Genomic DNA, 53700 nt, shown 5'->3' on the forward strand with positions numbered 1-53700 from the left:
CGGCACGAAACGCGCGGCCGGGCCGCAGCCGTGGGCATGCAGCGCGCTCACCGCCGCGCAGCCCAGCCGCTGGCCGGCCGCGAGCGGCGCGCCCTGGCCCTCCAGCCCGCCCAGGCCTTCGCGCCGGTTGCTGGCCACGCTCCCCAGGGTCGCCGGCGCCTGAAAGCCGCCACCGGCGGCGGCCAGGTAGGCGCGCTGCCCGGACTGGGCGAAGCCCAGGCGCAAGCGCGCGCCAGCTCTTACCGGAAAACACGACCAGGCCGGCAGGGGCTCGCCATCCAGGCGGGCGTCCAGCGGCGCACCGGTCAGCGCCAGCCAGGTATTGGTCTCGATCTCGAATTCGGCGCCGCCCAGGGCGATCTCCAGCAGCGGCGCCGCGACCGGATTGCCCACCAGGCGATTGGCCCAGCGCGCGGCATGGCCGTCCATGGGCCCCGAGGGCGCCACCCCCAGGTGTTGCCAGCCCTGGCGCCCCAGATCCTGCAGCAGGGTCAGGGGACCGGGTTTGATGACCTGCAGTCCGCTCATGGCTGACCTCCCTGGGCGCGAAAGGCCGCTTCGTCGACGGGTACGAAGCGCACCCGATCACCGGGTGCCAGCAGGCACGGCGGCTCGGCCCGGGCATCGAAGACCGTCCACAGGCAGCGACCGATGAGATTCCAGCCGCCCGGCGACGCCTGGGGATAGACGGCGGTCTGGCGCTCGGCGATGGCCAGGCTGCCGGCGGGTACGTGGGTCCGCGGCGTGCTGCGCCGGGGCAGCACCAGGCGTTCGTCCAGTTCGCCAAGAAAGGCGAAGCCCGGCATGAAGCCGATGGCGCCCACCTGATAGTCACGACCGCTGTGCAGAGTGATGACCTCGCCCTCGCTCAGGCCACAGCGCTCGGCCACCTCGGCCAGATCGGGGCCGGCATAGAGCGTCGGCACCTGGTGCAGGCGCCCGCCCTCGCCCGCTGGCGCGGCGCCCGGCCAGTCGGCCAGCAGGGGGTCGAGGCCGGCCTGTAGCTCGGCCAGGGTCAAGCGCAGGGGATCGTAGTGCACCAGCAGGCTGGTCCAGCCCGCCACCACATCGGTCACCGCCGGGCCGAAGCGCTGGCGAATCCGCTCGCCCAGGCGGGCGATGCGCGGGGGCAGCTCGGCATCGGGATGCTCGGCCAGTTCGAGCAGCAGCGCCGCAACGCCAAAAGGCTTGCAGACGATCATAGGGCGTCCAGGGCAGCGCGCAGCCGCCGCAGCACCGCCAGGGATTCGGCGTTGTCGCCATGCACGCAGAGGCTGTCGGCCTGCAGCCGCATGGGCTGGCCATCGAAACCGGGAAAGTCTTCGCCGCGGGCGATGGCGACGGCCTGGGCGAGGATGCGCTCGGGGTCGTGATGGACGGCGCCGACCTGGCCACGCGGAGCCAGGGAACCGTCGGCCAGATAGGCGCGATCGGCGAAGGCTTCCAGCAGCAGCGGTACCCCGGCGGCTTCGGCCAGCCGGCGCTCGCGATCATTGTCGGCCTTGGCCAGCACCATCAGCGGCAGTCCCTGGCGATAGCGGGCGCAGGCGGAAAGCGCGGCGCTCAGCAAGGCATCGTCCTTGACCAGGGCGTTGTAGAGGGCGCCATGGGGCTTCACGTACTCGACGCGCACGCCTGCGGCGCGGCAGAAGGCGTCGAGGGCGCCGATCTGGTAGAGGATCATGGCTTCCACCTCGGCCGGGGTGCAGGCCATGGGCCGCCGACCGAAGCCCACCAGATCGGGATAGGCCGGATGGGCGCCGATCTGCACGCCGTTGGCCACCGCCAGGGTCACGGCGCGCTGCATGGTCAGGGGATCAGCGGCATGGAAGCCGCAGGCCAGGTTGGCCTGGTCGACCAGGGGAATGGCATGGGCGTCGTCACCCATGGACCAGGCACCGTAGCTTTCACCGGAATCGCAATTGAGCAGCAGGCGAGCGGGCATGACAGGATCCTCTGAGAAGGTAGCTCGAGTGTCGGAAAGCCGGAGCGCCGCTGTCCAACAAAAGATTCCGGGCGCTGGCGATAAGAAGCTGTTGAAACACCTTGGCTAGACCAGCACCGGCAAGGCGCGCTCCGGGCCCAGGCGCGTGCACCAGTCGGCCACTACCGTCTGGCTCAGGGCCACCACCGCCTCGCTCAGCGCCAGGCCGGCGCCACCGTGCCAGCTGGCCTGGACATCGAAGGGCGGCGGGCCGGCCAGCGGCAGGGGCATGAGACTGCCACGGGCCAATTCCTCGATCACCAGGGCCGGCGGCAGGGCGCCGATGCCGAAGCCCTCGCCCATCAGCTTGATGATGGCCGCCACCGAGTTGATGCAGCAGACCCGTGGTTCGGCGATGCCCTCGCGCTGGAGCAGGCCGAGGATGTCCTGGTGCGGGCGGGAATGGCGGGAAAAGGTGATCAGCCGTTCGCCCGCCAGTTCGGCCAGATTTGCGTAGGGCCGCGCCAGATGGCTGTCGCTGGCCACCAGCCAGCGCACCGGATAGCTGGCCAGGTGCAGATTGCGGATGCCCTCGGCGCGCAGGAGATCGGTCTGGAAGATCAGGTCGAGCTGCCCCCGCGCCAGTTGCTCGGCCAGATTCAGCGCCGTGTCCGCGGTCAATTCCAGCTCGATGGCCGGATAGGTCTGGGTGACCGCGGCGATCAGTTGGTCCAGCCAGCTGTGGATCACCGTATCCATCACCCCGATGCGCAGGCGGCCCTCCAGGGTCTGGCCATGGCCCAGGGCCTCGTGCAGCTCGCGCTGGGTGGCCAGCATCCGTTCGGCGTAGCCCAGTACCCGATGGCCCTCGGCGGTCAGGCTCACGCCGCGGGAGTCGCGCAGGAACAGTTGCACGCCCAGTTCGCTCTCCAGCACGGCGATGCGACTGGAAATGGCCGCCTGGGTGGTGGACAGCTTTTCCGCCGTCAGGCGGAAACTGCCCAGGCGGGCGACCCAGACGAAGGTATCGAGAAAGCGCAGATTCATGGGGACCTCGACAAGGCTACCTCGCCACTTTACCCCCACCGGCGAGCTTGTCTGCCCCGCTTTTCCCTATCGGCGGCGAACAGTTTTATTTGCTGGACGCCAGCTCCGCCGGCGGCGAAAGATGCCAGCCGGCGTTATGCCAAGTGACGTCTGACAACAATAACGAGCGGTGCCGCGGGCACTGCCTGGATCAGCCGAAGCCGCCCGCGGCTTCCTACCGTCCGCCGCACCGTCTGCCCGGAGCGCGGTGGACCCGCTGGAGACATCCACCTATGCAAACCACCGTCAACCTCTGGCCGCTGCTGGGCGTGCTGGTCATCGTGGTCGGCTTCGTGCTGAGGTTCAATCCGCTGCTGGTCGTCGCCCTGGCCGCCGTGGCCACCGGGATCGCCGCCCAGTTCAGCCCCGAGGCGCTGCTCGCCGCCATCGGCACCGGCTTCATCAAGGCGCGCGCCCTGCCGCTGATCATCCTGCTGCCACTGGCGGTGATCGGCCTGCTCGAACGCCACGGCCTGCGCCTGCACGCGCAGAACTGGATCGCCCGCTTTCGCAACGCTACCGTCGGCCGCCTGCTGATCTTCTATCTCTTCGTCCGCGAGACCACCGCCGCCCTGGGGCTGACCAGCCTCGGCGGCCATCCGCAGATGGTGCGGCCGCTGCTGGCGCCCATGGCCGAAGGCACCGCCGAAAAACTCCATGGCCGCCTGCCCGAGGCCCTGCGCCAGCGGCTGCTGGCCTTTTGCGCCGCCACCGACAATGTCGGCCTGTTCTTTGGCGAGGACATCTTCGTCGCCTTTGGCGCCATCGCCCTGATGCACACCTTCCTGCTCGGCGCCGGACTCGATGTCGAACCCCTGCACATCGCCCTCTGGGGCATTCCCACGGCGCTCTGCGCCTTCTTCATCCACGCCCTGCGCCTGCACCGATTCGATCGCCAGCTCTATCGCGAGCTGACCGCGAACCGGGAGGTGCGGCCATGATCCTGTCGATCCAGTACCTGTTCTGGCTGGCCGGCGCCATCCTGGCGCTGACCGCGGTCATGACCCTGGCCGATCGTCAGCACCCCAAGCGCTGGACCAGCGGCCTGTTCTGGGGCCTGTTCAGCCTGGTCTTCCTGATCGGCGATCGCCTGCCACCCGCCTGGGTGGGCGCCGGGGTGCTGCTGATGGCGGTGCTCGCCGGCTGCGGTGCGGTGGGCAGCGGTCATCACGCCAGTCGTCCCGAACGCGAGACCCGTGCCAGCGCCGGCCGCCTGGGCAATCGCCTGTTCATTCCGGCGCTGGCCATTCCCGTGGTGACGGTGATCGGCAGCGTCCTGCTCAAGGATGTGCAGATCGCCGGTCTGCCGCTGCTCGACCCGAAGAACGTCACCTTCGTCTCCCTCGGCCTGGGCGCCCTGGTGGCCCTGGCGCTGGCCTGCTGGCTGACCCGCGACACCCCGATCCAGGCGATGCGCGAATCGCGGCGCCTGACCGATGCCCTGGGCTGGTCGCTGGTCCTGCCCCAGGCCCTGGCCATGCTCGGCCTGGTCTTTACCGACGCCGGCGTCGGCAAGGCGGTGGCGCACCTGGCCACCGCCTACGTGGCCCTCGACCTGCGCCTGGTGGCGGTGGTGGTCTATGTGGTGGGCATGGCCGCCTTCACCGTCATCATGGGCAACGGCTTCGCCGCCTTCCCGGTGATGACCGGCGGCATCGGCGTGCCGGTGCTGGTGGGCGTCTACCACGCCGATCCGGCGGTGATGGCCGCCATCGGCATGTTCTCCGGCTACTGCGGCACCCTGATGACGCCCATGGCGGCCAACTTCAACATCGTCCCGGCGGCCCTGCTGGAGCTGGACGACAAGAATGCCGTGATCAAGGCCCAGGTCCCCACCGCCCTGGCGGTGCTGGCCTGCAACGTGGTGCTGCTCTATCTGCTGATGTGAGGTATCCCATGACCCTGTTGCTCACCGGTTTCGCGCCCTTTGGCGGCGAGACCCTCAACCCCTCCTGGGAAGCCGTGCGCCGGCTGGATGGCGAGTGCCTCGGCGATCTGCCGGTGGTCGCGGCGCAGCTGCCAACTGAATTCGGCACCGCGCTCCGGGTGCTGGATGAGCTGCTCGAGCGCCATCGCCCGACCCTGGTGGTGGCGGTCGGCCAGGCCGGCGGGCGGGCCGAGCTGTCGCTGGAGCGCATCGCCATCAACGTCGACGACGCCCGCATCCCCGACAACGCCGGACGCCAGCCCATCGACGAGCCGGTGGTGGCTGGTGGCCCGGCGGCCTATTTCAGCACCCTGCCGATCAAGGCCATGACCCGGGTCCTGCGCGACGCCGGCATTCCCGCGGCGGTGTCCCAGACCGCCGGTACCTTCGTCTGCAACCACGTCTTCTACGGCCTGCAGCATCGCCTGCAGGGCAGCGGGGTACGCGGCGGCTTCATCCATATTCCCTACCTGCCGGCCCAGGCCGCCGCTCAGCCCGGCGCGCCGTCCATGGCCCTGGAGACCCTGATCGCCGGCCTGCGCCTGGCGCTCACCTGCGCGGCGACCACCCAGGCGGACCTGCGCGAAGGCGGCGGTCAACTGGACTGACCCCCGCAGGCGCTGCGGCGGAGGACCACCCGGGCCGGCTGGCCTACAATGCCCCCTCCGCCGCCGCTGCGATTAGCCCATGTCCACCCTGCTTGCCGACTGGCGTCACCCCCTGTTGCACCGCCGCGTCTGGGCCCTGGCCGCGCCGATGATCCTGTCCAATCTCAGCGTGCCGCTGGTGACCCTGGTCGACAGCGCCATCGCCGGTCATCTGCCCGAAGCCCGTCAACTCGCCGCGGTGGCCATGGGCGGCGCCTTCTACACCGCCCTGCTGGGCATCCTCGGCTTCCTGCGCATGGGCACCACCGGCTTCGCCGCCCAGGCCAGCGGCCGCCGCGACGGCGCCGCCCTGCGCCAGATCCTCCTGCAGGCCGGCCTGCTCGGGCTGGGTCTGTCGCTGCTCCTGCTGCTGGCCGCCAGCCTGGCGCTGGAGCCGTTGCTCGCCTGGCTCGGCCTGGATCCCGCCTTCGCCGACCTGGCCGCGCGCTTCCTGCACCTGCGCCTGCTCGGCCTGCCCGCGGCGCTGCTCAGCTACGCGGTGATCGGCTGGCTGCTCGGCACCCAGGATGCGCGCACGCCGCTGGTGCTGCTGCTCACCACCAATGCCCTGAACCTGCTGCTGGTAACCGGCTTTGTGCTGGGTCTCGGCGCCGGGGTGCAAGGCATTGCCCTGGCCTCGGTGCTGGCGGAATGGAGCGGCATGCTGCTCGGCCTCTGGCTGGTGCTGCGCCGCCTGCGGCTGTGGCCCGGCCGGATCGATCGCCCGGCGCTGCGCCGCCTCGCCAGCTGGCGGCCGCTGCTGGCGGTCAATCGCGACATCTTCATCCGCTCCCTGGCACTGCAGGCGGTGTTCCTGCTGTTCGCCGCCCAGGGCGCCCAGCTGGGCGAGACCACGGTGGCGGTCAACGCCCTGCTGCTCAATGGCCTGCTGGTCACCGCCTTCGCCCTCGACGGCCTCGCCCATGCGGTGGAGGCCCTGGCCGGCCATGCCCTGGGCGCCCACGAGGGCGCCACCCTGCGCCGGGTGCTGGTGATCGCCGGTGGCTGGTCACTGCTGGCCAGCCTCGGCTTCGCCCTGGCCTTCGCCCTCGGCGGCGATCTGTTCATCGCCCTGCAGAGCGACATCGCCGCGGTACGCGAGGCGGCTCACGCCTACCTGCCCTATCTGGCCGTGCTGCCGCTGATCGCCATGGTCAGCTACCTGCTGGACGGCCTCTTCATCGGCGCCACCCGCGCCCGGGAGATGCGCAACTCGATGCTGCTGGCCCTGTTGCTGGCGCTGCCGCTCGGCTGGCTGCTGCGCGGCCTCGGTAACCACGGCCTGTGGCTGGCCTTTCTTGCCTTCATGGCGCTGCGCGGCCTGATCTCCGCCCTGCTCGCCTGGCGCCTGGCCCACCGCGAAGGCTGGCTCAGCGACGACGGCAGCGCCTGACGCTGCGGAACCGCCGGGTCGGCGCCCCCCTCAAAGTCGGACATCCCCTGCCGAGAGCGCTGCCATGAGCGAAGACACCCGCGATCAGGAACCCCTGGACACCCCCGCCGACGGCGACGACGTCCCCGAGCACCAGAAGCCGGAAAATCTGGAAAAGCTCAAGGATTACGGCAAGGACCAGATTCCGCCCGGCATCGCCTGACGCCAACCCTGAACCTCTCGACAAAAGCCGTCGACAGCGGTGGCAAAGCCCCGGCGGAGCTCTTAGCATCCGTCGGGTTGAGTGGGCCCAAGGGCCTTCGTGAAGGGAATCCGGATCACCATGACCGTCAGGTCCTACCTGTCGCCTCTGCGCGCGCCCCTGTTGGCGCTACTGGCGCTTGTCCCGGCGCTGGCTCAGGCCGTCGACGGCTACGCCGGGATCGCCTTCGGCACCGAGCAGAAAGCCTTTCTGGCGAGAAAGCTCTGCACCTTCCAGCCGCGCAAGATCGACGTCGTTGGCGTCGAGTATTTCGAATGCACCGACCTGACCTTCGCCGGTGAAAAGGTCGAGGCCGGCGCCTTCTTCATCGATGGCCGCTTCCTGCGCCTGTCCATCGTCACGCCCCTGGCGCAGTCCTTCCTGATCGCCGAAGGCCTCACCCAGAAATACGGCAAGCCCTCTTCCCAGTCGTCGGCCGCCGCCTTCGAGCGCCTGACCCAGGACGACGACGCCCAGGCCTATCTGGCCTTCGATCACGACACCGTCGTCTACAAGTTCAGCGCCCAGGCGGCACGCAAGAAGCAGGTCCTGCTGATCTATACCTCGCCGCGCTACGAGCCCCTGCTCAAGGAGAAGCAGCTGCAGTTCGTCAAAGATTCTCTCTAAACATCCGGTTACAGCTCGTCGGACAATTGGGCCTTTGGCCATCAAAGTGTTGCCCCGTTCACGTATGGCCGGAAACAAGCCATGAACAATGGCAGATAGCCACGGTCAGAACGCGGGCAAGGAGCCCCTTCCTGTAACCGGCTACTTACGGACGTCGTTCCTTCGGGAGTCCTACCATGACCGAACCTGTCGCAACGCGCGCCCTGGCGCCGCAGCGTTCCCGCTTTCGTTTGCCCCAGTGCTTTGGCTTCAGCTGCACAGGTTCTCTTTTGAAAAGGATCATTCAATGAACACTCGCAATCTCTGGGTCGACTATGCCAAGGCCATAGGCATCGTGCTGGTCGTCTACGGCCATGTCGTCCGCGGCCTGCTCAACGCCGGCATCCTGCAGGACGCCGAATTCCACGGCCTGGTGGACAGCGTCATCTACAGCTTCCACATGCCGCTGTTCTTCTTCCTGTCCGGCCTGTTCTTCTACAGCTCCTTCATCAAGCGCGGCACCGGCGGCCTGCTGGTGAACAAGATCGACACCATCGTCTATCCCTTCCTGGTCTGGTCGCTGCTGCAGGGCTCGGTGGAGGCGCTGATGTCGCGCTACACCAATGGCGGCGTCAGCTTCAGCGAAGTCCTGACGGTCTGGGAGCCACGCCAGCAGTTCTGGTTCCTCTATGCGCTGTTCCTGGTGTTCTGCCTGGCCATGCTCGCCTATCGCTGGGCCAAGCCGCTGGCCTTCTTCGCCGTGTTCGCCTTTGGCGCCCTGGTCTATCTGTTCCAGAACGCCGGCCCGGAAGACTTCTTCTTCACCTTTACCGCGCAGAACTTCGTGTTCTTCGCCTTTGGTGTCTGGTTCAACAACTTCAAGCAGGCCATCGAGGAACAGGCCGGTCGCGTGATGCTAGGTTCGGGTCTGCTGTTCGTGGTGCTCGAATACTGGTTCCACGGCCTGCTGGGTCTGGTCTACACCGATCGCGGCCTGGCCACCCTGGTGCTGGCGCTGAACGGTATCGTCTTCGTCAGCAGCCTCTGCATGGTGCTGGCGCAGCGACCGCTGCAATGGGTGCTGACCCTGGGCGCGCTGTCGATGCCCATCTATGTGATGCACGTGCTCAGCGGCAGTGGCGCTCGCATCGTCCTGAGCAAGGGCCTGCACATCAACGACGGCCTGCTGCACATCGTTGCCGGTTGCGCCTTCGGCATCCTGGTGCCGGTGGCCATCGCCAAGCTGCTGGAAGCCCGCGGCATCAACGGTCTGTTCGAGGCGCCGGCGTGGATCTCCGCCCGGCGGTGGCTTCGGCCCAAAGCAGAAACCCCCCGCCCCGCCGTCTAAATGACGACACCGGCCAGGGCGCCCTACGCGCCCTGGCCGGAGCGGCAGAGCTTTCGGATCACCGGGCCAGACCCAACAAAAAACCCGCTACCAGTCACCTGGTAGCGGGTTTTTTGTTGGCTGATGCCTAGCGGCTTCAGCCGGCTACGCGGATCACTGGCTGGCCAGCACCTGGCCGTTCTTGACTTCCAGTTGCTTGCCCGGCTCGTGGTCCATGCGGACCTGGCCGATCTTGCCATCCAGCAGGTACTTGACGTCATAGCCGACCACCTTGTCGCTGCTGTCGTTGACCGTGCTGCAGCGGGTCTGGGTGGTGGTGTAGGTGTCGCGGTTCTGCATGTATTCCTGACCCTTGTTGCCGGCGTAACCACCGCCCACGGCACCGGCGATGGTCGCCAGGGTCTTGCCGCTGCCGTTGCCGACCTGGTTGCCCAGCAGACCGCCGACGACCGCGCCTACGGCGGTCCCGGCGATCTGGTGTTGGTCCTGAACAGGCCGCCGATGCGTCACCGCGACCTCCTTGCAGACCTCGCGCGGGGTCTTGACCGTTTCCTTGACCGGCTGGACGGCGACGACCTCGGCGTACTGAGGCCCGCGGTCGACGAAACTGTACGCCACGGCGCCACCAGCGGTGGCGACGATGGCTCCCAGAACCGTACCTACGAGCATCGACTTGTTCACTACAACCTCCTGACTACTCTGTCATAGCGGGCACCTGGCCCTTTGCCATGCCTGGGACATCAGGGACGGTCGTCGAGTTCCTTGGCTTGCGGGGGAATCAGGTCCTCGCTCTTCAGGTCCAGCCAGATCAGCACCACGTTGGCGATATAGATCGACGAGTAGGTACCGGCCAGCACGCCGATGAACAGCGCCAGGGAGAAGCCGAACAGGTTGTCGCCGCCAAAGAACAGCAGCGCCGCCACGGCCAGCAGGGTCGAGATCGAGGTGGCCAGGGTGCGCAGCAGGGTCTGGGTGGTCGAGACGTTGATGTTCTCGATCAGACTGGCCTTGCGCAGTACCCGGAAGTTCTCCCGCACCCGGTCGAACACCACGATGGTGTCGTTGAGCGAGTAGCCGATGATGGCCAGGACCGCCGCCAGCACCGTCAGGTCGAAGGTGATCTGGAAGAACGACAGCAGGCCCAGGGTCACCACCACGTCGTGCACCAGCGAAATGATCGCGCCCACGGCGAACTTCCACTGGAAGCGGAAGGCCACGTAGACCAGCACGCTACCTAGGGCCAGCAGCATGCCCAGGCCGCCCTGGTCACGCAGTTCCTCGCCCACCTGCGGACCGACGAACTCGGTACGGGTCAGGGAGAAGCGCTCGGTGCTCGCCTTCTGCAACGCGCTGGTCACCTGCTGGCCCAGCTGCGGGTTGTCACCCGGCATCCGGACCAGGACATCGGTGGTGGCGCCGAAGCTCTGCACCACCGCCTCCTCGAAGCCGGCGCCCTGCAGCTCCTGACGGATCTTGCCGAGGTCGGCGGGTTGCTCGTAGCGCAGCTCGATCAGGGTACCGCCGGTGAAGTCCAGGCCGAAGTTCAGCCCCTTGTAGAACCAGCTGAACAGCGCCAGAACGGTCAGGAGCGCGGTGATGGCGAACGCGATGTTGCGTACGCCCATGAAGTTGATGGTCTTTTTCATCGCCGCGTCCTCAAATCCACAGCTTCTTGACGTTCCGGCCGCCATAAATCAGGTTGACCATGGCACGGGTCACGAAGATGGCGGTGAACAGGGAGGTGAAGATACCCAGCGACATGGTCACGGCGAAGCCCTTGACCGGCCCGGTGCCCATGGCGAACAGGATGGCGCCCACCAGCAGGGTCGTCAGGTTGGAGTCCAGGATCGCCGTGAAGGCGCGACTGAAGCCCTCATGGATGGCGCGCTGGATCGGCATGCCGTTGGCGATCTCTTCGCGGATCCGCGAGAAGATCAGCACGTTGGCGTCCACCGCCTGACCCATGGTCAGGACGATACCGGCGATGCCCGGCAGGGTCAGGGTGGCATGCAGGATGGACATCAGAGCCATCAGCAGCACCATGTTGAAGCCCAGGGCGATGGTCGCCAGCAGGCCGAAGAAGCGGTAGATGGCGATCAGGAACAGCGAGACGAAGACCATGCCCCACAGCGAGGCATCGATACCCTTCTCGATGTTGTCGGCACCCAGGCTTGGGCCGAGGGTGCGCTCCTCGGCGAAGTACATGGGTGCGGCCAGGCCACCGGCACGCAGCAGCAGCGCCAGTTCCGAAGCCTCGCCCGAGCCGTTCAGGCCGGTGATGCGGAAGCTATTGCCCAGGGCCGACTGAATGGTCGCCAGGCTGATGATGCGCCGCTCCTCCTCGAAGCCGGGCACCGCCACTTCCTTCTGTACGCCGTCGACGGTCTGGGTGGTGTAGCGGGTGACCGGACGCTGCTCGATGAACACCACGGCCATGCTGCGGCCGACGTTGCTGCGGGTGGCGCGATTGATCAGGTCGCCGCCATGGCCATCCAGGCGGATGTTGACCTGGGGCCGGCCGTTCTCGTCGAAGCTGGCCGAGGCGTCGGTGACTTGGTCACCGGTGATGATGACGTTACGCTCCAGCGGTACCGCCGGACGACCGGGCTCGCGGAATTCGAAGCTCTCGGTGGAGGCGCGCGGGGTGTCCGCGGTGGCGGCCAGGCGGAATTCCAGGTTGGCGGTCTTGCCGAGGATGCGTTTGGCTTCGGCGGTGTCCTGCACGCCCGGCAGCTCGACCACGATGCGGTCGGCGCCCTGGCGCTGCACCAGCGGCTCGGCCACGCCCAGTTCGTTGACCCGGTTGCGCACCGTGGTCAGGTTCTGGGTGACGGCATAGTTGCGGATCTCGCGCAGCTTGGCCTCGGTCAGCTGCAGACGCAGCACCTGCAGGTCGCCACGGGTGTCGGTGGTCAGCTCGAAATCGGTGTAGTTCTTGCGGATCAGGCTCTGCGCCTGCTGCAGATCGGCGGCATCGGTGAAGCCCAGCTGCAGGGCGCCGTTCTGGTCGGGCATGCTGCGATAGCGCACCTTCTCGCGACGCAGCAGGGTCTTGACCTCGTTGTCATAGACCTTCAGGCGCGCGTCCACGGCCTTGTCCATGTCCACAGCCAGCAGGAAGTGCACACCACCGGACAGGTCCAGGCCCAGCTTCATGGGGCTGGCACCGAGCTTGCGCAGCCACTGCGGGGTGGTGGGCGCCAGGTTCAGGGCGACCACGAAGTCGTCGCCAAGGGTGCGGCGGACCACTTCCTGGGCCGGCAGCTGATCGTCGGCGCGCATCAGGCGGATCAGCACCCGGCTGCCGCTCTCGTTGACGTCGCTGGATTTCACGGCGAGTTGCGCCTGCGCCAGAGCCGCGTTCACCCGCTGCACATCGGCAGGGGTCACCGTGCGTTCGGTGCTGGAAGCGCTGATCTGCAGGGCCGGATCGTCGGGGTACAGATTAGGAACCGAATAGATGACGCCCACGACCAGTACGGCCAGGATCAGCAGGTACTTCCAGAGGGGATATTTGTTGAGCATGACACCGCCCGAGATAAAGGCGGGGCGCCTTGCGCGCCCCGATATTAGCTAGATTGAGGAAGACTCAGAGGGCCTTCAGGGTGCCCTTCGGCAGGGTCGCGGCAATGGCGCCCTTCTGGAACTTGAGCTCGACGTTGTCGGACACTTCCAGCACCACGAACTCGTCGGTGACCTTGTTGATGCGACCGGCGATGCCACCGGTGGTCACCACTTCGTCACCCTTCTGCAGGCCGCCGATCAGGTTCTTGTGATCCTTGGTGCGCTTGGCCTGGGGACGCCAGATCAGGAAATAGAAGATCACCACGAAGCCGATCAGGAAGATGAACTGAATGTATTCACCTCCCGGTGCAGCGTTGGCGGCCGGCGCGGCAGCTTCCTGGGCCTGGGCCGTGGAAATCAGAAAACTCATTGCACTACTCCTTGCAGAGTTGGATGACGGAAAAAGAAGAGATGCCGGGGGTCGCTCGCCGCCGTTCCGACCGCCTCGAGACCCTGCTCACGCCCCTGACGAAGGACGCGCGAGCGCCGTTTCGCCAGGGCGATCGGACAGGGGCTTTCAGCTGTCGAGCGGCGGCGTAGGCAGGCCGCGCCGAGCATAGAAGGCGTCCACAAAGTCGGCCAATTTACCCTCTTGGATAGCCTGGCGCAAACCGGCCATCACGCGCTGGTAATACCGCAGGTTGTGGATCGTATTCAGCATACTCCCCAGCATTTCCCCGCATTTATCCAGATGGTGCAGATAGGCCCGGGAGAAATGTTTGCAGGTGTAACAGTCGCAGGTCGGGTCCAGCGGCGTCTCGTCGTGACGGTGCACGGCATTGCGCAGCTTGAGGACACCGGTGTCGATGAACAGATGGCCGTTGCGCGCGTTGCGGGTGGGCATCACGCAATCGAACATGTCGACGCCACGGCGCACGCCTTCCACCAGGTCTTCCGGCTTGCCCACGCCCATCAGGTAGCGCGGCTTGTCCGCCGGCAGGTGCGGCGGCAGGAAGTCCAGCACCCGGATCATCTCTTCCTTGGGCTCGCCCACCGACAGGCCACCGATGGCGTAGCCGTCGAAGCCGATGCCTTCCAGGCCCTCCAGGGACCTCAGGCGCAGTTCCTCGTGCATGCCGCCCTGGACGATGCCGAACAGCGCCGAGGGGTTGTCGCCATGGGCTTCGCGGGAGCGCTTGGCCCAGCGCAGCGACAGCTCCATGGAGCGGCGCGCGGTGTCGAAGTCCGCTGGATAAGGGGTGCACTCGTCGAAGATCATCACGATGTCCGAGCCCAGGGCGCGTTGCACCGCCATGGATTCCTCGGGCCCCATGAAGACCTTGGCGCCGTCCACCGGCGAGGCGAAGTAGACGCCCTCCTCCTTGATCTTGCGCAGCGCGCCCAGGCTGAACACCTGGAAGCCGCCGGAATCGGTGAGGATCGGTCCCTGCCACTGCATGAAGTCGTGCAGGTCGCCGTGGCGCTGGATCACCTCGGTCCCCGGGCGCAGCCAGAGGTGGAAGGTGTTGCCGAGGATGATCTGGGCGCCGATGTCGGCGACGCTGTCGGGCAGCATGCCCTTGACCGTGCCGTAGGTACCGACCGGCATGAAGGCCGGGGTCTCGACCACGCCGCGGGGAAAGGTCAGGCGACCGCGACGGGCCTTGCCCTCGGTGGCCAGCAATTCGAAATTCATGAAACTCATATCAGCTCTCCGGGCCCTGGGCCCCGGGATTGCGGGTGATGAACATGGCGTCGCCATAACTGAAGAAGCGATAGCCCTCGGCCACGGCCGTGGCATAGGCGGCCATGGTCTCGCGGTAACCGGCAAAGGCCGACACCAGCATCAGCAGGGTCGACTCGGGCAGGTGGAAGTTGGTCACCAGCGCATCGACCACGTGGAAGGGCCGACCGGGATAGAGAAAGATGTCCGTCTCGCCGGCGAAGGCCTTGAGCTCGCCGTCACGGGCGGCGCTTTCCAGCGAACGCACGCTGGTGGTGCCGACGGCGATCACCCGGCCGCCACGGGCGCGGCAGGCGGCCACGGCGTCCACCACGGCCTGGTCGACCTGCAGCCACTCGCGGTGCATGTGGTGGTCTTCGATCCTTTCCACCCGCACCGGCTGGAAGGTGCCGGCACCGACGTGCAGGGTGACGAAGGCGGTCGCCACGCCCTTGGCGCGGATGGCCTCCAGCAGCGGCTCGTCGAAGTGCAGTCCGGCAGTGGGCGCGGCCACGGCGCCGGCATTGCGCGCATAGACGGTCTGGTAGCGCTCGCGATCCTCGGCTTCGTCAGGCCGGTCGATATAGGGCGGCAGCGGCATGTGGCCGACCCGCTCCAGCAGCGGCAGCACCGGCTCGGCGAATTTCAGCTCGAACAGCGCCTCGTGGCGCGCCACCATCTCGGCTTCGGCGCCGCCGTCGATGAGGATGCGGCTGCCCGGCTTGGGCGACTTGCTGGACCGCACATGGGCCAGCACCCGCTCCTCGTCCAGCACCCGCTCCACCAGGATCTCCAGCTTGCCGCCACTGGCCTTCTGGCCGAACAGCCGCGCGGGTATCACCCGGGTGTCGTTGAACACCATCAGGTCGCCGGGCCGCAGATAGCCCAGCAGATCGGCGAAATGGCGATGACTGAGCTCACCGCTGGGGCCGTCGAGCACCAGCAATCGACTGCCGCGGCGCTCGGCCAGCGGATGACGGGCGATGAGGGATTCGGGGAGGTCGAAATGGAAGTCGGCGACGTGCATGGCAGGTAGATCTCGAAAGGCCGCACAGCTTACCGGAAGCGGCCTTTTTCACCAACGCACTTTGGATTGACCGGGCCTGCCCGCGTCCCTATACTCCGCCGCCATTGCCCCGGTGGCGGAACCGGTAGACGCGGCGGATTCAAAATCCGTTTCCGAAAGGAGTGGGAGTTCGAGTCTCCCCCGGGGCACCAAGCTGTACCTTCCAGGCCTTTTCCGTGTTGGCTGGAGGCCGAAGAAACCGCCCCTTGAGGCGGTTTTTTTGTGCCTGGGGCGCCCGGGTTGCGGCCTCGAGACGAGCCTTAGTCCACGATGAACAATCTGGCGCCAATCACGGTAGAGGATCTGTGGGCCTCGGCATTGTCGGCCACCTGGTAGCTCATGCCAGCGGTCAAGGTGAAGACGCGACCATCGACCAGCTCGGTATCCAATCGACCGTCCAGGCACAGCAGGATGTGCCCCTTGCTGCACCAGTGATCGGCAAGGTAACTCTCACTGTACTCGACCATGCGGACTCGTATTGCCCCAAACTGGCAGGTACGCCAAACAGCCGAGCCGGTCGTTCCCGCATGGACTACAGGTTCGATTGTCGACCAATCAGTGATTCCGAATGGAATGTCGCTCAGTTGCATGACGGCCTCTATCAGGACAGGAGGGGTATGGTACCCGGGCAGCAAGACTGTCAATTCATACAGATTGGCCGAATTTGCGAGATACGCAGCCTTGGAGGGTCTCCACTCGCTGCGCCTTCTGTACCTTTACGAATGCGCCGCCCCGTTGATCAGGCACGCTCTTGATCACCCCACTCCCGCTTTCATCATGAGGAAGGATGCCTGTTGAAGTTGAAATGGATATTGCTTGGCCTCGCACTGCTACTGTCCGGCTGCAGTCACTACAGCGATGCCGGCCCGATCTGCGAGCCGAGTCCGCTGAGCGGTGAGGACTGCCAGAAGCGGCAGCCGGTCGGGAATTACCTGATGGACAAGTATCACGAATGGGAACGCTACCAGTAGGCTCGCATTCTCGATCTGTTTAGCGAGGGCTAGGTATGAGGCGAACCGCACCACTGCTGATCGTCCTGTTGCTTGGACTGCAAGGCTGCGCCGTACAGCAACCGGCCCAGCCAGCCGGTGCAGCTGTCGACCTGGATCGCTCGCCTAGTTGGACCCTGCAGGCCCGGTTGCACAGTGCGCTCTATGGATGCGAATTGCTGGTGCTGCACGGCAACAACGCCCGCCTGGCGGGCGAGCAGGGGCGCTTGGCGGACTTTCGCCAGCGGCTGAACAGCTGCCAGACCCAGGCCGCTGCCGAAGAAAAGCAGGCTACGGGCCAGTTACCCACCGGCCAAGATCGCCTGCTGCGCAATGCGCAGAAGGCCTACCTGATCGCCTGGCAGCGCTATCTGGCCGGACTCACCATCGATCATCCGGCTGATCTGCAGCAGAAACAGTCTTATCTTGAGGCGCGATCAGCGCTGCTCGAGGTGGCGTCGAAACGCCGGGACATCCGCGCCGAGCCCGGCAAACGACCGGATAGCCAGCTGACAACCGGCAGCTGAAACCCGAGGGCAAAGCATGCAATAGTAAGACATCGATACGGACGCGAGATCTTGCGCATGGAAACGCTCTCCCCTCTCTCCCAGGTGGCGGTCAAGGACCTGGAAACGGCCCAGACCCCCGCTCGCTTCTCCACCGCCTTCATCGAGCGCCTGCTCTCGCGTTGCGAGACGCGCATGGACGAGATGGAAGCCTGCCCCGACATGAGCGCGGATCTGCGCCTGATCCACATGCAGAACGTCGATCTGTTGGTGCGTACCGTGGTGGGCGAATGCCGCCATCGGGATCAGATCCGCCGCGTGCAGCGAATCCTGAGCTTCTGCGAAGCCCACGCCGGCTGGCTGCAGCCGCAACCGGTCGTGAGCAAGGGCGCCGCCTAGCGGACGGCGCCGCCGGGCCCTAGCCGGCCCGGCGCAGCAAGAGCACCCCGGCCACGGCGCAGAGCAGCGCCGGTGCCAGCACGGCCAGCAGCGGCGAGAAGCCGAACACCAGGCTGGACGGCCCCAGCAGATCCTGGAAGATTCGCAGGGCGAAGCCGATGATCACCCCGGTGAAGATCCGCTGTCCCAGGGTCACCGAGCGCAGCGGGCCGAAGATGAAGGAGATCGCCATCAGCACCAGGGCGGCGGTCACCAGCGGCTGGAAGATCTTCGACCAGAACGCCAGCCAGTAGCTTTTGTTGCTCAGCCCCTGATCGGCCAGGTAGTGGATGTACCACCACAGCCCGGAGATCGACAGCGCATCCGGCTCCATGATCACGGTGTCGAGCACCTGCGGGGTCAGCTCGACGTTCCAGGTGACCCTGGGCTCCTGGCGCACGCTGGTCTGGCGATTGCCGAAGTCGGTGATGCTGACGTTTTCCAGCTCCCAGTGATCGCCGCGATAGATGCCGCGCTGGGCGAAGCTGGATTGCAGCAGGTGGCGATTGTCGTCGAATTCGTAGCGCGTCACGCCCAGGAGCAGGCCATTGGGCTGCACCGCGTTGACGTGAGTGTATTCGTGTCCCTGACGATGCCAGAGACCGTGGCGCGAACTCTGTGCCTTGCCGGCGCTCTGGGCCAGGGCCCGCCCGCTCTGCGCCAGGTTTTCCGACCAGGGCGCCACGTACTCGCCGATCAGGATGCCGGCGATGAGCAGCACGAACATCGGCTTCATCACCGCCCAGACGATGCGCCCCAGGGAGACGCCAGCGGCACGCATCACGATCAGTTCGCTGCTGCTGGCCAGGGTGCCCAGGCCGATCAGGCAGCCGATCAGCGCGGCCATGGGCAGCATCTCGTAGGCCCGGCGCGGCGTGGTGAGCAGGACGAACTTGAGCGCCTCGGCGACGCCGTAGTTGTCGTCGAAGTCGCCGAGCTGGTCGATGAAGGCGAACAGCAGGGCCAGACCGACGATCACCCCCAGTACCGCGAGGATGCTGACGAAGACGGTGCGACCTATGTACCAGTCGAGCTTGTTCATGCCGCCACCTCCGGCTTGTGACCGCGCAGACGCGCCTTGAGCGGTTCCCAGAAGGCCAGCAGCAGGCCGAGTACCAGGAACAGCAGGTGCACGCCCCACAGCCCGATGGCCGGCGGCAGGCGGCCCTTGTCCAGGGCGCCACGGGCGGCGATCAGCAGCGACAGATAGGCCATGTACAGCAGGATCGCCGGCAGCAGCTTGAGGAAGCGGCCTTGGCGCGGATTGACCTTGGCCAGGGGCACGGCGATGAGGGTGACGATGAAGACCAGGATCGGCAGCGACAGCCGCCACTGCAGCTCGCCGCGGTACTGCAGGTCGTTGCTGCGCATCAGTTCGCCGGTAGTCACGGCATCACGCTCGCTGATGTCCTCGCTGACCGCGGGCTTGGGCAGGAGCACACCGTAGGTGTCGTACTGCACCGCGCGGTAGTCGGCCTGGCCCGGCACGCCGTCGTAGCGGAAGCCGTTCTGCAGGATCAGGTAGCGACTGCCGTCCGGGTGGATTTCCTGCCGGCCGGTGTCGGCCACCAGCACGCCCACGCCACGGTCCTTGCCGCCGGCGGTGGAGGTGTTGCGCTCGGAGATGAAGACCCCGCCCAGCTGGCTGCGATCCGCCGACAGGCGCTCGGTGTAGGTGACGCGAGAGTTGTCCCTCAGGGACTGGAAGCGACCCGGTTCGAGGGTATCGAACTCGGTCATGGCATCCTGCTGGTTGAGGATGGTGGTGACCTTCTGCACGCCCAGGGGCGCCAGCGACAGACTCAGCCAGGCGACGATCAGGGCGACCACCGCGGCCGGGGCCATGCTGTAGGCCAGCAGGCGGCGCGGACTCAGGCCGGTGGCGGTGAGCACGGTCATCTCGCTGTCCAGGTACAGCCGACCATAGGCCAGCAGGAAGCCGAGAAACAGGCCTAGCGGCAGGATCAGCTGCAGGAAGCCGGGAATGCGATAGGCCATGATGAGCAGGAGCACGCCCGGATCCAGCAGGCCCTGGGCCGCCTGGGCCAGGTACTTGATGAAGCGGCCGCTCATGATGATCACCAGCAGCACGGCACTGACCGCACCGAGGGTGGTGAGAACTTCTCGAGACAGATAGCGGAAGACGATCAAACAGGATTCTCCAGGGTTGTCAGGCTCTGGCGCGAACGCTCACACTAGCTCGGCTGCATGGCTTGCGTTGCAAGGCCCACCCGTTGAAGGCCGATCGCCGGGAAAGGCCCTGGCGAAAGCCCCGCATTATATCCTGCGAACTCATGTGTTTGTCTTGGGGAGCTTCTCCTAATGGAATTCGTCGTCAAAAACGCTCGTCCGGAAACCCTGAAAACCGCCACGCTGGTCGTGGCCGTCGGTGAAGGCGGTGCGCTCGACGCAGCGGCCAGCGCCGTGGACGCCGCCACCTCCGGCGCCCTGAGCGCGGCGGTCAAGCGCGGCGACATCGCCGGCAAGGCCGGCCAGACCCTGCTGCTGACCAATCTGCCCGGCATCAAGGCCGAGCGCGTGCTGCTGGTGGGTAGCGGCGCCAGTGAAGGGCTTTCCGACCGCCAGTACCGCAAGCTGGCCAGCGGCGCCCTGAGCGTGCTCAAGAGCCTGGGCGGCAGCGACGCCGCCATCGCCCTCGGCGATGTGCCGGTCAAGAATCGCGACGGCTATGCCCGTCTGCGCCTGCTGGCCGAGACCCTGGCCGATGGCGACTACGTCTTCGATCGCTTCAAGAGCAAGAAGGCCGAGCCGCGGCCGCTGAAGAAGCTGACCCTGGTCACCACCAAGGCCTCCCAGCCGGAAGCCGAGCGCGCCCTGGCCCATGCCCTGGCGATCACCCACGGCACCGCCTACGCCAAGGACTTCGGCAACCTGCCGCCAAACGTCTGCAACCCGGTCTATGTGGCCGATCAGGCCAAGGCCCTGGGCAAGCAGTTCAAGGACGCCGGGCTCTCCGTCGAGGTGCTCGACGAGAAGAAGATGCGCGAACTGGGCATGGGCTCCTTCCTCGCCGTGGCCCAGGGCAGCGCCCAGCCGCCGCGCCTGGTGGTGCTGCAGTACAAGGGCGGCGCCAAGAATGCCCAGCCCTACACCCTGGTCGGCAAAGGCATCACCTTCGACACCGGCGGCATCAGCATCAAGCCCAGCGCCGGCATGGACGAGATGAAGTACGACATGTGCGGCGCCGCCAGCGTCCTGGGCACCTTCCGCGCCCTCATGGAACTCAAGCCGGCGATCAACGTGGTCGGCCTCCTGGCCCTGGCCGAGAACATGCCCAGCGGCACCGCCACCCGTCCGGGTGACATCGTCACCAGCATGAGCGGCCAGACCATCGAGATCCTCAACACCGACGCCGAAGGCCGCCTGGTGCTGTGCGACACCCTCACCTACGCCGAGCGCTTCCAGCCCAAGGCGGTGATCGACATCGCCACCCTCACCGGCGCCTGCATCACCGCCCTGGGTTCGCTGGTCTCGGGCCTGATGGGCAATAACGACGCCCTGATCGACCAGGTCAAGCAGGCCGGCGATCGCGCCGACGACCGCGTCTGGCAACTGCCGCTGCACGACGAGTACCAGGAGCAGCTGGACAGCCCCTTCGCCGACATGGCCAACATCGGCGGCCCCAAGGCCGGCACCATCACCGCCGGTTGCTTCCTGGCGCGCTATGCCAAGGCCTATCCCTGGGTGCATCTGGACGTGGCCGGTACCGCCTGGATCAGCGGCGGCAAGGACAAGGCCGCCACCGGTCGCCCGGTCCCGCTGCTGGTGCAGTATCTGCTCGACCGCACCGCCGAGGCCTAAGCACCTGTTCAAAGTCTGCTGCGCGTCGGCCAAACGGCGTTGAAAAGACCTTCGGAATGCTCATTTACGTTTTGTAAACTCCGCTTCCTCAGGTCTTTTCGCCTTGTTTGGCTCTAGCTCGCGAGACTTTGAACACGTGCTAACGCCTATAGAGGCCGCGACGCCACTGCGTCGCGGCCTTGCCGCTTCCCTCCCCTTCTTCGTGATCCGCCATGACCCGTGTCGACTTCTACGTTCTGCCTTCCACCGATCCCGCGGCGCGGCTGGCCTTCGCCTGCCGGCTGGTGGACAAGGCCTGGAAGCAGGGCATGCCGGTCTATGTACATTGCGCCGACGCCGAGCAGCGCCAGCGCCTGGACGAGCAGCTGTGGGCGTTCCGTCCCGACAGCTTCGTTCCCCACGATCTGGCGGAGAACGCCAGCGACAGCCCCGTGGTGCTGGGTCTGACCACGCCCGCCGAGCAACAAGGCGAGCTGCTGATCAACCTCAGCCTGGCCCCGCCGCCCTGCCATGCGGGTTTCGCCCGCATCGCCGAAGTGGTCGTCGAAGCCCCCGAAGTGCGCCAGGCGATGCGCGAAGGTTTTCGCTTCTACCGCAAGCTTGGCTATGCTCTACAGGACCATCAGCTGTCACGTGTCTGATTTCATGACCAGCACCAAGCCTCCCGCGCACGTCCTGCAAGACCTCGAAGCCATCCGCCAGGTGCTCGACAAGAGCCGCAGCGCGGTCCATCCGAGCAGCGTCGATGGCATCCCCATCCTCTCCGACGTCATCGCCCCCAGCGCCGAGCGGCTCAAGGCCATCCCACCGCTGCTCGACCAGATCGTGCCGGACGTCATCGAAGAGGTGACGCCCAGCGCGCCCCACGAAGACCTGGCCCAGGTGCGTCTGCGCCAGGAGGCGCCGGCCATCCTCCAGGAACTGCTCGACGAACAGTTGCCGCGCCTGGAAGCCGAACTGCAGCGCCGCCTGCAGCAGCGCCTGGAAGAATTGCTGCAGCGTCCCTGAGCCCGGGGCGCCAAGGCGCCCTGCCGTCGGCGGGCCGGAGTCGCTATACTCGGAGGCTTTCCTCTTCCAGCGACAAAAGCCCCCTCCATGGACAAGACCTACCAGCCGCACGCCATCGAAACCTCCTGGTACCAGACCTGGGAACGCCAGGGCTATTTCGCGCCCCAGGGGTCGGGCGAGCCCTACACCATCATGATCCCGCCGCCGAACGTGACCGGCAGCCTGCACATGGGCCATGGCTTCAACAACGCCATCATGGACGCCCTGATCCGTTTCCGCCGCATGCAGGGCCGCAACACCCTCTGGCAGCCGGGCACCGACCATGCCGGCATCGCCACCCAGATGCTGGTGGAGCGCCGCATCGGCGCCGAGGGCCTGTCGCGCCATGACCTGGGCCGGGAGAAATTCCTCGAGAAGGTCTGGGAATGGAAGAACGAATCCGGGGGCAACATCAGCCGGCAGATCCGCCGCCTGGGTTCCTCGGTGGACTGGTCGCGCGAGCGCTTCACCATGGACGACGGCCTCTCCGAGGCGGTCAAGGAAGCCTTCGTACGCCTGCACGAGGACGGCCTGATCTATCGCGGCAAACGCCTGGTCAACTGGGACACCAAGCTGCACACCGCCATTTCCGACCTGGAAGTGGAAAGCCATGACGAAAAGGGCCACCTCTGGCACCTGCGCTATCCGCTGGCCGATGGCGCCCGTACCGCCGAGGGCATGGACCATCTGGTGGTCGCCACCACCCGTCCCGAGACCCTGCTGGGTGACGCCGCCGTGGCCGTGCACCCGGAAGACCCGCGCTACAAGGACCTGATCGGCCAGTACGTCGAGCTGCCCCTGGTGGGCCGTCGCATTCCCATCGTCGGCGACGACTACTGCGACCCCGAATTCGGCACCGGCTGCGTCAAGATCACCCCGGCCCACGACTTCAACGACTATGAGGTCGGCAAGAGACACAACCTGCCGCTGATCAACGTCTTCGACGCCGATGCGGCCATCCTGCCCGGTGCTCAGGTATTCAACCTGGACGGCAGCGTCAATGGCATGTTCGACGCCACCCTCCCCGCCGCCTATGCCGGCCTGGACCGCTTCGAGGCGCGCAAGCGCATCGTCGCCGACCTGGACGCCGCCGGGCGCCTGGAAAAGATCGAGGACCACGCGCTCAAGGTGCCCAAGGGCGACCGCTCCGGCACCGTGATCGAGCCCTGGCTGACCGACCAGTGGTACGTCTCCACCAAGCCCCTGGCCGACAAGGCCATCGCCGTGGTCGAGAGCGGCGAGGTGCAATTCGTGCCCAAGCAGTACGAGAACATGTACTTCAGCTGGATGCGCGACATTCAGGACTGGTGCATCAGCCGCCAGCTCTGGTGGGGCCACCGCATTCCCGCCTGGTACGACCAGGCCGGCAACGTCTATGTCGGTCGCGACGAGGCCGAGGTGCGTGCCAAGCACGACCTGGGTGACATCGCCCTGCGCCAGGACGACGACGTGCTGGACACCTGGTTCAGCTCCGGCCTGTGGACCTTCTCCACCCTCGGCTGGCCCGAGCAGACCGAGGCGCTGAAGACCTTCCACCCCACCGACGTGCTGGTCACCGGCTTCGACATCATCTTCTTCTGGGTCGCCCGGATGATCATGCTGTCCACCCATCTGACCGGGCAGATCCCGTTCAAGACCGTCTACGTCCATGGCCTGGTGCGCGACGGCCAGGGCCAGAAGATGTCCAAGTCCAAGGGCAACGTGCTCGATCCCCTCGACATCGTTGACGGCATCGACCTGGACACCCTGCTGCAGAAGCGCACCAGTGGCCTGATGCAGCCCAAGCTGGCCGAGAAGATCGCCAAGCAGACCCGCGCCGAATTCCCGGACGGTATCGCCAGCTACGGCACCGACGCCCTGAGATTCACCTTCTGCTCCCTGGCCACCACCGGCCGCGACATCAAGTTCGACATGGGTCGCGTCGAGGGCTATCGCAACTTCTGCAACAAGCTGTGGAACGCGGCGAACTTCGTCATGGAGAACGTCGAGGGCCAGGACACCGGCGTCAACGACGAGCCCGTCGAGCTGTCCTCGGTGGATCGCTGGATCATCTCCCAGCTGCAGCGCACCGAGGCCGAGGTGACCCGTCAGCTCGACGCCTTCCGCTTCGACCTGGCCACCCAGGCGCTCTACGAATTCGTCTGGGACGAGTACTGCGCCTGGTACCTGGAGCTGGTCAAGCCGGTGCTGTGGGACGAGAACGCCTCCCTCGAGCGTCAGCGCGGCACCCGCCGTACCCTGGCGCGAGTGCTGGAAGTGGTGCTGCGCCTAGCGCACCCCTTCATGCCCTTCATCACCGAGGAAATCTGGCAGCGCCTCAAGGCGCCGGCCGGCGTCCAGGGCGAGACCCTGATGCTGCAACCCTGGCCGGTGGCCAACGAGGCGCGTATCGACGCCGCCGCCGAAGACGACATCGAATGGGTCAAGGCACTGATGCTGGGCGTGCGGCAGATTCGTGGCGAGATGAAGATTTCCATGGCCAAGCGCATCGACATCATCGTCGCCAACGCCAGTGCCGAGGACCAGCGCCGCCTGGCCGATTTCGAGCCGCTGCTGAACAAGCTGGCCAAGCTGGAATCGGTCCGCGTGCTGGCCGCCGGTGAAGAAGCGCCGATGTCCGCCACCACCCTGGTCGGCGAGATGGAAGTGCTGGTGCCCATGGCCGGCCTGATCGACAAGGACGCGGAACTGGCGCGCCTGGACAAGGAGATCGGCCGCCTGGAAGGCGAGGTCAAGCGCGTCGGCGGCAAGCTGGGCAACGAAGGCTTCGTCGCCAAGGCGCCCGCCGAGGTCCTGGAAAAGGAACGCGCCAAACTGGCCGAGGCCGAGCAGGCCCTGGCCAAGCTGGTGGACCAGCGGCAGCGCATCGCCACCCTCTGATGCCCCTGAAGCCCACCCTCGCGGTGGGCTTTTTATTGCCAGGACGATTCTCATGGATGTGAGCAAGACCAAGACCAGCTTCTATCGCCGGCTCTATGTGGCCTGGCTGGTGGCCAGTGGCACCGCCACCAGCGTACCAGCCCTGATGGCCGCCACCGGCATGCCGCGGCGCACGGCCCAGGACACCCTGCTGGCCCTGGCCGATCTGGATATCGACTGCCAGTTCGTGCAGGGTGAAGGCGCCCGCAACAACGCAGGTGGCTACGAGATTCGCGACTGGGGTGCGGTGGATCCGCGCTGGATCGAGCGTGAGCTGGCGCAGATCAAGGCGGTCCTGGGCTATCCCTGAGCCCTAGAAATCCAGCACCTGCACCACGTCATAGGCCGGCGTCTCATAGGGATGCGCCGCCTTGAGCGCCGCCACGGCCTGGCGGGCGATCGGCTCNTCGGCCAGCACCAGCTCCACCCNCCATTCCTCCAGTTGTTCGAGACTGCCCTGCTCGCCCAGGTGCGGCTGGCTGCCCGCTAGCGGACGGAATTGGCCGAGGCCCCGGACCTGCCAGCAGCAGCTGTCATAGCGGCCGATGCGACCGCCGCCCACGGCGAAGATCGCCTGCTTGACGGTTTCCAGGTGGGAGTCGGGGACGTAGAAGCAGAGTTTGAGCATGGAAGGCGCTCTCGGGCTGGGCGGCCCTCACCCCAGCCCTCTCCCTGAGGGAGAGGGGGTAAGAGCGCAGCGGCGGACGCCTGGTGGCTCGCCGTCGGTTTGGAAAAAGGGCGTATGAGCCAGGCTCACCCGACCGCAGGTCGAGCAAGCCTGGCCAGGCGCCGAACCCTCAATCCACCCAGACCCGCGCATTGCGGAACAGGCGCATCCAGCCGCCGTCCTCGCCCTGCCAGTCGGCCGGGATCCAGGAGTTCTGCACGGCCCGGAAGCAGCGCTCGGGGTGCGGCATCATCAAGAGCACGCGACCGTCCTGGCTGGACAGACCGGTAATGCCCAGCGGCGAGCCGTTGGGGTTGGCCGGATAGGTCTCGGTGACCTTGCTGTGACCATCGACATAGCGCAGCGCCACGGTACCGGAGACGTCAGCCGCGACCAGCGCCTGCTGATTGGGGTACTCGGCGAAGCCTTCGCCGTGGGCGATGGCGATGGGCAGCCGCGACCCGGCCATGCCGGCGAGGAACAGCGACGGCGAATCCTGCACCTGGACCATGGCCACCCGCGCCTCGAACTGCTCGGAGCGGTTGCGCACGAAGCGCGGCCAGAATTCGCTGCCGGGCACCAGCTCGCGCAGGTTGGCGACCATCTGGCAGCCGTTGCACACGCCCAGGGTGAAGGTATCGGTGCGCTCGAAGAACTGCTGGAAGCCGTCACGGGCGCGGGCGTTGAACAGGATGGACTTGGCCCAGCCACCGCCGGCGCCGAGGACGTCGCCATAGGAGAAGCCGCCACAGGCCACCACACCCTTGAAGTCCGCCAGGTCGATGCGCCCGGAGAGAATGTCGCTCATGTGCACGTCGATGGCGGCGAAACCGGCCCGATCGAAGGCCGCACCCATCTCCACCTGGCCGTTGACGCCCTGCTCGCGCAGGATGGCGACCTGCGGCCGCACGCCCTTCTTGATGTAGGGGGCGCAGATGTCTTCGTTGGGGTCATAGGCCAGCTTGGCCGACAGCCCCGGATGATCCTCTTCCAGCAGGGCATCGAATTCCTGCTGGGCGCACTCGGCGTTGTCGCGCAGGCGCTGGATCTGGAAGCTGGTCTCGCTCCAGACGCGCTGCAGCATGCGCCGCTCGGCCCGGTAGAGGTGCTCGTCGTGGTAGTGGATGTTGATCTCGTAGCCGTTGACCGGGTTGCCGATGACCGCCACGCAGTCTTCCAGACCGGCCGCGCTGAACTGGGCCAGCACTTCATGGGTGAAGTCCTGGGGCACCTGGATGACGGCGCCCAGTTCTTCGGCGAACAGCGCACGGGTCAGCTCGTCACGGTCGGCGGCCAGGGCATCCAGGCGCAGGGCCAGGCCGCAGTGACCGGCGAAGGCCATTTCCACCAGGGTGGTGATGAGGCCGCCGTCGGAACGGTCGTGGTAGGCCAGCAGCAGGCCGTCCTGGTTGAGGCCCTGGATCACGGCGAAGAAGGCCTTGAGGTCTTCGGCTTCGTCGACGTCGGGAGCCTGCTGGCCGAGCTTGCCGTGGGTCTGGGCGAGGATGGAGCCGCCCAGGCGATTCTGGCCGCGACCCAGGTCGATGAGGATCAGGTCGGTCTGGCCCTTGTCCAGGCGCAGCTGCGGGGTCAGGGTGCGGCGGATGTCCTGCACCGGGGCGAAGCCGGTGATCACCAGCGACAGCGGCGCGGTGACGCTCTTGTCTTCGCCGCCGTCCTGCCAGCGGGTCTTCATGGACATGGAGTCCTTGCCGACCGGGATGGTGATGCCCAGCTGCGGGCACAGCTCCATGCCCACCGCCTTGACGGTTTCATAGAGGCGCGCGTCTTCGCCCGGGTGGCCGGCAGCGGCCATCCAGTTGGCAGAGAGCTTGATGTCGCCGAGCTTATCGATCCGCGCGGCGGCCAGGTTGGTGATGGTCTCGCCGATGGCCATGCGGCCGGAAGCGGGCGCGTCGAGCAACGCCAGCGGGGTGCGCTCGCCCATGGCCATGGCTTCGCCGGTGTGGACGTCGAAGCTGGTGGCGGTCACGGCGCAGTCGGCCACCGGCACCTGCCAGGGGCCGACCATCTGGTCGCGGGCGACCAGACCGGTGATGGTGCGGTCGCCGATGGTGATCAGGAAGCTCTTGCTGGCCACGGCCGGGTGACGCAGGACGCGCTCCACCGACTCGGTCAGGTCCAGGCCGGCGCCATCGAAGGCGTCGCCCAGTTCGGCTTCACGGGTCGCGCTGCGGTGCATGCGCGGCGGCTTGCCGAGCAGGACGTCCAGCGGCATGTCCACGGCGTTGTTGCCGAAGTGGCTGTCGGCCACGGTCAGCTGGCGCTCCTCGGTGGCCTCGCCGACCACGGCGAAGGGGCAGCGCTCGCGTTCGCAGATGGCCTTGAAGGTCTCGAAGTTCTCGGCGTCCACGGAGAGCACGTAGCGCTCCTGGGACTCGTTGCACCAGATCTCCAGCGGGCTCATGCCCGGCTCGTCGTTGGGCACGTTGCGCAGTTCGAAACGACCGCCGCGACCGGCATCGTTGACCAGCTCGGGGAAGGCATTGGACAGACCGCCCGCACCCACGTCGTGGATGAAGGTGATGGGGTTGTTTTCACCCAGCTGCCAGCAGCGGTCGATGACCTCCTGGCAGCGGCGCTCCATTTCCGGGTTCTCGCGCTGCACCGAGGCGAAATCCAGGTCGGCGGAGCTGGCGCCGGTGGACATGGACGAGGCCGCGCCACCGCCCAGGCCGATCAGCATGGCCGGGCCGCCCAGCACGATGAGCTTGCCGCCCACCGAGATGTCGCCCTTCTGCACGTGGTCGGCGCGGATGTTGCCCAGGCCGCCGGCGAGCATGATCGGCTTGTGGTAGCCACGCACCTCGGGACCGCGGGGGGTCTCGACCTGCTGTTCGAAGGTACGGAAGTAGCCGGCCAGGGCCGGACGCCCGAATTCGTTGTTGAAGGCGGCGCCGCCGAGCGGGCCTTCGATCATGATGTCCAGCGGGGTGACGATGCGCTCGGGCTTGCCGTAGGGCTGTTCCCAGGGCTGCTCGAAACCGGGGATGTTCAGGTTGGAGACGGTGAAGCCGGTCAGGCCCGCCTTGGGCTTGGAGCCGCGACCGGTGGCGCCTTCGTCGCGGATCTCGCCGCCGGAGCCGGTCGAGGCGCCGGGGAAGGGAGCGATGGCGGTCGGGTGGTTGTGGGTCTCCACCTTCATCAGGATGTGCACGGGTTGGCTGTGCGCGCCGTACTCGCGGGACTCGGCGTCGGGGTAGAAGCGCCCGGCGGTGAAGCCTTCCATGACCGCGGCGTTGTCCTTGTAGGCGGACAGCACGCCGGTGCGGTTCATCTCGTAGGTATTCTTGATCATGCCGAACAGGGACTTCTCCTGGCTCTCGCCGTCGATGTCCCAACTGGCGTTGAAGATCTTGTGCCGGCAGTGCTCGGAGTTGGCCTGGGCGAACATCATGAGTTCGACGTCGTGGGGGTTGCGCCCCAGGGTGGTGAAGCTCTTCACCAGGTAGTCGATCTCGTCTTCGGCCAGGGCCAGGCCCAGCTCCAGGTTGGCCTGTTCCAGGGCCGCGCGACCGCCGCCGAGCACGTCCACCGCGGTGAGCGGCTTGGGCGTGGCATGGCTGAAGATGTCGGCGGCGGCGTCCAGGGTCGGCAGCACGCGCTGGGTCATGCGGTCGTGCAGGGCCGCGGCCAGTTGCGCATGGGCGGCGGCGTCCAGCTCGCCGGCAACGTAGTAGGCCACGCCGCGCTCCAGGCGCTCGATCTGCGCCAGGCCACAGTTGTGGGCGATGTCGGTGGCCTTGCTCGACCAGGGCGAGATGGTGCCCAGACGGGGCACGATGAGGAACAGCGCGCCGCTGGGTTCCTGCTGGGGGACGCTGGGGCCGTATTGCAGCAGTCGGCCGAGGATGCCCTCTTCCTCCGCGCTCAGGGTGCCGGCGACTTCGGCGAAATGAACGAACTCGGCATAGAGCCCGGAGACACCGGGAACCAGGCGAGTCAGCTGGTCGAGAAGTTTGCCGTGACGGAACGAAGAAAGAGCGGGAGCGCCGCGCAGGATCAGCATCGGGGACAGCCTCGGGGCCAAGTCACTTTGGGGCCGTGCATTCTAGCCTAAAGGCGCGCCGGGGACACCTTCCGGCGACGAGGGTTCATCCAGCCTTACCACCACTCTTGTATGTATAAAATGGGCGCTTTGCCACTTCTCGCGTATACTGCCCGCCGATACGGCCTGCCGCGCCCCATGGACGCGGCTCCACATTGGGCTCAGGATAGAGCCTTTGGCCGGACCGGTGGCGCGGAGCGTCCCGACTATAACGAGTGCCCGGAGGGGCCGACCGATGAGGCGCGTCAGCAAGGCGCCAGTGCCGTTTTGATGCCGTATGGCCGAGCTAGCCCATTTGAATAAAGCCTTCAAGCGATTCGCCTGGCTTACCCTGCCCTTTCTCGCCTTGCTCATGAGCTGCGGGGAAGCGGACGTGCCTGCGCCGCCCAAGCCGACCGCGCTGGAGCAGGTGCAGCAGGCCGGCGTCCTGCGCGTGGTGACGCGCAACAGTCCGGCGACCTATTTCCAGGACCGTAACGGCGAGACCGGCTTCGAATACGAACTGGTCAAGGGCTTCGCCGAATCGCTCAAGGTGCGCCTGGAAATCAGCACCGCCGACAACCTCGACGACCTCTTCAATCGCCTGACCGCGCCCGACGGCCCGGTGATCGCCGCCGCAGGCCTCACGCCCTCGGTCAATCGCCAGAATCTGAAATTCTCCCGCAGCTATCTGGATGTGGTACCCCAGGTCATCTACCGCAACGGCACCGTCCGCCCCAGCACCCCCAAGGACATGGTCGGCAAGCGCATCCTGGTGCTCAAGGGCAGCAGCCAGGCCCAGCAACTCAGGGCGCTGCAGGCCCAGGTGCCGGAGCTCACCTTCGACGAGTCCGATCAGGTGGAGGTCAGCGACCTCTTGCGCATGGTCGACGAAGGCCAGATCGACCTGACCCTGGTGGACTCCAACGAACTGGCCATGAACCAGGTCTATTTCCCCAACGTGCGGGTGGCCTTCGACCTCGGCGACAACCAGGGCCAGGCCTGGGCGCTGCAACCCGGCGAGGACAATAGCCTGCTCGACGCGGTCAACGCCTACCTCGACAAGGTCCGCCGCGACGGCACCCTGCAGCAGCTCAAGGAGCGCTACTACGGCCACGTCGACGTGCTCGGCTACGTGGGCGCCTACACCTTCGCCCAGCACCTGCAGGAACGCCTGCCCAAGTACGAGAAGCACTTTCGCAAGGTGGCGCAGAAGCATCAGCTGGACTGGCGCCTGCTCGCTGCCATGGGCTACCAGGAATCGCTATGGACGCCGGACGCCACCTCCAAGACCGGAGTGCGCGGCCTGATGATGCTGACCAACAACACCGCCCAGGCCATGGGCGTGTCCAATCGCCTGGATCCCGAGCAGAGCATCACCGGCGGTGCCAAGTATTTCGACCAGATCCGCGACGAGCTGCCCGACAGCATCAACGAACCGGATCGCACCTGGTTCGCCCTGGCCACCTACAACATCGGCATCGCCCACATCCTCGACGCCCGCCGCCTGGCCGAATCCCAGGGCCTGGATCCGGATCGCTGGCTGGACGTGAAGAAGATGCTGCCGCGCCTGGCGCAGAAGCAGTGGTACAGCAAGACCCGCTACGGCTACGCCCGCGGCGGCGAAACGGTGGAATTCGTGCAGAACGTGCGCCGTTACTACGACATCCTCACCTGGACCACCCAGCCGCAGATGGAAGGCCAGCAACTGGCCAAGACCGGCCTCCACGTCCCCGCCATCGCCGACGACCGCCCCGCCCGGGAAACGCCGCAGGATATGTAAAGAGAGACGTACCGTCGTCCGTCCGATGCGCCATTACCACCCCCTCTCCCTCGGGGAGAGGGCTGGGGTGAGGGCTGACTCGCTCGAAACCTCGTAGCGTGGAAAACCGCTCAGCGTTTTCCACTGGCACCCCGGCACCTCCCGCGTGGACAAGGCTGCGCCGTTGTCCACCCTACCTAGCTGAGGCGTGCCGTCGTTCAGCCGATGCGCCGGTACCACCCCCTCTCCCTCGGGGAGAGGGCTGACTCGCTCGAAACCTCGTAGCCTGGAAAACCGCGCAGCGTTTTCCACTGGCATCCCGACACCCTTCCCGCGTGGACAAGGCTGCGCCGTTGTCCACCCTACCTAGCTGAGGCGTGCCGTTGTCTAAGCCGATGCGCCGGTACCACCCCCTCTCCCTCGGGGAGAGGGCTGGGGTGAGGGCAGACTCACTCGAAACCTCGTAGCGTGGAAAACCGCGCAGCGTTTTCCACTGGCACCCCGGCACCTCCCGCGTGGACAAGGCTGCGCCGTTGTCCACCCTACGCGCCCGCGGGCGCCTTCACGCCCGACAGGGCCGGCTCGATCGGGGCACCGTTGGGCTTCGCTGCGCTCAACCCAACCGACGAAAAGCGCTATTTCTTCGGCTTCTGGATCAGCTTGTCCACGGCGCGGGCGGCGGCGACCATGCCGAAGGTGGCGGTCACCATCATCACCGCGCCAAAGCCGCCGGCGCAGTCCAGGCGGACGCCTTCGCCGACGAAACTCTTCTGCTGGCAGACGCTGCCGTCAGGCTTGGGATAGCGCAGTTGCTCGGTGGAAAAGACGCAGGGCACGCTGTAGTGGCGACTGGGATTGCGCGAGAAGCCGTAGTCGCGGCGCAGCAGCGAGCGGACCCGCGAGGCCAGGGGGTCGTTGTAGGTGCGATTGAGGTCGACCACCTGGATCTGGGTGGGGTCGATCTGGCCGCCGGCGCCGCCGGTGGTGACGATGGCGATCTTGCGCCTCTTGCACCAGGCGATCAGCGCCGCCTTGGAGGCCACGCTGTCGATGCAGTCCAGCACCAGGTCGAGCTCTTCGGTGATGTAGTCGGCCATGGTCTCGCGGGTGACGAAGTCTGCCACCGCCTTGACCTGGCAGGCCGGATTGATGGCCTGGATGCGTTCGGCCATCACCGTGACCTTGGGCCGCCCCACCTGGCCTTCCAGCGCATGCACCTGGCGATTGGTGTTGCTGACGCAGACGTCGTCCAGATCGAACAGGCTTATGCGGCCGACGCCGCTGCGGGCCAGGGCCTCGGCGGCCCAGGAGCCCACCCCGCCGATGCCGACCACGGCGACATGACTGGCGGCCAGGCGCTCGACGGCCTCCTGCCCATAGAGCCGGGCGATCCCGCCGAAGCGTTGTTCATCGAACGTCATGAAGGCTTTCCACAAAAGCCACAGTATAGGTTTTCCTTTACCATACCGCTCCCCCTGAACCCTAGCCGCCTCCCGGGACCCGCCATGACCACCGCCCTCACCCCCACCCTGGAACTCGCCTGCGACCTCATCGGCCGGGCCTCGGTCACGCCGCTGGACGAAGGCTGCCAGGCCCTGATGATGCAGCGCCTGGAGCGCCTGGGCTTCGCCCTCGAACCCCTGCGCATCGAAGAGGTGGACAACTTCTGGGCGCGGCGTGGCGGCGCGGGTCCGGTGCTGTGCTTCGCCGGGCACACCGACGTGGTGCCCACCGGCCCCCTGGAGGCCTGGCAGCAGGCCCCCTTCAATGCCCACGTGGATGCCGACGGCATGCTTCGCGGTCGCGGCGCCGCCGACATGAAGGGCAGCCTGGCGAGCATGATCATCGCCGTGGAGCGCTTCGTCGCCGACCACCCGGACCATCGCGGCGCCATCGCCTTCCTCATCACCAGTGACGAGGAAGGCCCCGCCCTGCACGGCACCCGTGCCGTGGTCGAGCGCCTCCGCGAGCGCGGCGAACGACTGGACTGGTGCATCGTCGGCGAACCCTCCAGCACCCGGCTGCTGGGCGACGTGGTCAAGAACGGGCGTCGCGGCTCGCTCAACGGTCGCCTGACCGTGCGCGGCAAACAGGGCCATGTGGCCTATCCGCACCTGGCGCGCAACCCCATTCATCTGGCCGCCCAGGCGCTGGCGGATCTGGCCGCCGAACAGTGGGACGCGGGCAACGCCTTCTTCCCGCCCACCAGCTTCCAGATCTCCAACGTCAATTCCGGCACCGGCGCCGGCAACGTGGTGCCGGGCGAGCTGCAGGCGCTGTTCAACTTCCGCTTCTCCACCGAATCCACCGTGGAGGGCCTGCAGGCCCGGGTCGAGGCCATCCTCGATCGCCACGGCCTGGACTGGCACATCGACTGGTCGCTGTCCGGCCTGCCCTTCCTCACCGAGCCGGGCGACCTGCTCGACGCCGTCTCGGCCAGCGTGGAAGCCGTCACCGGCTACCGCCCCGAAGCCTCCACCAGCGGCGGCACCTCGGACGGTCGCTTCATCGCCACCCTGGGCGCCCAGGTGGTGGAACTGGGTCCGGTCAACGCCACCATCCACCAGGTGGACGAGCACGTGCTGGCCAGCGACCTGGATCTACTGACCGAGGTGTACTACGGCACCCTGGTGCGGTTGCTGGCATGAAGCTGATCTGTCCGCTCTGCCAGGCCCCGCTGGCCGAACTCGAGGGTGGCGTCGGGTGCGCCGCCGGTCATAGATTCGACCGTGCCCGCCAGGGCTATCTGAACCTCCTGCCGGTGCAGCACAAGAAGAGTCTGGACCCGGGCGACAACGCCGCCATGGTCGAGGCCCGCCGACGCTTTCTCGATGCCGGTCACTATGTGCCCCTGGCCGAGCGCCTGGCGCACGTGGCCACCGAACGCGCACCCCAGCGCTGGATCGACGTGGGCTGCGGCGAAGGCTTCTATACCGCGCGCCTGGCCCAGGCGCTGCCCGCGGCCGACGGCTATGCCCTGGACATCTCCCGCGAGGCGGTGCGCCGCGCCTGCCGGCGTACCCCGGCGCTGACCTGGCTGGTGGCGAGCATGGCGCGCCTGCCGCTGCCGGACGCCAGTTGCCAGCTGCTGGCCAGTGTCTTCAGCCCCATCGACTGGGCTGAAGCCCAGCGCGTGCTGGCACCCGGCGGCGGCATCCTGCGCCTGGGTCCGGCCAGCGCCCACCTGCTGGAGCTGCGCCAGCGGCTCTATGACGAGGTGCGCGACTATGCCGAAGACAAGCACCTGCAGGATCTGCCGAAGGGCCTGGAACTGGCCCACAGCGAGGGGCTCGAATTCGTGCTGCCGCTGGCCGAACGCCAGACCCGTGAAGACCTGCTGGCCATGACCCCCCACGGTTGGCGCGTCAACGCCGAACGCCGGGAGCGGGTCCTCGCCGAGCCCTTCGAGGTGCGGGTGGCAGTACGTTACGATTGGATCGTCAAATCCGGAGCCTAAGCCCCATGCGCCAGCCCGATATCGAAATCTATCTCAAGGACGTCGACCAGGACGCCGTCTCGGCCTGGCTCGAACAGGTGTTCGCCATGCCCTGCGCCTGGCAGGCGCTCGGGCAAACCTTCAAGTGCACCCTGCGCTATGGCGGCGAGTCCATTCCGGTCACCTGGCTGCCGAAGGCGGTGGGCAAATGGCACAGCCTGCTGCTGGAAAGCGATGTATCGCCCTGGGTGGATGACCTGGCCTGTGCCCGCGATGCCCAGGCGGCCCTGCAGGTGCAGGTGCGCTGCGCGCCAAGTGGCTGGAGCGAGGAAGAAGAGGAAGAAGCCGCCGATCGCTGGTTGAAGGTGACGGAGGCGGGCGTCGAAGAGATCGTCTGGCGCACCGAGTGACCAGAGCCTATTTAAAGTCTGCTGCGCGTCGGCCAAACGGCGTTGAAAAGCCCTTCGGAATGCTCATTTACCACTCGTAAACTCCGCTTCCTCAGGTCTTTTCGCCTTGTTTGGCTCTAGCTCGCGAGACTTTGAACAGACTCTAAACTTGCGAGGAGCCTTGCGCTCCTCGCACAGCGGGCCTAGACCCGGGCCACGTCTTCGGCTTGCAGGCCCTTCTGGCCCTCGACCACCGAGAACTCCACCTGCTGGCCTTCGGTCAGGGAGCGGTGGCCCTCACCACGGATGGCGCGGTAGTGAACGAACACGTCGGCACCGCCCTCGCGTTGAATGAATCCATATCCCTTGGCGTCATTGAACCACTTGACGGTCCCGGTTTCGCGTTGCTCACCCATCACATCTCTCCGAAGCTTTCTGGATTTCCTATCCCCGCTCGCCACAGCCTGGGCGACCGGGTTGCCTTTTGGTATCGGTGCGGATCGCGCATCGGATCGGTCGCCAGGCTGACAGCCCGGGTCCGACCACTGGCAACAACTTGCCGACACCTTATGAAGCATGGCTTTCCCGGCAAAAGCAACGTTCTTTACGCAAAGTGCCATCACGGCTGAAAGCCGCGTCAGCGCCGGGTTTTCGACGATTTAAGCGGCATTTTTTCGACAGCGGGGACAAGGCGCCGACTGCCGGGTCGAAGTCAGAACAACACAGGCGGTTTTACGCCCGCCAGGCCATCCGGCACACTGCCGCCCCGTCATTCCGGTAGCCCTCCATGACCCGTTCGCCGCTGCGCCTTCTGGCCTTCTCGCTGCTCAAGCGCCTGCTCTATCTCTGGGTTCGCTCCGAGACCACCCAGGCGGCCAGTCTGCTCAGCCGCATCGATCCCGCCAAGCCGGTGCTCTATGTCCTCCCCGAAGCCTCGCTGAGCGATCTGGCGGTGCTCGACCGGGAGTGCCGCAAGGCCGGGCTGCCGCGACCGCTACGCCCGCTGGTGCTGGGTAGCAAGACCGAGCCACTGGCCTACTTCAACGCCACCGGCAAGGCCAACTGGCGCGGGCGCCCGGCGCGGCGCTCGGTGCCCCCCACCCTGCGCCGGGTGGTCACCGCGGTGACCGAGCAGCAGCTGGAAGACGTCCAGCTGGTGCCGGTCAGCGTCTTCTGGGGTCAGTCGCCGGATCGCGAGACCAGTCCCTGGAAACTGCTCTGGGCGGACAACTGGGTGGTGACCGGCCGGCTGCGCAAGCTGGCGCGCATCCTGGTGCTGGGCCGGCTGACCCGGGTGCAATTCTCCAAGCCGCTGTCCCTGGGCGAACTGGCCAGTCAGCGCCCCGATCCGCAACGCCTGGAGCGTCTGGTGATGCGCCGGCTGCGCATCCACTTCCGCAACGTGCGCCAGGCGGTGATCGGTCCGGACCTGTCGCACCGGCGCACCCTGCTGCGCGGCCTGCTGCGGGCACCCCAGGTGCGGGCGACCATCGCCCACGAGATCGCCCAGCGCAAGGCCACTCCCGGGCGCATCGAAGACGAGGCGGCGCACTATGCCCGGGAGATCGCCTCGGACTTCTCCTATCCGGTGGTGCGCTGCCTGGACGTCGGTCTGCGCTGGTTCTGGAACAGCATCTACGATGGCGTCACGGTCAGCCACATCGAGCGGATCCAGGAGATGGCGCCCGGTCATACCGTGGTCTACGTCCCCTGCCACCGCAGCCACATCGACTACCTGCTGCTCTCCTACCTGCTGTTCCAGAACGGCCTGACCCCGCCGCACATCGCCGCCGGCATCAACCTGGACATGCCGGTGGTGGGCAACATCCTGAGACGCGGCGGTGCCTTCTTCATGAGGCGCAGCTTCAAGGGCAATGCCCTCTATGCCGCGGTGTTCAACGAGTATCTGCACAGCCTGTTCAGCCGCGGCTTCTCCACCGAGTACTTCGTCGAGGGCGGTCGCTCGCGGACCGGCCGCACCCTGCAGCCACGCACCGGCATGCTGGCCATGACCCTGCGCAGCTTTCTGCGCGACTCGCGGCGGCCCATCGTCTTCGTGCCGGTGTACATCGGCTACGAAAAGGTCTTCGAGGGTCGCACCTACCTTGGCGAACTGCGCGGCGCGGCCAAGAAGAAGGAATCCATCTTCGACCTGGTCAAGGTCTTCGGCGCCCTGCGCCAGCGCTTCGGCCGGGTCTGGGTCAACTTCGGCGAGCCCATCCCGCTGCAGAGCTTTCTCGATGCCCGCCGTCCAGGCTGGCGCGACGAACCCCTGGGCGAAGACCTGAAGCCCGCCTGGTTCAATTCGGTCACCCACGAACTGGGCGAGCGGGTGGTGCGCCGCATCAATGCCGCGGCGGCCGTCACCCCGGTCAACCTAGTGGCCCTGGCGCTGCTCTCGACCCATCGCCAGGCCCTCGACGAAGGCGCCCTGGTGCGCGCCATCGACCTCTATCTGGATCTGCTGAAACGGGTCCCCTACTCCACCAGCGTCACCCTGCCCGAGGGCGACGGCCAGGCGATCATCGAAGAGGTGCGCGCCCTCGGCTTCCTCTCCGAGCAGCAGGACGCCCTGGGGCGCATCCTCTACCTGGACGAGCAGAACGCGGTGCTGATGACCTACTACCGCAACAACGTCCTGCACCTCTTCGCCATCCCGGCGCTGATCGCCAGCTTCTTCCAGAACACCGGGCGCATGACCCGCGAGCTGATCCATAGATTCGCCCTGGCGCTCTATCCCTATCTGCAGGCCGAGCTGTTCATCCACTGGGAGCGCGAGGAGCTGCCGCTGGTGCTGGACGGCTGGCTGGAGGCCATGGTGGAGCGCGGTCTGCTGCGTATCGAGGACGACGTCTTCGTGCGCGCGGCGCCCAGCTCGCGGCAGTTCGTCCGCCTCACCCTGCTGGCGCGGGCCATCCTGCAGACCCTGCAGCGCTACTACATGACCACCGCGCTGATCCTCAACCACGGGCAGAACAGCCTGACCGCGCCGCAGCTGGAAGAACTCTGCACGGTGATGGCCCAGCGGCTGTCGGTGCTGCATGGCCTCAATGCGCCGGAATTCTTCGACAAGTCGCTGTTCCGCCACTTCATCCAGACGCTGCTGGCGGAAGGGGTGCTGCGCAAGGCCGACGACGGCACCCTGGGCCACCATGAACTGCTTGGTGAACTGGCCGAGGGTGCGGGCAAGCGGGTGCTGCCGGCGGAGATTCGCCTGTCGATCCGCCAGGTGGCCCTGGATCGGCCCGAGGCCCCGGACCTGCCGGAAGCCGAATCCCCTGTGCCCGCCGGCAACTAAGCCAGCATCCATGGGTCACAGCAGTCGATTTCAGTCCAGGATCTACCCATGAAAAGAATCGCCACCCTGCTCGCCACCTCGCTGCTGCTCAGCGCCTGTAGCGGGCTGCGCCCCGGTCCCGCGACGCCACCGCCGCCGGCCGGCCAGCCGCTGCCGCCCACCGAGCAGCCGCAGACCACCACCCCTGGCGTGCCGGCCCAGCCGAGCATGACCAGCCTCAGCGGCCAGGCCACCTTTACCGCCAACGAGCCGGTACCGCCCACCGCCAAGCTCACTGTCAGCCTCTACAGTGCCAGCGCCGGCGATACCCCTGCCGGTCGCCTGGCCCAGCGCACCCTGTTCGTCAAGCAACCCGGCCAGGTGCCCTTCCGCCTCGACTACGCCCCGGCCAAGGTCAAGAGCGGCGAGCGCTATCTGCTCAGCGGCCGCATCCTGCTCGGCGGTCGTCCGCTGTACCTGACCCAGGAGCCGGTGACCGTGGATCTGAACAGCAGTGGCGAGGTGGAATTGCCGCTGCAGCCGGTGCGCTGAACTCCAAGAGACTCGGCGGGGCATGCTAGGATCAAGGCTCTCGACCTCTCGCTTCTCCACCGAGGTGCGCCTTGACTCCTCGCCTCGCCATCAAGCGCTATCAGGGCGACCACCAGCCCCATGCCCATGCCTTCGCGCAACTGGTGCTGCCCATCCAGGGCGGCATGGAGCTGGAACTCGCCGGGCGTAGCGGGACGCGGCTGCATACCGGGCTCGCGGCCCTGGTGGCGCCCGACTGCGGTCATGCCCAGCAATCGGAGCCAGGCAGCCGCTTTCTGGTGATCGATTGCGCCGCCGACTGGTTGCCTGCCCCCATTCTGGATCGCGCGCTACGACAGCCGGGTCTGGCGATCCAGCCCGCGACGCGGCAGCTGATCATCTTCGCCGAGCTGACTTCGCCTGATGCCCTCGATCAACACGCGCCCGAACTCACCCGCCTGCTGCTCGCCTCGCTCGACGCCACTGCCGCCGGCTCGGCCTTCGACCGTTTGCTGGCCCAGGTGGAGGCCCAGCCCGCGGGTGACTGGAACAATGCGGCCATGGCCCGTCTGGCGGGCCTGGGGCTGACGCGGCTGCACCTGCTGTTCCACCAGCGTTTCGGCCAGACGCCCCAGGCCTGGCTGACCGATCTGCGGCTGCGCCAGGCGCAGCGCTGGCTGGGCGACAGCCGCCTGCCGATTGCCGACATCGCCCTGCGCGTCGGCTTTTCCGATCAGGCCGCCCTGACCCGCGCCATGACCCGCCGCCAGGGCATCAGCCCGGCCGCCTGGCGGCGCGGCCAGCGACTGCCCGGGTAACGCAGTCCAGGTAAAAAGCCGCGCAGCCTAGCGCAAGACCGGTTCCCCTCGCCGTCGCCACACTGGTGGCGAATGGGTGGAGACGGTGCGATGCAGGAACGAGAACTATCGGCGGTGGGTATCGGCTATGGGCTGGCGGCAGGCCTGTGCTGGGGCGTGATCTTTCTGGCGCCAGCGCTGGTCCCCGACCTGAGCGGCGCCCAGTTCGCCGTGCTGCGCTTTCTATGCTACGGCCTGGTGTCTCTCGGGCTGCTGCTGCGCTGCTGGCGCCGACTGCGCTCGCAACTGAGCTGGGCCGATGGCAGGCGCCTGTTCTGGCTCAGCCTGATCGGCAACCTGGGCTACTACACCCTGGTCGGCGTGGGCGTGAAGCAGGCCGGTATCGCGGCGACCACCCTGATCGTCGGCCTGATCCCGCTGCTGGTGGCCCTGGCCGGGCAGCGCGACGCGGGCGCCGTGAGCTTCGGGCGCCTCTGGCCGTCGCTCTGCTGCGCGCTGCTCGGCGTTGCCCTGATCAGCTACGAGACGCTGACCACCACCGCCGTCGGCGAGCAGCCCGTCCTGGGACTGCTGTGCGCCTGTGGCGCCCTGCTGGCCTGGAGCTGGTTCGCGGTGGTCAACACGCGCTTCCTGGCCAGGACGCCGATCGGCGCCCACGATTGGGGCCTGCTGCTGGGCGGGATGACCGGCGCCCAGGCCCTGCTGGCCGCGCCCTGGTTGCTCGGCGAGGAGCTGGCGTTGCGAGCACCGTCGGACTGGCTGCAGCCACTGCTGGTGGCTGCCGGCGTGGCATTGCTCGCCTCGGTGATCGGTGGCGCCTGCTGGAATCAGGCCAGCCGCCGGCTACCCCTGACCCTGAGTGGCCAGGCCATCGTCATCGAGACCCTGGCCTCGCTGACCTATGGCTTTCTCTGGAACGGGCGCTGGCCGACTCGCCTGGAAGCCCTGGCGATCCTCCTGCTCCTGCTCGGGACGAGCTGGTGCCTGCAGTGCCACCGGCGCCCGGCCCGGACGGTAGCGGCGGCGGCGGCCTGACCCTGAGTATCCGGCCGGCTGCGCCTCTCCTACGCCAGCGGCGGCAAGGCCCAGTCGATGGGGGTGAGCCCGGCGTTGCGCAGGAATTCGTTGGTGCGACCGAAGTGGCCGTTGCCGATGAAGCCGCGGTGGGCCGACAGTGGCGAGGGATGCGCCGACTTGAGGATCAGGTGCTTCTGGGGATCGATGAGCGCCTGCTTGCTCTGGGCATGGCTGCCCCAGAGCAGGAACACCAGATTCTCGCGCTCGGCGCTGACCACCTCGATGACGCGATCGGTGAATCGCTGCCAGCCGGCCTTCGCATGGGAGCCGGCGTTGGCCTGCTCCACGGTCAGCGAGGTGTTGAGCAGCAGCACGCCCTGCTCCGCCCAGTGCTGCAGATAGCCATGGTTGGGAATGGGCAGGTTCAGGTCGCGCTTGAGTTCCTTGAAGATGTTCTGCAGCGACGGTGGCGCCGGCACCCCGGGTTGCACCGAGAAGCTCAGGCCATGGGCCTGGCCCGGACCGTGGTAGGGATCCTGACCGAGAATGACCACCCTGACCTGATCCAGAGGGGTGGTATTGAGAGCATTGAAGATCAGCGGACCGGGCGGATAGATGACCTTGCCCGCCGCCTTCTCGCGCCTGAGGAATTCGCTCAGCTGACGCATGTAGGGCTGCTCGAATTCGTCGCGCAGCGCGGCTTTCCATTGGGGGTCGAGCTTGATGCGATCGTCGTCCACGATTCGAGGCTTCCTGGTCAAGACAAGGGCAGCACCCTAGAAAAGCCGGCTGCCCCTGTCAAACCCGCTACCAGCGCGGACCGTAGCGCGGGCCCCAGCCGGGCGGACCATAACCCGGACGCGGCCCCCAGCCCGGCGGTCCCCAACCGGGACCCGGCCCCCAGTGGGGCGGTGGCGGCGGGGCCGGTCGATAGTAGTAGCCGTACCCATAGGGCCGCACGATAACCGCGGGCGGCGGATAGGCTGGCGTGCCGTAGAGACCGCCGCGGGGGGTGCCGGACGGCTGTAATAGCGCGGGGACGTGTCGTAGACGGTGCAGCCGGTGAAGGTCAGGGCACAGAGCGACGCCAAGAGGAAATGGCGCATGGGGGAGATCTCCAGAACGGCCCGGATGGGCCTGGAGAAAGCTTAAGCTGCGCCCGCCGCTCGCGCTCGATTATCGCGCGTTCATTCAGCCGGGATTAAGAGATGCTGGTCCGCTCTCCTCCCGCTCGCCCAGGTAGTCCCGCAGCCGCGCCTGCAGATGGGGCACGGCCTGGGGATGGGCGAGAAAGTCGGCGATGCTCATCAGCTGCCAGTGCTGGCCTTCGTCACCGAAGCGGATGGTGGCGATCTCGACGGGATGCAACTGCCCGGCGAACAGCCAGCTGGGCAGATAACCGGGCTGACGCGGTGGATAGCAACGTCCCCAGGTCAACCGCGCCTCATCCAGCACCAGGCCGAATTCCTCTTCCAGCTCGCGCAGGGCGCAACGCTCGGGCGTTTCGTCGTCTTCGCGCCCGCCGCCGGGCAGGTCCCAGAGGGCCGGCCAGGGGATGTCGGGCTTGGCATCGCGCTGATAGACCAGGATCTGCTCGGCGCAGAGCAGCGCCAGCTTGGCGCCGTTGAAGGCATGGCGGGACATGTGGAGGCCTCCGGTGGCGACGGGGGAGACCGCCAGGCCTCCCCGTCTGGACTCAGTAACCCAGCTGCTTGAGCAGGGCCGCGGGTGCCTGCTTGGCCGGACGCTCATAGAACTTCAGCAATTCGGCGGCGCGATTGCTGAAGAAGCCATCCACCCCACGCGGCGCGAGACGGGCGTAGTCCACCGCCGAGTCCACCGTGTAGGCATGCACCAGCAGACCCCGCTCGTGGGCGACGTCGTTCATCCAGGGCTTCACCAGGTCCGCATAGCTCTGGTCACCACCCTCCTCCAGGGCCGCCGAGGGGCCGATGCCAACGGCGCCATGGGCCTTGGCCCACTCGATCCAGGCGGTGAAATCGCCCTCGGAGCGCACCTGCTGCTTGGCATAGTAGGCCGCCTTGCTGGCCTCGCCCGATTCGGCGTAGGTGGGCCCGGGCTTGGCCGGGATGTAGTCGTCACCCAGCCACAGCAGCAGGATCTTCGGCGTGTCGGGCATCTCCTTCTGCAGGAGCTCCAGGCTGCCTTTCTCGAAGGTCTGCAGGATCACCCGCCCGGGCATGGCGGCGACGCCGGTGGCGCCGGCCTTGGGCTTGCCGAGCCAACCGCGCTGGGTCAGCTTGGCCTTGAGGTCGCGCTCGATGCCGGGAAACAGCTTGGGCTGCTTGGTCTCGATGTAGAGACCCGGCTTGTTGCGACCGCCTTCGGCGATGTCGATGACCTCGTCCAGGGTGAGGATCCTGAGTCCGGCGAACTTTGGCCGGGCACGGTCGGGATGGGCCTGATTGAACCAGCTGCCGGCGTCCAGCGACTTGAGTTCGGCCAGGGTGAACTGGCTGACCGGCGCCTTGGCGCGCTCGGGGAAACGCTTGGCGACGTCGGTGGTGCGCTCCAGGGTGTCGTCGTGCAGGGCGATGAGCTGGCCGTCCTTGGTGCGCTGCAGGTCGAGTTCCAGGTAGTCGGCGCCCAGCTCCCGCGCCACCTGGTAGGCCGGGGCGGTGGATTCGGGGGCGTCGAAGGAGGCGCCGCGATGGGCGATCACCGCCGGCCAGGGAATGCCGGCCTGCCGGGCCAGGGTCTGGCCGACATCGGCTTCGGTGGCCAGCGCCAGCTGGCTGACCAGCAGGGTGCCGGGAATGAGGGTACGGATCAGGGTGCGCAGAGCAGTTATTGTCATGGGTTCCTCGGGTGGTCCGACGATCGGAGCTAGGATGCAGCTTGCACCCCGGATGCGACAGTACGCAGACCCCCAGCGTAGCGGACGTTATCTAGGTCGCAATTTCCGGTACTCTGCCGCCCGCTTCGCCCGACGAGATCACCATGGCTGCATCGCTTACCCCCTTCGATCCCACCCGCTGCCCGCTGTGCGGCCAGGCCAACAGCTGCGCCCTGGCGGCCGGTGGCGAGCTCCGCGACTGCTGGTGCCTGCAGACGCCGATGGATCCCGCCGCCCTGGAACGCCTGCCGGCGGAAGAGCGTGATCGACGCTGTCTCTGCCCGGCCTGCGCGGCCGGCGTCGCCGGCGTCGCCGGCGGGCCTCGCTGATGCGCCTGGACCGCTGGCTGGGTAACCGACCCGAGCTGGGACGGCAGCTCGCCCGGCGCCTGCTCGCGGAAGGTCGGGTAAGGGTCAACGGCGCCACCACCCTGCAGGCCGAGCAGGAGGTGTTCGCCTTCGATCGCATCGAGGCCGACGAGCGCCTGCTGCAGGACGGTCCCGGCGGCCGCTACCTGATGCTGCACAAGCCGCGCGGCTGCGTGAGCGCCACCGTCGACGCCCGCCATGCCACGGTGCTGGACTGTCTCGCCCCGGACCAGCGTGCCGATCTGCACCTGGCCGGACGGCTGGACTTCAACACCACCGGCCTGCTGCTGCTCACCAACGACGGCCAGTGGTCGCGCGGCCTGAGTCATCCGCGCCACAAGCAGACCAAGCGCTACCGGGTCACCACCGCCGAGGTCATCCCCCAGCACCTGGTCGCGGCCTTTGCCGAGGGCCTCTACTTCGCCTACGAAGACCTCACCACCCAACCGGCGCGGCTGGAGCTGCTGGACGAGCACACCGCCTACCTGACCCTGGTCGAAGGTCGCTATCACCAGGTCAAGCGCATGTTCGGCCGCTTCGGCATCGAGGTCATCGCCCTGCACCGCGATCGCATCGGCAACCTGGAACTGGATCCGGCGCTGGCCGAGGGCGCCTGTCGTCCACTCACGCCCGCAGAGGTGGCGCTGCTACGTCCGGCGGATTAGGGGAACAGGAGCGGCGGGGCACCGGTCGGGATGCAGACACGTACCCCTGGAGACCTCTCATGCGTATCGATATCCCCTCCCTCGGATTCGGCGGTGCCCCGTTGGGCAACATGTTCCGCGAGGTAGGCGACGCCGAGGCCCGGGCGACCCTCGAAGCCGCCTGGGACGCGGGCATCCGCCTCTATGACACCTCGCCCCACTATGGCGCCGGGCTGTCGGAGCGACGTTTCGCCGAGGTGCTGGCCGACAAGCCGCGCGACGATTTCGTCCTCTGCAGCAAGGTCGGCCGCCTGCTGGAACCGGCCGATCAGCCGGAAAACGCGCCGCCGTTCGTCAACGAACTGCCCTTCAAGCGGGTGCTCGACTATTCCGCCGACGGCGCCCGCCGCTCCATCGAGGCCAGCCTGGAACGCCTCAAGACCGACCGCCTCGACCTGGTCTGGATCCACGACTTGTCCGAGGACCAGCACGGCCCGGCCTGGCGCGACTACTTCGCCCAGGCCATGCAGGGTGCGGCCAAGGCCCTTACCGAGATGCGCGAAGAGGGCCTGATCATGGGCTGGGGCCTGGGCGTCAACCTGGTGGAGCCCTGCCGCCTGGCGCTGGAGCAGAGCGATCCCGACGCCTTCCTGCTGGCCGGTCGCTATTCCCTGCTGGACCACCGCGAAGCCCTGGACACCCTCTTTCCCGAATGCGAACGCCGCGGCGTGGGCATCGTGGTGGGTGGGCCCTACAACTCCGGTCTGCTGGCGGGCGGCAAGCACTACAACTATGCCGAAGCCGAGCCGGCACTGCGCCGCAAGGTCGAGTTGATCGAGGGCGTCTGCCAGGATCATGGGGTGGACATCCGCGCCGCGGCCCTGCAGTTCTGCCTGGCCCATCCCACGGTGGCCGCTACCATTCCCGGCAGCAGCACCCCGGAGCGGGCCCGACAGAACGCCGAGCTGCTGCGGGCGCCCATCCCCGCCGCCTTCTGGCGCAACCTGCGCGAGATCGGCGTGCTGCCGGAGGACGCCCCGACACCCGCGTGAGTGAAAAGGGCGGCTGTGCTAGGCTCGCCGCCCCTTTTCCACCCTGCCTGCCCTCATGACCTCGCCCCGCCGCCCCCTGCCTGGCCGCCCCGCGCCCCTGCATCCCCGCAATCGCCACCAGGGCAGCTACGACTTTCCCGCCCTGATGCGCGCGAACCCAGCGCTCAGGCCCTTCGTGGCACCGACGCCGCGGGGCAATCTGTCCATCGATTTCACCGACCCCCAGGCGGTCCGGGCGCTCAACCGGGCCCTGCTGGCGTTGCATCACGGCGTGCGCGACTGGGACATTCCCGCCGATTTTCTCTGCCCACCGATTCCCGGTCGGGCGGATTACCTGCACCACCTGGCCGACCTGCTGGCCGAGGGCAATGGCGGCCGGATTCCCCGGGGCGAGTCGACGCGCTTGCTGGACGTGGGTACGGGCGCCAATGGCGTCTATCCGCTGATCGGCTTCAAGGAGTATGGCTGGCACTTCGTTGGCAGCGACATCGCTCCGGCGGCGCTGGATGCCTTCGGACGCACCCTGGCGGCCAATCCGGATTGCGCCGCCGCCATCGAGTTGCGTCTGCAGCCGGAGCCTCAGGCGATCTTTGCCGGCATCCTGCAACCCGGCGAGCGCTATGCCGCCACCCTGTGCAATCCGCCCTTCCACGCCAGCCCCGACGATGCCGTCCGCGGCAGCCAGCGCAAGTGGAAGAATCTGGGCAAGACCACCGGCAAGCAGGTACCCCTGCTCAATTTCGGCGGCCAGGCGGCCGAACTCTGGTGTCCCGGCGGCGAGGCGGCCTTCATCGACCGGATGATCCGCGAGAGCCGTGCCTGCGCACGCCAAGTCGGCTGGTTCACCTGCCTGGTATCCAAGGCCAGCAACCTGCCGCCGTTGCAGGCGGCGTTGCGCCGCGAGCAGGCTGGCGAGGTCCGCGTCTTCGCCATGGCCCAGGGCCAGAAGCAGAGCCGCTTTCTTGCCTGGCGCTTCGCCTGACCCATCTCCCCGCACTTGAACGACGACCCTTTGGCGGCTTTCTGACCGGTTTCGTCGGTGCTGCCGGCTGCCTGCGCGGCCGCGCCTGAAGCCGCTCCGGTGCGCTCGACGACCCATCTGACGGGACTTTGACCGGAGTCACACGAGATTAGACCAAAGGCTAATAGGCAAAGCCAATGAATTGCAGGCTAGGCAGCCCTATCCCTTCCCATTAAAATGTCCGGCAACAAAAACGCCACGCGCATGCAGCCGCGCCCGAGACCTCGTCTCCGGCCAGCCGCTGCCAAGGCCGTGCATCGCGTTTTTGCTCCGACTCCTCCGGTGACTCATGAGAGAGGGGCGGTGGAGGGACAAGAACCTGCCCTTGCGTGTTTCCGGCTGCATTCTGCCTCGCCCACTGCACATCCACCCATGTGCCATGGTGCCGCACCGCACCGAAACTCGATAAGCAGACCCAGCTTCTATCGAACGAGAGACCACATGCTGAAGAAAATGACTGGCGCGCTGCTCGGCGTCGCCATCGCCTCCGCCCTGGGCACCGCACAGGCCGAAGACACCAAGAAGGTCGACGTCCTGCTGATCGGCGGCGGCATCATGAGCTCCACCCTGGGCATCTGGCTGAACGAGCTGGAGCCGAACTGGACCATGGAAATGGTCGAGCGCCTGGACAAGGTCGCCGACGAGAGCTCCAACGGCTGGAACAACGCCGGTACCGGCCACTCCGCCCTGGCCGAGCTGAACTACACCCCGGAAGACAAGGACGGCAAGGTCACCATCGCCAAGGCCATCGAGATCAACGAAGCCTTCCAGATCTCCCGTCAATTCTGGTCCTGGCAGGTCAAGAACGGCGTCCTCAAGGATCCGAAGAGCTTCATCAACAGCACCCCGCACATGAGCTTCGTCTGGGGTGACGAGAACATCGCCTTCCTGAAGAAGCGCTACGAGGCGCTCAAGGCCAGCCCGCTGTTCTCCGGCATGCAGTACTCCGAGGATCCCGCGCAGATCAAGCAGTGGGTTCCGCTGATGATGGAAGGCCGCGATCCCAAGCAGAAGATCGCCGCCACCTGGAGTCCGCTGGGCACCGACGTCAACTTCGGCGAGATCACCCGCCAGTTCGCCGCCAACCTGCAGTCCAAGCCGAACTTCAAGCTGAATCTGTCCAGCGAAGTCGAGAACATCACCCGCAATGCCGATGGCAGCTGGCGCGTGGAGTACAAGAACCTCAAGGACGGCAAGAAGACCGAGACCGACGCCAAGTTCGTCTTCATCGGTGCCGGCGGCGGTGCCCTGCACCTGCTGCAGAAGTCGGGCATCCCCGAAGCCAACGACTACGCCGGCTTCCCGGTGGGCGGCTCCTTCCTGGTCACCGACAATCCCGAGATCGCCCAGCAGCACCTGGCCAAGGCCTACGGCAAGGCTTCGGTGGGCGCACCGCCGATGTCGGTTCCGCACCTGGACACCCGCATGCTCGATGGCAAGCGCGTGATCCTGTTCGGGCCCTTCGCCACCTTCTCCACCAAGTTCCTCAAGCAGGGTTCCTACCTGGACCTGCTGACCAGCACCAACACCCACAACGCCTGGCCGATGGTCCGCGTGGGCGTGGCCGAGTACCCGCTGGTGGAATACCTCGCCGGTCAGCTGATGCTGTCGGATGACGACCGCATGGCCGCCCTGCGCGAGTACTTCCCCAACGCCAAGAAGGAAGACTGGCGCCTGTGGCAGGCCGGTCAGCGCGTGCAGATCATCAAGCGCGACGCCGACAAGGGTGGCGTGCTGAAGCTGGGCACCGAGATCGTCGCCGCCAAGGACGGCAGCATCGCCGGCCTGCTGGGCGCCTCCCCGGGTGCCTCGACCGCCGCCCCCATCATGCTGAGCGTGCTGGAGAAGGTGTTCAAGGACAAGGTCGCGACCCCGGAGTGGCAAGCCAAGCTGCACCAGATCGTGCCCAGCTACGGCACCAAGCTGAACAGCGACCCCGCGCGCGTGCAGCAGGAGTGGAACTACACCGCCGAAGTCCTGCAACTGGCCACCCCGCCGGTCGCCACCGGCACCGAGAACGCCAAGGCCACCGCCAGCGCTCCACGTGTCGAAAAGGCCGCCAACGACATGGCACTGTAAGTCGCTGCCAGGCCCGCTGCGTACGCAGCGGGCTCACCGCGAAGACCAAAGGCCCCACCCGGATCCGGCGTGGGGCTTTTTTTCGCCCGCGTCCGGCCCGGGCTAGAGCCCCTGCCGCGGCCGGAGCCCTGTGACGAAAACCGCAACGGCGTGAATTTTTTCCTGCCAGACAGGCACTAAAACTGCAGCGATACGCCGAGGCCGCTCTTTGCACGCCACAATGGTGATCTATCCTCGAGCCTTAACCGTTACCTGAATCTGGAGACACGATGACGGCACATCCCGCCCCGGGCATCCTGCATACCCGAGAAGGCCAGCGCCTGGCTGATACCGACGCCGCCGCCTGGCGACAGTGGGGACCCTACCTGAGCGAGCGCCAGTGGGCCACGGTCCGTGAAGACTACAGCGCCGACGGCGACGCCTGGCGCTACTTTCCCCACGACCATGCGCGCAGCCGCGCCTATCGCTGGGGCGAAGACGGCCTGGCCGGTTTCTGCGACAAGGCCCAGCAATGGTGCCTGGGCATCGCCCTCTGGAACGAGCGCGACCCCTTCCTCAAGGAACGGCTGTTCGGCCTGACCAACGCCGAGGGCAACCATGGCGAGGACGTCAAGGAGCTGTACTTCTACCTGGACGGGGTGCCGAGCCACGCCTACCAGAAGATGCTCTACAAGTACCCCCACGCCGCCTTTCCCTATGCCCAGCTCACCGAGGAAAACGCCCGGCGCGGGCTGAACGATCGCGAATTCGAGATCCTCGACACCGGCGTCTTCGCCGAGGACCGCTATTTCGACGTCACCGTCGAATACGCCAAGCACACCCCCGACGACATCCTCATGCGGGTCACCGTGGAAAATCGCGGGACCGAGCGCGCCAGCCTGCGGGTGCTGCCGCAGATCTGGTCACGCAACACCTGGGCCTGGACCGGTACCCCGCCGCGCTCCATGCTCAGCCTGGAAGGCGACCAGGTTCGCGCCAGCTATTTCGACCGGCCCGACCTGGTGGTCAGCGCCTGGGGCCCGCGCGAGGCCGAGTGGCTGTTCTGCAACAACGAAACCAACCTACCCCGCCTGACCGGTGAAGCTGCCGAGGGCCCCTTCAAGGACGGCATCAACGACTACGTGGTGCGCGGCGCCCGCGAGGCGATCCGCCGCGACTTCGGCAGCAAGGCGGCCGCCCATTTCGCCGTGGAGCTGGAGGGTGGCGCCAAGACCGTGGTCTACCTGCGCCTGGCGCCCACCAATGCGCTGTCGGTGGATGCCGATGCGATCTTTGCCGAGCGCATCGCCGAAGCCGACGCCTTCTATGCCGCCCTGCAGGAAAAGATCGCCGATCCCGATGCCCGCCTGGTGCAGCGCCAGGCCCTGGCCGGCCTGCTCTGGTCCAAGCAGCTCTACTATTTCGAGGTCAATCGCTGGCTCGATGGCGATCCGGCCCAGCCGACGCCGCCGGCGCAGCGCCAGCGCATCCGCAACGGCCACTGGCGGCACCTGCTCAATTTCGACATCGTCTCCATGCCGGACAAATGGGAGTACCCCTGGTACGCCTCCTGGGACCTGGCCTTCCAGGCGGTCGCCTATGCCCTGATCGATCCCGGCTTCGCCAAGCAGCAGTTGCTGCTGCTGGTGAAGGACAGATTTATGCACCCCAATGGCCAGCTGCCGGCCTACGAGTGGAATTTCGAGGACGCCAATCCGCCGGTGCATGCCTGGGCCACCTGGCACGTCTACCTGCAGGAAAAGTCCCTGACCGGGGTGGGCGACCGGGTCTTTCTCGAGCGTGTCTTCCACAAGCTCCTGCTGAATTTCTCCTGGTGGATCAACCGCAAGGACGCCGAGGGTCGCAACATCTTCCAGGGCGGCTTTCTCGGCCTGGACAACATCGCCCTCTTTGATCGCTCGGCACCCCTGCCGGAGGGCTATCACCTGGACCAGGCCGACGGCACCGCCTGGATGGCCGCCTATGCCCTGGACCTGATGCGCATCGCCCTGGAGCTGGCCAAGGAAAATCCGGTGTACGTCGATCTGGGGGTCAAGTTCTTCGAGCACTTCCTGCACATCGCCGGCGCCATCAACCACAGCGACGACCGCGAAGACGGCCTCTGGGACGAACAGGACGAGTTCTTCTATGACGTCCTGCACAAGGCGGATGGCAGCGCCGAGCCGCTGCGCCTGAGATCCATCGTCGGCCTCATCCCGCTGTTCGCGGTGCAGGTCCTGGAACAGCGCGAGCACGAGGGCCTTCCCGGCCTCGGCGGACGACTGCGCGGCTTCCTGCGCCAGCGTCCAGATCTCGCCCGACTGGTCTCGCGCTGGACCGAGCCCGGCCAGGGCAACCGATTCCTGCTCTCGCTGCTGCGCGGCCATCGCACCAAGCTGCTGCTCAAGCGCATGCTGGATGACAACGAATTCCTCTCCGAATACGGCATCCGCTCGCTGTCCAAGGCCCACGAGCAGCAACCCTTCGAGATGCGCCAGGCCGACGGCAATCTGCTCAGCGCCCGCTACCAGCCGGCGGAATCGGATTCGCGCCTGTACGGCGGCAATTCCAACTGGCGCGGACCGCTGTGGATGCCGATCAACTACATGCTCATCGAGTCGCTGCACGAATTCCACCGCTACTACGCCGACAGCTTCTCGGTGGAATACCCCAGCGGTTCGGGCTACCTGGCCAATCTGGAAGAGGTCGCCGACGGCCTCAGCCAGCGCCTGACCCGGCTGTTCCTCAAGGACGCCGACGGCAAGCGCCCGAGCATGGTCGACTATCCGCAATTGCAGAACGATCCGCGCAGTCGCGACCTGGTGCTGTTCCACGAGTATTTCCACGGCGAAAACGGCCGCGGACTCGGGGCTTCCCACCAGACCGGCTGGAGCGCCCTGGTGGCGCTGCTGCTGCAACCCCGGCGCTAGCCCGAGCACGCCGGGGTGCCGGTCCCGACCGGCACCCCGGCGGACTGCGGCAAGGCTGCAGTTTTCCTCGGCCACCCCGGGTACTATGCTCTAGCTAGACATCCCGCCTTCGCGAGCCCGCATGACTGCCCCCGATGACGCCCAGCGTCTCCACGCCCTGAGCGAGTTGCAGATTCTCGATAGCGGCGTCGAAGCCGCCTACCAGGACATCGTCGTCCTGGCCTGCCAGCTGACCCGGGCGCCGGTGGCCTTCATCACCCTCGCCGATCGACACCGTCTCTGGTTCAAGGCCTGTCAGGGCCTGACGCTAGCCGAGGTGCCGGTCGACGCCTCCCTCTGCCACCTGGCGATCCGTACCCCGCGTGAGCCCTTCCTGGTGGAGGACCTGCAAGGCGACCCACGCGTCGCCCATCTCCGGTCCGCTCCCGGGCTGGAAGGGATGCGCGCCTACCTGGGCATCCCCCTGCTCGACCGGCACGGGGTCGCCCTGGGCACCCTCTGCGTGATGGACGACCGGGTTCGGCGTTTCGAGACGGCTCAGGTCGACAATCTGCAACGGTTGGCCCGACAGGTCATCATCCTGCTGCAACAGCGCGAGACCCTGCGCCAGCTGGAAGAGCTGGACATCAACTTTTCCGCCTTCATGAACAACGGGCCCTTCATCGCCTACATCAAGGACCGCGACTGGCGCTACCGCTATGTCAACGAGCCGTTTCTGCAGCAGCTTGAATTGACCCGCGACGAGGTCATCGGCCAGGACGACTTCACCATCTGGCCAGAGGCGGCGCCCCGTTTTCGCCAGGTCGACGAGCAGGTGATGAACGAACTCAAGCCGAGCCGCCTCGTCGAGCGCATGACCGCCCTCGATGGCCGCCGCCTCTTCTGGCAGTCCTACAAGTTTCCCCTGGTCACCCGCCAGGGCATCGCCCTGGCGGGCCTGTCGGTGGACGTCACCGAGCACATCGAGCAACAGCACATGCTGGAGGCCTCGCAACGCCAGTTGCTGGGCATGATGCAGGCCGCCGAGCAGCGCAGCGTCACCGATGCCCTGACCGGCCTGTTCAATCGACGCGCCTTCGACCTGCGCCTGGCGGAGCACCTGCTGCGCGCCGAGGAGCAGCGCATGCCGCTGTCCATGCTGTTGATCGACGTGGATCACTTCAAGGCCTACAACGATGCCTATGGTCACCAGGCGGGTGATAGCGCCTTGCAGGCCGTCGGCCAGTTGCTGCTGCAGAGCTGTCGCGACAACGACGCCTGCTTTCGCTACGGCGGCGAGGAATTCGCCATCCTGCTGCCGGGTGCCGATCTCACCGCGGCCCACCTGGTGGCCGAGCGCTGCCGCGCCGCCGTCGCCAACCACGCCTGGTCACGACGTCCCATCACCCTGAGCGTCGGCCTGGCCACCCACAGGGCCGGGATGGATGCCTACACCCTCACCGAAGGCGCCGACCGGGCGCTCTATGCAGCCAAGGGCGCCGGCCGCAATCGCATTGCAGCGGAACCCGGACCCGAAGCCCCTGCCAGTCCGGAATGACGCCCAAAACAAAAAACCCGCCGAAGCGGGTTCTTTGTTGCGACCATCCCAACATCCTGTCAGGCGCCATCCTGGCCTGGTCTTCGTCCGTGACCTCAGGGC

At 66.8% G+C, this 53700-nt stretch carries 50 protein-coding genes and 1 tRNA gene (1 of these 51 cut by a window edge); 31 read left to right on the top strand and 20 right to left on the bottom strand.

All coding sequences use genetic code 11. The features are described 5' to 3' along the window. The 4 genes from PSK12I2_RS0102830 to PSK12I2_RS0102845 form a co-directional block, all read right to left on the bottom strand. Nucleotides 1-528, bottom strand: the 5' portion of a protein-coding gene (locus PSK12I2_RS0102830) for a biotin-dependent carboxyltransferase family protein (protein WP_027597214.1). It extends 405 nt beyond the left edge of the window; the window shows 528 of its 933 coding nt (coding positions 1-528); the start codon lies at nt 526-528; the stop codon falls past the left edge of the window. Continuing rightward, nucleotides 525-1202, bottom strand: a complete 678-nt coding sequence (gene pxpB / locus PSK12I2_RS0102835) for a 5-oxoprolinase subunit PxpB (protein WP_027597215.1) — start codon at nt 1200-1202, stop codon at nt 525-527. Before pxpB ends, PSK12I2_RS0102830 begins: the two co-directional genes overlap by 4 nt. Beyond that, nucleotides 1199-1945: a 5-oxoprolinase subunit PxpA gene (locus PSK12I2_RS0102840; protein WP_027597216.1), complete on the bottom strand. Its 747-nt coding sequence runs from the start codon at nt 1943-1945 to the stop codon at nt 1199-1201. The genes pxpB and PSK12I2_RS0102840 overlap by 4 nt, the downstream gene beginning before the upstream one ends. 105 nt (nt 1946-2050) lie before the next feature. Beyond that, nucleotides 2051-2971 (bottom strand): LysR family transcriptional regulator, encoded by a 921-nt coding sequence (locus tag PSK12I2_RS0102845; RefSeq protein ID WP_027597217.1) that lies wholly within the window; start codon nt 2969-2971, stop codon nt 2051-2053. Nucleotides 2972-3243: 272 nt separating this feature from the next. On the opposite strand from PSK12I2_RS0102845, the gene PSK12I2_RS0102850 reads away from it, so the two are divergent. The 7 genes from PSK12I2_RS0102850 to PSK12I2_RS0102880 all read left to right on the top strand — a co-directional run bounded on the left by PSK12I2_RS0102850 (nt 3244) and on the right by PSK12I2_RS0102880 (nt 9172). Further along, nucleotides 3244-3951, top strand: coding sequence for a DUF969 domain-containing protein (locus PSK12I2_RS0102850; RefSeq protein ID WP_027597218.1), 708 nt, complete (start codon nt 3244-3246; stop codon nt 3949-3951). Further along, entirely contained in the window at nt 3948-4898 is a 951-nt protein-coding gene (locus PSK12I2_RS0102855) for a DUF979 domain-containing protein (protein ID WP_027597219.1), read from the top strand. The genes PSK12I2_RS0102850 and PSK12I2_RS0102855 overlap by 4 nt, the downstream gene beginning before the upstream one ends. Nucleotides 4899-4906: 8 nt before the next feature. Beyond that, complete coding sequence (gene pcp, locus PSK12I2_RS0102860) at nt 4907-5545, top strand: pyroglutamyl-peptidase I (protein WP_027597220.1); 639 nt, start codon at nt 4907-4909, stop codon at nt 5543-5545. A gap of 79 nt (nt 5546-5624) precedes the next feature. Then, a complete protein-coding gene (locus PSK12I2_RS0102865) occupies nt 5625-6977 on the top strand; it encodes an MATE family efflux transporter (protein ID WP_027597221.1) in 1353 nt (450 codons plus the stop codon). A 64-nt stretch (nt 6978-7041) separates the two neighbouring features. Further along, nucleotides 7042-7179 carry a hypothetical protein gene (locus PSK12I2_RS25010; RefSeq protein ID WP_007159685.1) on the top strand — a complete coding sequence of 46 codons (138 nt, stop codon included), beginning with the start codon at nt 7042-7044 and terminating at the stop codon, nt 7177-7179. Nucleotides 7180-7299: 120 nt separating this feature from the next. Next, on the top strand, nt 7300-7845 hold the full coding sequence (locus tag PSK12I2_RS0102875; protein WP_037007471.1) for a hypothetical protein: 546 nt from the start codon (nt 7300-7302) through the stop codon (nt 7843-7845). A 286-nt stretch (nt 7846-8131) separates the two neighbouring features. After that, entirely contained in the window at nt 8132-9172 is a 1041-nt protein-coding gene (locus PSK12I2_RS0102880; RefSeq protein ID WP_027597223.1) for an acyltransferase, read from the top strand. A 153-nt stretch (nt 9173-9325) separates the two neighbouring features. Here the strand turns inward: PSK12I2_RS0102880 and PSK12I2_RS0102885 are convergent, their stop codons facing one another. From PSK12I2_RS0102885 to queA, 6 genes are all read right to left on the bottom strand, one after another. Continuing rightward, nucleotides 9326-9853 carry a glycine zipper 2TM domain-containing protein gene (locus PSK12I2_RS0102885; protein ID WP_007162948.1) on the bottom strand — a complete coding sequence of 176 codons (528 nt, stop codon included), beginning with the start codon at nt 9851-9853 and terminating at the stop codon, nt 9326-9328. A gap of 59 nt (nt 9854-9912) precedes the next feature. Then, the gene (secF, locus tag PSK12I2_RS0102890) at nt 9913-10818 is read right to left on the bottom strand and encodes a protein translocase subunit SecF (RefSeq protein ID WP_027597224.1); all 906 of its coding nucleotides are present in this window, start codon (nt 10816-10818) and stop codon (nt 9913-9915) included. Nucleotides 10819-10828: 10 nt separating this feature from the next. Further along, nucleotides 10829-12697 (bottom strand): protein translocase subunit SecD, encoded by a 1869-nt coding sequence (secD, locus tag PSK12I2_RS0102895; RefSeq protein WP_027597225.1) that lies wholly within the window; start codon nt 12695-12697, stop codon nt 10829-10831. Between the two features lie 64 nt (nt 12698-12761). After that, nucleotides 12762-13106, bottom strand: a complete 345-nt coding sequence (gene yajC / locus PSK12I2_RS0102900) for a preprotein translocase subunit YajC (RefSeq protein WP_007162951.1) — start codon at nt 13104-13106, stop codon at nt 12762-12764. A gap of 147 nt (nt 13107-13253) precedes the next feature. Then, nucleotides 13254-14372, bottom strand: coding sequence for a tRNA guanosine(34) transglycosylase Tgt (gene tgt / locus PSK12I2_RS0102905; RefSeq protein ID WP_007162952.1), 1119 nt, complete (start codon nt 14370-14372; stop codon nt 13254-13256). Between the two features lie 10 nt (nt 14373-14382). Next, entirely contained in the window at nt 14383-15426 is a 1044-nt protein-coding gene (queA, locus tag PSK12I2_RS0102910) for a tRNA preQ1(34) S-adenosylmethionine ribosyltransferase-isomerase QueA (protein ID WP_007162953.1), read from the bottom strand. A gap of 106 nt (nt 15427-15532) precedes the next feature. Between queA and PSK12I2_RS0102915 the strand changes: the two genes are divergently transcribed. Next, nucleotides 15533-15617: transfer RNA gene (locus PSK12I2_RS0102915), tRNA-Leu, on the top strand. Nucleotides 15618-15725: 108 nt separating this feature from the next. On the opposite strand, the gene PSK12I2_RS0102920 is transcribed toward PSK12I2_RS0102915, so the two are convergent. Continuing rightward, a complete protein-coding gene (locus PSK12I2_RS0102920) occupies nt 15726-16055 on the bottom strand; it encodes a DHCW motif cupin fold protein (protein WP_027597227.1) in 330 nt (109 codons plus the stop codon). A 210-nt stretch (nt 16056-16265) separates the two neighbouring features. Between PSK12I2_RS0102920 and PSK12I2_RS24785 the strand changes: the two genes are divergently transcribed. The 3 genes from PSK12I2_RS24785 to PSK12I2_RS0102935 all read left to right on the top strand — a co-directional run bounded on the left by PSK12I2_RS24785 (nt 16266) and on the right by PSK12I2_RS0102935 (nt 17359). Then, on the top strand, nt 16266-16436 hold the full coding sequence (locus tag PSK12I2_RS24785; protein ID WP_156930116.1) for a hypothetical protein: 171 nt from the start codon (nt 16266-16268) through the stop codon (nt 16434-16436). A 194-nt stretch (nt 16437-16630) separates the two neighbouring features. Continuing rightward, nucleotides 16631-16981, top strand: a complete 351-nt coding sequence (locus tag PSK12I2_RS0102930; protein ID WP_177324632.1) for a hypothetical protein — start codon at nt 16631-16633, stop codon at nt 16979-16981. A 57-nt stretch (nt 16982-17038) separates the two neighbouring features. Then, nucleotides 17039-17359 (top strand): hypothetical protein, encoded by a 321-nt coding sequence (locus tag PSK12I2_RS0102935; protein WP_007162970.1) that lies wholly within the window; start codon nt 17039-17041, stop codon nt 17357-17359. Nucleotides 17360-17378: 19 nt separating this feature from the next. Here the strand turns inward: PSK12I2_RS0102935 and lptG are convergent, their stop codons facing one another. Continuing rightward, complete coding sequence (gene lptG, locus PSK12I2_RS0102940) at nt 17379-18440, bottom strand: LPS export ABC transporter permease LptG (protein WP_027597229.1); 1062 nt, start codon at nt 18438-18440, stop codon at nt 17379-17381. Then, the gene (gene lptF, locus PSK12I2_RS0102945) at nt 18437-19549 is read right to left on the bottom strand and encodes an LPS export ABC transporter permease LptF (protein ID WP_027597230.1); all 1113 of its coding nucleotides are present in this window, start codon (nt 19547-19549) and stop codon (nt 18437-18439) included. The genes lptG and lptF overlap by 4 nt, the downstream gene beginning before the upstream one ends. Nucleotides 19550-19720: 171 nt before the next feature. Between lptF and PSK12I2_RS0102950 the strand changes: the two genes are divergently transcribed. From PSK12I2_RS0102950 to PSK12I2_RS0102970, 5 genes are all read left to right on the top strand, one after another. Then, nucleotides 19721-21220: a leucyl aminopeptidase gene (locus tag PSK12I2_RS0102950; protein ID WP_027597231.1), complete on the top strand. Its 1500-nt coding sequence runs from the start codon at nt 19721-19723 to the stop codon at nt 21218-21220. A gap of 212 nt (nt 21221-21432) precedes the next feature. Further along, complete coding sequence (locus tag PSK12I2_RS0102955) at nt 21433-21861, top strand: DNA polymerase III subunit chi (protein WP_027597232.1); 429 nt, start codon at nt 21433-21435, stop codon at nt 21859-21861. A 4-nt stretch (nt 21862-21865) separates the two neighbouring features. Next, nucleotides 21866-22228, top strand: a complete 363-nt coding sequence (locus PSK12I2_RS0102960; protein ID WP_027597233.1) for a hypothetical protein — start codon at nt 21866-21868, stop codon at nt 22226-22228. Between the two features lie 87 nt (nt 22229-22315). Then, nucleotides 22316-25147, top strand: coding sequence for a valine--tRNA ligase (locus PSK12I2_RS0102965; RefSeq protein WP_027597234.1), 2832 nt, complete (start codon nt 22316-22318; stop codon nt 25145-25147). 52 nt (nt 25148-25199) lie between these two features. Then, entirely contained in the window at nt 25200-25496 is a 297-nt protein-coding gene (locus tag PSK12I2_RS0102970; RefSeq protein WP_027597235.1) for a helix-turn-helix domain-containing protein, read from the top strand. A gap of 3 nt (nt 25497-25499) precedes the next feature. Here PSK12I2_RS0102970 and PSK12I2_RS0102975 read toward each other — a convergent pair whose 3' ends face one another. Continuing rightward, the gene (locus tag PSK12I2_RS0102975) at nt 25500-25814 is read right to left on the bottom strand and encodes an NGG1p interacting factor 3 protein, NIF3 (protein WP_027597236.1); all 315 of its coding nucleotides are present in this window, start codon (nt 25812-25814) and stop codon (nt 25500-25502) included. Nucleotides 25815-25983: 169 nt separating this feature from the next. Further along, complete coding sequence (purL, locus tag PSK12I2_RS0102980; protein WP_027597237.1) at nt 25984-29883, bottom strand: phosphoribosylformylglycinamidine synthase; 3900 nt, start codon at nt 29881-29883, stop codon at nt 25984-25986. 316 nt (nt 29884-30199) lie between these two features. Here purL and mltF point away from each other — a divergent pair, with 316 nt between their 5' ends. Further along, nucleotides 30200-31684 (top strand): membrane-bound lytic murein transglycosylase MltF, encoded by a 1485-nt coding sequence (mltF, locus tag PSK12I2_RS0102985; RefSeq protein WP_027597238.1) that lies wholly within the window; start codon nt 30200-30202, stop codon nt 31682-31684. 614 nt (nt 31685-32298) lie between these two features. Here the strand turns inward: mltF and tcdA are convergent. Beyond that, complete coding sequence (tcdA, locus tag PSK12I2_RS0102990; RefSeq protein ID WP_007163033.1) at nt 32299-33084, bottom strand: tRNA cyclic N6-threonylcarbamoyladenosine(37) synthase TcdA; 786 nt, start codon at nt 33082-33084, stop codon at nt 32299-32301. Between the two features lie 84 nt (nt 33085-33168). On the opposite strand from tcdA, the gene dapE reads away from it, so the two are divergent. The 3 genes from dapE to PSK12I2_RS0103005 are packed head-to-tail and all read left to right on the top strand — an operon-like array spanning nt 33169 to nt 35509. Beyond that, nucleotides 33169-34311, top strand: a complete 1143-nt coding sequence (gene dapE, locus PSK12I2_RS0102995) for a succinyl-diaminopimelate desuccinylase (protein WP_007163034.1) — start codon at nt 33169-33171, stop codon at nt 34309-34311. After that, complete coding sequence (locus tag PSK12I2_RS0103000) at nt 34308-35120, top strand: putative RNA methyltransferase (RefSeq protein ID WP_027597239.1); 813 nt, start codon at nt 34308-34310, stop codon at nt 35118-35120. Before dapE ends, PSK12I2_RS0103000 begins: the two co-directional genes overlap by 4 nt. Before the next feature lie 5 nt (nt 35121-35125). Continuing rightward, the gene (locus PSK12I2_RS0103005; RefSeq protein WP_027597240.1) at nt 35126-35509 is read left to right on the top strand and encodes a hypothetical protein; all 384 of its coding nucleotides are present in this window, start codon (nt 35126-35128) and stop codon (nt 35507-35509) included. Between the two features lie 182 nt (nt 35510-35691). On the opposite strand, the gene PSK12I2_RS0103010 is transcribed toward PSK12I2_RS0103005, so the two are convergent. Beyond that, nucleotides 35692-35904 (bottom strand): cold-shock protein, encoded by a 213-nt coding sequence (locus tag PSK12I2_RS0103010; RefSeq protein WP_027597241.1) that lies wholly within the window; start codon nt 35902-35904, stop codon nt 35692-35694. A gap of 371 nt (nt 35905-36275) precedes the next feature. On the opposite strand from PSK12I2_RS0103010, the gene plsB reads away from it, so the two are divergent. From plsB to PSK12I2_RS0103030, 4 genes are all read left to right on the top strand, one after another. Then, nucleotides 36276-38786 carry a glycerol-3-phosphate 1-O-acyltransferase PlsB gene (plsB, locus tag PSK12I2_RS0103015; RefSeq protein ID WP_027597242.1) on the top strand — a complete coding sequence of 837 codons (2511 nt, stop codon included), beginning with the start codon at nt 36276-36278 and terminating at the stop codon, nt 38784-38786. A gap of 48 nt (nt 38787-38834) precedes the next feature. Next, nucleotides 38835-39317, top strand: a complete 483-nt coding sequence (locus PSK12I2_RS0103020) for a YbaY family lipoprotein (protein WP_027597243.1) — start codon at nt 38835-38837, stop codon at nt 39315-39317. A gap of 71 nt (nt 39318-39388) precedes the next feature. Beyond that, nucleotides 39389-40114 carry an AraC family transcriptional regulator gene (locus PSK12I2_RS0103025; RefSeq protein ID WP_027597244.1) on the top strand — a complete coding sequence of 242 codons (726 nt, stop codon included), beginning with the start codon at nt 39389-39391 and terminating at the stop codon, nt 40112-40114. Between the two features lie 90 nt (nt 40115-40204). Further along, nucleotides 40205-41149: a DMT family transporter gene (locus PSK12I2_RS0103030; RefSeq protein ID WP_027597245.1), complete on the top strand. Its 945-nt coding sequence runs from the start codon at nt 40205-40207 to the stop codon at nt 41147-41149. Nucleotides 41150-41178: 29 nt separating this feature from the next. On the opposite strand, the gene ung is transcribed toward PSK12I2_RS0103030, so the two are convergent. From ung to PSK12I2_RS0103045, 3 genes are all read right to left on the bottom strand, one after another. Continuing rightward, nucleotides 41179-41874 carry a uracil-DNA glycosylase gene (gene ung / locus PSK12I2_RS0103035; protein ID WP_085982659.1) on the bottom strand — a complete coding sequence of 232 codons (696 nt, stop codon included), beginning with the start codon at nt 41872-41874 and terminating at the stop codon, nt 41179-41181. A 448-nt stretch (nt 41875-42322) separates the two neighbouring features. Further along, entirely contained in the window at nt 42323-42775 is a 453-nt protein-coding gene (locus tag PSK12I2_RS0103040) for an NUDIX hydrolase (protein WP_027597246.1), read from the bottom strand. A gap of 52 nt (nt 42776-42827) precedes the next feature. Next, a complete protein-coding gene (locus tag PSK12I2_RS0103045) occupies nt 42828-43949 on the bottom strand; it encodes a glycerophosphodiester phosphodiesterase (protein WP_037007473.1) in 1122 nt (373 codons plus the stop codon). Between the two features lie 143 nt (nt 43950-44092). Here PSK12I2_RS0103045 and PSK12I2_RS0103050 point away from each other — a divergent pair, with 143 nt between their 5' ends. The 7 genes from PSK12I2_RS0103050 (at nt 44093) to PSK12I2_RS0103080 (ending at nt 53598) form a co-directional block, all read left to right on the top strand. Further along, nucleotides 44093-44317 carry a cysteine-rich CWC family protein gene (locus PSK12I2_RS0103050; protein WP_027597248.1) on the top strand — a complete coding sequence of 75 codons (225 nt, stop codon included), beginning with the start codon at nt 44093-44095 and terminating at the stop codon, nt 44315-44317. Continuing rightward, nucleotides 44317-45021, top strand: coding sequence for a pseudouridine synthase (locus PSK12I2_RS0103055; RefSeq protein WP_027597249.1), 705 nt, complete (start codon nt 44317-44319; stop codon nt 45019-45021). The genes PSK12I2_RS0103050 and PSK12I2_RS0103055 overlap by 1 nt, the downstream gene beginning before the upstream one ends. Nucleotides 45022-45080: 59 nt before the next feature. Next, a complete protein-coding gene (locus PSK12I2_RS0103060; RefSeq protein ID WP_027597250.1) occupies nt 45081-46052 on the top strand; it encodes an aldo/keto reductase in 972 nt (323 codons plus the stop codon). Between the two features lie 55 nt (nt 46053-46107). Next, nucleotides 46108-47034 carry a 23S rRNA (adenine(1618)-N(6))-methyltransferase RlmF gene (gene rlmF, locus PSK12I2_RS0103065; protein ID WP_037007474.1) on the top strand — a complete coding sequence of 309 codons (927 nt, stop codon included), beginning with the start codon at nt 46108-46110 and terminating at the stop codon, nt 47032-47034. Between the two features lie 480 nt (nt 47035-47514). Beyond that, the gene (mqo, locus tag PSK12I2_RS0103070; RefSeq protein WP_027597252.1) at nt 47515-49152 is read left to right on the top strand and encodes a malate dehydrogenase (quinone); all 1638 of its coding nucleotides are present in this window, start codon (nt 47515-47517) and stop codon (nt 49150-49152) included. 269 nt (nt 49153-49421) lie between these two features. Beyond that, complete coding sequence (locus PSK12I2_RS0103075; RefSeq protein ID WP_027597253.1) at nt 49422-52061, top strand: glucosidase; 2640 nt, start codon at nt 49422-49424, stop codon at nt 52059-52061. A gap of 121 nt (nt 52062-52182) precedes the next feature. Beyond that, nucleotides 52183-53598, top strand: coding sequence for a diguanylate cyclase (locus PSK12I2_RS0103080; RefSeq protein WP_027597254.1), 1416 nt, complete (start codon nt 52183-52185; stop codon nt 53596-53598). Nucleotides 53599-53700: the final 102 nt, after the last annotated feature.

Origin of the sequence: Pseudomonas sp. MOIL14HWK12:I2 (assembly GCF_000510745.1) — a bacterium.
In the GTDB taxonomy this organism is placed as follows: domain Bacteria; phylum Pseudomonadota; class Gammaproteobacteria; order Pseudomonadales; family Pseudomonadaceae; genus Chryseomonas; species Chryseomonas oryzihabitans.

Coding starts and splice junctions, on each gene's coding strand:
- purL (WP_027597237.1), bottom strand. CDS start 29,883: ATGCTGATCCTGCGCGGCGCTCCCGCTCTTTCTTCGTTCCGTCACGGC.
- PSK12I2_RS0103045 (WP_037007473.1), bottom strand. CDS start 43,949: ATGACAATAACTGCTCTGCGCACCCTGATCCGTACCCTCATTCCCGGC.
- PSK12I2_RS0102850 (WP_027597218.1), top strand. CDS start 3,244: ATGCAAACCACCGTCAACCTCTGGCCGCTGCTGGGCGTGCTGGTCATC.
- PSK12I2_RS0102965 (WP_027597234.1), top strand. CDS start 22,316: ATGGACAAGACCTACCAGCCGCACGCCATCGAAACCTCCTGGTACCAG.
- mltF (WP_027597238.1), top strand. CDS start 30,200: ATGGCCGAGCTAGCCCATTTGAATAAAGCCTTCAAGCGATTCGCCTGG.
- dapE (WP_007163034.1), top strand. CDS start 33,169: ATGACCACCGCCCTCACCCCCACCCTGGAACTCGCCTGCGACCTCATC.
- secD (WP_027597225.1), bottom strand. CDS start 12,697: ATGCTCAACAAATATCCCCTCTGGAAGTACCTGCTGATCCTGGCCGTA.
- rlmF (WP_037007474.1), top strand. CDS start 46,108: ATGACCTCGCCCCGCCGCCCCCTGCCTGGCCGCCCCGCGCCCCTGCAT.
- PSK12I2_RS0102970 (WP_027597235.1), top strand. CDS start 25,200: ATGGATGTGAGCAAGACCAAGACCAGCTTCTATCGCCGGCTCTATGTG.
- PSK12I2_RS0103010 (WP_027597241.1), bottom strand. CDS start 35,904: ATGGGTGAGCAACGCGAAACCGGGACCGTCAAGTGGTTCAATGACGCC.
- PSK12I2_RS0102935 (WP_007162970.1), top strand. CDS start 17,039: ATGGAAACGCTCTCCCCTCTCTCCCAGGTGGCGGTCAAGGACCTGGAA.
- pxpB (WP_027597215.1), bottom strand. CDS start 1,202: ATGATCGTCTGCAAGCCTTTTGGCGTTGCGGCGCTGCTGCTCGAACTG.
- PSK12I2_RS0102880 (WP_027597223.1), top strand. CDS start 8,132: ATGAACACTCGCAATCTCTGGGTCGACTATGCCAAGGCCATAGGCATC.
- PSK12I2_RS0103000 (WP_027597239.1), top strand. CDS start 34,308: ATGAAGCTGATCTGTCCGCTCTGCCAGGCCCCGCTGGCCGAACTCGAG.
- tgt (WP_007162952.1), bottom strand. CDS start 14,372: ATGAATTTCGAATTGCTGGCCACCGAGGGCAAGGCCCGTCGCGGTCGC.
- PSK12I2_RS0102960 (WP_027597233.1), top strand. CDS start 21,866: ATGACCAGCACCAAGCCTCCCGCGCACGTCCTGCAAGACCTCGAAGCC.
- PSK12I2_RS0102840 (WP_027597216.1), bottom strand. CDS start 1,945: ATGCCCGCTCGCCTGCTGCTCAATTGCGATTCCGGTGAAAGCTACGGT.
- PSK12I2_RS25010 (WP_007159685.1), top strand. CDS start 7,042: ATGAGCGAAGACACCCGCGATCAGGAACCCCTGGACACCCCCGCCGAC.
- PSK12I2_RS0102865 (WP_027597221.1), top strand. CDS start 5,625: ATGTCCACCCTGCTTGCCGACTGGCGTCACCCCCTGTTGCACCGCCGC.
- PSK12I2_RS0103075 (WP_027597253.1), top strand. CDS start 49,422: ATGACGGCACATCCCGCCCCGGGCATCCTGCATACCCGAGAAGGCCAG.
- PSK12I2_RS0103050 (WP_027597248.1), top strand. CDS start 44,093: ATGGCTGCATCGCTTACCCCCTTCGATCCCACCCGCTGCCCGCTGTGC.
- PSK12I2_RS0103080 (WP_027597254.1), top strand. CDS start 52,183: ATGACTGCCCCCGATGACGCCCAGCGTCTCCACGCCCTGAGCGAGTTG.
- yajC (WP_007162951.1), bottom strand. CDS start 13,106: ATGAGTTTTCTGATTTCCACGGCCCAGGCCCAGGAAGCTGCCGCGCCG.
- lptG (WP_027597229.1), bottom strand. CDS start 18,440: ATGAACAAGCTCGACTGGTACATAGGTCGCACCGTCTTCGTCAGCATC.
- PSK12I2_RS0102955 (WP_027597232.1), top strand. CDS start 21,433: ATGACCCGTGTCGACTTCTACGTTCTGCCTTCCACCGATCCCGCGGCG.
- PSK12I2_RS0102875 (WP_037007471.1), top strand. CDS start 7,300: ATGACCGTCAGGTCCTACCTGTCGCCTCTGCGCGCGCCCCTGTTGGCG.
- PSK12I2_RS0102950 (WP_027597231.1), top strand. CDS start 19,721: ATGGAATTCGTCGTCAAAAACGCTCGTCCGGAAACCCTGAAAACCGCC.
- PSK12I2_RS0103060 (WP_027597250.1), top strand. CDS start 45,081: ATGCGTATCGATATCCCCTCCCTCGGATTCGGCGGTGCCCCGTTGGGC.
- queA (WP_007162953.1), bottom strand. CDS start 15,426: ATGCACGTCGCCGACTTCCATTTCGACCTCCCCGAATCCCTCATCGCC.
- PSK12I2_RS0102855 (WP_027597219.1), top strand. CDS start 3,948: ATGATCCTGTCGATCCAGTACCTGTTCTGGCTGGCCGGCGCCATCCTG.
- PSK12I2_RS0103030 (WP_027597245.1), top strand. CDS start 40,205: ATGCAGGAACGAGAACTATCGGCGGTGGGTATCGGCTATGGGCTGGCG.
- pcp (WP_027597220.1), top strand. CDS start 4,907: ATGACCCTGTTGCTCACCGGTTTCGCGCCCTTTGGCGGCGAGACCCTC.
- plsB (WP_027597242.1), top strand. CDS start 36,276: ATGACCCGTTCGCCGCTGCGCCTTCTGGCCTTCTCGCTGCTCAAGCGC.
- mqo (WP_027597252.1), top strand. CDS start 47,515: ATGCTGAAGAAAATGACTGGCGCGCTGCTCGGCGTCGCCATCGCCTCC.
- tcdA (WP_007163033.1), bottom strand. CDS start 33,084: ATGACGTTCGATGAACAACGCTTCGGCGGGATCGCCCGGCTCTATGGG.
- secF (WP_027597224.1), bottom strand. CDS start 10,818: ATGAAAAAGACCATCAACTTCATGGGCGTACGCAACATCGCGTTCGCC.
- PSK12I2_RS0103040 (WP_027597246.1), bottom strand. CDS start 42,775: ATGTCCCGCCATGCCTTCAACGGCGCCAAGCTGGCGCTGCTCTGCGCC.
- PSK12I2_RS0103005 (WP_027597240.1), top strand. CDS start 35,126: ATGCGCCAGCCCGATATCGAAATCTATCTCAAGGACGTCGACCAGGAC.
- PSK12I2_RS0103055 (WP_027597249.1), top strand. CDS start 44,317: ATGCGCCTGGACCGCTGGCTGGGTAACCGACCCGAGCTGGGACGGCAG.
- PSK12I2_RS0102920 (WP_027597227.1), bottom strand. CDS start 16,055: ATGCAACTGAGCGACATTCCATTCGGAATCACTGATTGGTCGACAATC.
- PSK12I2_RS0102845 (WP_027597217.1), bottom strand. CDS start 2,971: ATGAATCTGCGCTTTCTCGATACCTTCGTCTGGGTCGCCCGCCTGGGC.
- PSK12I2_RS0103020 (WP_027597243.1), top strand. CDS start 38,835: ATGAAAAGAATCGCCACCCTGCTCGCCACCTCGCTGCTGCTCAGCGCC.